General features: G+C 70.8%; 47 protein-coding genes. 31 read left to right on the top strand and 16 right to left on the bottom strand.

Going from position 1 to position 57,238, the window contains the following annotated elements; translation table 11 throughout:
- Positions 1 to 65: 65 nt before the first annotated feature.
- The 5 genes from ACIQAK_RS28610 to ACIQAK_RS28590 all read right to left on the bottom strand — a co-directional run bounded on the left by ACIQAK_RS28610 (position 66) and on the right by ACIQAK_RS28590 (position 6,953).
- Positions 66 to 983, bottom strand: a complete 918-nt coding sequence (locus tag ACIQAK_RS28610; protein WP_366392103.1) for a carbohydrate ABC transporter permease — start codon at positions 981 to 983, stop codon at positions 66 to 68.
- Positions 980 to 2,356: an ABC transporter permease subunit gene (locus ACIQAK_RS28605; RefSeq protein WP_366392104.1), complete on the bottom strand. Its 1,377-nt coding sequence runs from the start codon at positions 2,354 to 2,356 to the stop codon at positions 980 to 982. Before ACIQAK_RS28605 ends, ACIQAK_RS28610 begins: the two co-directional genes overlap by 4 nt.
- Positions 2,357 to 2,365: 9 nt before the next feature.
- Positions 2,366 to 3,688 (bottom strand): ABC transporter substrate-binding protein, encoded by a 1,323-nt coding sequence (locus ACIQAK_RS28600; RefSeq protein WP_366392105.1) that lies wholly within the window; start codon positions 3,686 to 3,688, stop codon positions 2,366 to 2,368.
- Positions 3,689 to 3,789: 101 nt separating this feature from the next.
- Positions 3,790 to 5,460: a glycoside hydrolase family 13 protein gene (locus ACIQAK_RS28595; RefSeq protein WP_401372245.1), complete on the bottom strand. Its 1,671-nt coding sequence runs from the start codon at positions 5,458 to 5,460 to the stop codon at positions 3,790 to 3,792.
- Positions 5,461 to 5,672: 212 nt separating this feature from the next.
- Positions 5,673 to 6,953 (bottom strand): ABC transporter substrate-binding protein, encoded by a 1,281-nt coding sequence (locus ACIQAK_RS28590; RefSeq protein WP_366392107.1) that lies wholly within the window; start codon positions 6,951 to 6,953, stop codon positions 5,673 to 5,675.
- Between the two features lie 175 nt (positions 6,954 to 7,128).
- On the opposite strand from ACIQAK_RS28590, the gene ACIQAK_RS28585 reads away from it, so the two are divergent.
- From ACIQAK_RS28585 to ACIQAK_RS28575, 3 genes are read left to right on the top strand one after another with little or no spacing between them, the layout of a single operon-like run.
- Positions 7,129 to 7,644, top strand: coding sequence for a PadR family transcriptional regulator (locus tag ACIQAK_RS28585; RefSeq protein ID WP_366392108.1), 516 nt, complete (start codon positions 7,129 to 7,131; stop codon positions 7,642 to 7,644).
- On the top strand, positions 7,641 to 8,402 hold the full coding sequence (locus ACIQAK_RS28580; protein ID WP_366392109.1) for an ABC transporter ATP-binding protein: 762 nt from the start codon (positions 7,641 to 7,643) through the stop codon (positions 8,400 to 8,402). The genes ACIQAK_RS28585 and ACIQAK_RS28580 overlap by 4 nt, the downstream gene beginning before the upstream one ends.
- 2 nt (positions 8,403 to 8,404) lie before the next feature.
- Complete coding sequence (locus tag ACIQAK_RS28575) at positions 8,405 to 10,696, top strand: FtsX-like permease family protein (protein ID WP_366392110.1); 2,292 nt, start codon at positions 8,405 to 8,407, stop codon at positions 10,694 to 10,696.
- Positions 10,697 to 10,787: 91 nt separating this feature from the next.
- Here ACIQAK_RS28575 and ACIQAK_RS28570 read toward each other — a convergent pair whose 3' ends face one another.
- Together ACIQAK_RS28570 and ACIQAK_RS28565 are read right to left on the bottom strand one after the other, a co-directional pair.
- Complete coding sequence (locus tag ACIQAK_RS28570) at positions 10,788 to 11,402, bottom strand: hypothetical protein (RefSeq protein ID WP_366392111.1); 615 nt, start codon at positions 11,400 to 11,402, stop codon at positions 10,788 to 10,790.
- A 509-nt stretch (positions 11,403 to 11,911) separates the two neighbouring features.
- Positions 11,912 to 12,406: a hypothetical protein gene (locus ACIQAK_RS28565; protein WP_366392112.1), complete on the bottom strand. Its 495-nt coding sequence runs from the start codon at positions 12,404 to 12,406 to the stop codon at positions 11,912 to 11,914.
- 774 nt (positions 12,407 to 13,180) lie between these two features.
- On the opposite strand from ACIQAK_RS28565, the gene ACIQAK_RS28560 reads away from it, so the two are divergent.
- Positions 13,181 to 14,143, top strand: coding sequence for a spherulation-specific family 4 protein (locus ACIQAK_RS28560; RefSeq protein WP_366392113.1), 963 nt, complete (start codon positions 13,181 to 13,183; stop codon positions 14,141 to 14,143).
- A 79-nt stretch (positions 14,144 to 14,222) separates the two neighbouring features.
- Positions 14,223 to 15,212 (top strand): hypothetical protein, encoded by a 990-nt coding sequence (locus ACIQAK_RS28555; RefSeq protein WP_366392114.1) that lies wholly within the window; start codon positions 14,223 to 14,225, stop codon positions 15,210 to 15,212.
- 304 nt (positions 15,213 to 15,516) lie between these two features.
- Here ACIQAK_RS28555 and ACIQAK_RS28550 read toward each other — a convergent pair whose 3' ends face one another.
- Positions 15,517 to 15,882, bottom strand: coding sequence for a hypothetical protein (locus ACIQAK_RS28550; protein ID WP_366392115.1), 366 nt, complete (start codon positions 15,880 to 15,882; stop codon positions 15,517 to 15,519).
- Positions 15,883 to 16,016: 134 nt separating this feature from the next.
- Here ACIQAK_RS28550 and ACIQAK_RS28545 point away from each other — a divergent pair, with 134 nt between their 5' ends.
- The 3 genes from ACIQAK_RS28545 (at position 16,017) to ACIQAK_RS28535 (ending at position 17,883) form a co-directional block, all read left to right on the top strand.
- Complete coding sequence (locus tag ACIQAK_RS28545; protein ID WP_366392116.1) at positions 16,017 to 16,370, top strand: hypothetical protein; 354 nt, start codon at positions 16,017 to 16,019, stop codon at positions 16,368 to 16,370.
- Positions 16,367 to 17,191: a hypothetical protein gene (locus ACIQAK_RS28540; RefSeq protein WP_366392117.1), complete on the top strand. Its 825-nt coding sequence runs from the start codon at positions 16,367 to 16,369 to the stop codon at positions 17,189 to 17,191. The genes ACIQAK_RS28545 and ACIQAK_RS28540 overlap by 4 nt, the downstream gene beginning before the upstream one ends.
- A gap of 302 nt (positions 17,192 to 17,493) precedes the next feature.
- Positions 17,494 to 17,883, top strand: a complete 390-nt coding sequence (locus tag ACIQAK_RS28535; RefSeq protein WP_366392118.1) for a roadblock/LC7 domain-containing protein — start codon at positions 17,494 to 17,496, stop codon at positions 17,881 to 17,883.
- 26 nt (positions 17,884 to 17,909) lie between these two features.
- Here the strand turns inward: ACIQAK_RS28535 and ACIQAK_RS28530 are convergent, their stop codons facing one another.
- The 3 genes from ACIQAK_RS28530 to ACIQAK_RS28520 are packed head-to-tail and all read right to left on the bottom strand — an operon-like array spanning position 17,910 to position 20,694.
- Complete coding sequence (locus ACIQAK_RS28530; RefSeq protein ID WP_366392119.1) at positions 17,910 to 18,503, bottom strand: hypothetical protein; 594 nt, start codon at positions 18,501 to 18,503, stop codon at positions 17,910 to 17,912.
- The gene (locus ACIQAK_RS28525; protein ID WP_366392132.1) at positions 18,500 to 19,960 is read right to left on the bottom strand and encodes a HAMP domain-containing sensor histidine kinase; all 1,461 of its coding nucleotides are present in this window, start codon (positions 19,958 to 19,960) and stop codon (positions 18,500 to 18,502) included. The genes ACIQAK_RS28530 and ACIQAK_RS28525 overlap by 4 nt, the downstream gene beginning before the upstream one ends.
- 50 nt (positions 19,961 to 20,010) lie before the next feature.
- The gene (locus ACIQAK_RS28520) at positions 20,011 to 20,694 is read right to left on the bottom strand and encodes a response regulator transcription factor (protein WP_366392120.1); all 684 of its coding nucleotides are present in this window, start codon (positions 20,692 to 20,694) and stop codon (positions 20,011 to 20,013) included.
- A 518-nt stretch (positions 20,695 to 21,212) separates the two neighbouring features.
- On the opposite strand from ACIQAK_RS28520, the gene ACIQAK_RS28515 reads away from it, so the two are divergent.
- The 7 genes from ACIQAK_RS28515 (at position 21,213) to ACIQAK_RS28485 (ending at position 32,232) form a co-directional block, all read left to right on the top strand.
- Complete coding sequence (locus tag ACIQAK_RS28515; RefSeq protein WP_401372234.1) at positions 21,213 to 22,130, top strand: carbohydrate ABC transporter permease; 918 nt, start codon at positions 21,213 to 21,215, stop codon at positions 22,128 to 22,130.
- Positions 22,130 to 23,080, top strand: a complete 951-nt coding sequence (locus ACIQAK_RS28510; RefSeq protein WP_366392122.1) for a carbohydrate ABC transporter permease — start codon at positions 22,130 to 22,132, stop codon at positions 23,078 to 23,080. The genes ACIQAK_RS28515 and ACIQAK_RS28510 overlap by 1 nt, the downstream gene beginning before the upstream one ends.
- A gap of 85 nt (positions 23,081 to 23,165) precedes the next feature.
- The gene (locus ACIQAK_RS28505) at positions 23,166 to 24,509 is read left to right on the top strand and encodes a sugar ABC transporter substrate-binding protein (RefSeq protein ID WP_366392123.1); all 1,344 of its coding nucleotides are present in this window, start codon (positions 23,166 to 23,168) and stop codon (positions 24,507 to 24,509) included.
- Between the two features lie 286 nt (positions 24,510 to 24,795).
- Positions 24,796 to 25,746, top strand: a complete 951-nt coding sequence (locus tag ACIQAK_RS28500; protein WP_366392124.1) for a MurR/RpiR family transcriptional regulator — start codon at positions 24,796 to 24,798, stop codon at positions 25,744 to 25,746.
- Between the two features lie 243 nt (positions 25,747 to 25,989).
- Entirely contained in the window at positions 25,990 to 27,738 is a 1,749-nt protein-coding gene (locus ACIQAK_RS28495) for a glycoside hydrolase family 35 protein (RefSeq protein ID WP_366392125.1), read from the top strand.
- Between the two features lie 136 nt (positions 27,739 to 27,874).
- Positions 27,875 to 30,130 carry an FAD-dependent oxidoreductase gene (locus ACIQAK_RS28490; RefSeq protein WP_366392126.1) on the top strand — a complete coding sequence of 752 codons (2,256 nt, stop codon included), beginning with the start codon at positions 27,875 to 27,877 and terminating at the stop codon, positions 30,128 to 30,130.
- Between the two features lie 68 nt (positions 30,131 to 30,198).
- Entirely contained in the window at positions 30,199 to 32,232 is a 2,034-nt protein-coding gene (locus ACIQAK_RS28485) for a beta-galactosidase (protein ID WP_366392127.1), read from the top strand.
- A gap of 223 nt (positions 32,233 to 32,455) precedes the next feature.
- On the opposite strand, the gene ACIQAK_RS28480 is transcribed toward ACIQAK_RS28485, so the two are convergent.
- Positions 32,456 to 33,295 carry a formylglycine-generating enzyme family protein gene (locus tag ACIQAK_RS28480; RefSeq protein ID WP_366392128.1) on the bottom strand — a complete coding sequence of 280 codons (840 nt, stop codon included), beginning with the start codon at positions 33,293 to 33,295 and terminating at the stop codon, positions 32,456 to 32,458.
- 217 nt (positions 33,296 to 33,512) lie between these two features.
- Between ACIQAK_RS28480 and ACIQAK_RS28475 the strand changes: the two genes are divergently transcribed.
- The 9 genes from ACIQAK_RS28475 to ACIQAK_RS28435 all read left to right on the top strand — a co-directional run bounded on the left by ACIQAK_RS28475 (position 33,513) and on the right by ACIQAK_RS28435 (position 45,124).
- Positions 33,513 to 35,720, top strand: coding sequence for a sulfatase-like hydrolase/transferase (locus ACIQAK_RS28475; RefSeq protein ID WP_366392129.1), 2,208 nt, complete (start codon positions 33,513 to 33,515; stop codon positions 35,718 to 35,720).
- 454 nt (positions 35,721 to 36,174) lie between these two features.
- The gene (locus ACIQAK_RS28470) at positions 36,175 to 37,506 is read left to right on the top strand and encodes a Gfo/Idh/MocA family protein (RefSeq protein ID WP_401849289.1); all 1,332 of its coding nucleotides are present in this window, start codon (positions 36,175 to 36,177) and stop codon (positions 37,504 to 37,506) included.
- A gap of 10 nt (positions 37,507 to 37,516) precedes the next feature.
- Positions 37,517 to 37,738, top strand: coding sequence for a hypothetical protein (locus tag ACIQAK_RS28465; RefSeq protein ID WP_366392868.1), 222 nt, complete (start codon positions 37,517 to 37,519; stop codon positions 37,736 to 37,738).
- Positions 37,739 to 38,126: 388 nt separating this feature from the next.
- Positions 38,127 to 39,311 (top strand): ROK family protein, encoded by a 1,185-nt coding sequence (locus tag ACIQAK_RS28460; protein ID WP_366392869.1) that lies wholly within the window; start codon positions 38,127 to 38,129, stop codon positions 39,309 to 39,311.
- Positions 39,312 to 39,395: 84 nt separating this feature from the next.
- Positions 39,396 to 41,135: an alpha-glucosidase gene (locus tag ACIQAK_RS28455; RefSeq protein ID WP_366392870.1), complete on the top strand. Its 1,740-nt coding sequence runs from the start codon at positions 39,396 to 39,398 to the stop codon at positions 41,133 to 41,135.
- A 230-nt stretch (positions 41,136 to 41,365) separates the two neighbouring features.
- Positions 41,366 to 42,799: an RICIN domain-containing protein gene (locus ACIQAK_RS28450; RefSeq protein WP_366392884.1), complete on the top strand. Its 1,434-nt coding sequence runs from the start codon at positions 41,366 to 41,368 to the stop codon at positions 42,797 to 42,799.
- Between the two features lie 427 nt (positions 42,800 to 43,226).
- A complete protein-coding gene (locus ACIQAK_RS28445; RefSeq protein ID WP_366392871.1) occupies positions 43,227 to 43,763 on the top strand; it encodes a hypothetical protein in 537 nt (178 codons plus the stop codon).
- Positions 43,764 to 43,768: 5 nt separating this feature from the next.
- A complete protein-coding gene (locus ACIQAK_RS28440; protein ID WP_366392872.1) occupies positions 43,769 to 44,446 on the top strand; it encodes a hypothetical protein in 678 nt (225 codons plus the stop codon).
- A 45-nt stretch (positions 44,447 to 44,491) separates the two neighbouring features.
- Positions 44,492 to 45,124 carry a hypothetical protein gene (locus ACIQAK_RS28435; RefSeq protein WP_366392873.1) on the top strand — a complete coding sequence of 211 codons (633 nt, stop codon included), beginning with the start codon at positions 44,492 to 44,494 and terminating at the stop codon, positions 45,122 to 45,124.
- 19 nt (positions 45,125 to 45,143) lie between these two features.
- Here ACIQAK_RS28435 and ACIQAK_RS28430 read toward each other — a convergent pair whose 3' ends face one another.
- Complete coding sequence (locus ACIQAK_RS28430; protein ID WP_366392874.1) at positions 45,144 to 46,106, bottom strand: LysR family transcriptional regulator; 963 nt, start codon at positions 46,104 to 46,106, stop codon at positions 45,144 to 45,146.
- Positions 46,107 to 46,781: 675 nt separating this feature from the next.
- Between ACIQAK_RS28430 and ACIQAK_RS28425 the strand changes: the two genes are divergently transcribed.
- Positions 46,782 to 47,219, top strand: a complete 438-nt coding sequence (locus tag ACIQAK_RS28425; protein ID WP_366392875.1) for an ATP-binding protein — start codon at positions 46,782 to 46,784, stop codon at positions 47,217 to 47,219.
- A gap of 518 nt (positions 47,220 to 47,737) precedes the next feature.
- Positions 47,738 to 48,547: a DeoR/GlpR family DNA-binding transcription regulator gene (locus tag ACIQAK_RS28420; RefSeq protein ID WP_366392876.1), complete on the top strand. Its 810-nt coding sequence runs from the start codon at positions 47,738 to 47,740 to the stop codon at positions 48,545 to 48,547.
- A gap of 29 nt (positions 48,548 to 48,576) precedes the next feature.
- On the opposite strand, the gene ACIQAK_RS28415 is transcribed toward ACIQAK_RS28420, so the two are convergent.
- Positions 48,577 to 49,434, bottom strand: a complete 858-nt coding sequence (locus ACIQAK_RS28415) for a sterol desaturase family protein (RefSeq protein ID WP_401372498.1) — start codon at positions 49,432 to 49,434, stop codon at positions 48,577 to 48,579.
- 79 nt (positions 49,435 to 49,513) lie between these two features.
- Here ACIQAK_RS28415 and ACIQAK_RS28410 point away from each other — a divergent pair, with 79 nt between their 5' ends.
- The gene (locus ACIQAK_RS28410) at positions 49,514 to 50,173 is read left to right on the top strand and encodes a helix-turn-helix domain-containing protein (RefSeq protein ID WP_366392877.1); all 660 of its coding nucleotides are present in this window, start codon (positions 49,514 to 49,516) and stop codon (positions 50,171 to 50,173) included.
- Positions 50,174 to 50,193: 20 nt separating this feature from the next.
- Here the strand turns inward: ACIQAK_RS28410 and ACIQAK_RS28405 are convergent, their stop codons facing one another.
- Both ACIQAK_RS28405 and ACIQAK_RS28400 read right to left on the bottom strand, forming a co-directional pair.
- The gene (locus ACIQAK_RS28405; RefSeq protein WP_366392878.1) at positions 50,194 to 50,823 is read right to left on the bottom strand and encodes an HAD family acid phosphatase; all 630 of its coding nucleotides are present in this window, start codon (positions 50,821 to 50,823) and stop codon (positions 50,194 to 50,196) included.
- Positions 50,824 to 51,032: 209 nt separating this feature from the next.
- On the bottom strand, positions 51,033 to 52,001 hold the full coding sequence (locus ACIQAK_RS28400) for an aldo/keto reductase (RefSeq protein ID WP_366392879.1): 969 nt from the start codon (positions 51,999 to 52,001) through the stop codon (positions 51,033 to 51,035).
- Positions 52,002 to 52,272: 271 nt separating this feature from the next.
- Between ACIQAK_RS28400 and ACIQAK_RS28395 the strand changes: the two genes are divergently transcribed.
- The 4 genes from ACIQAK_RS28395 to ACIQAK_RS28380 form a co-directional block, all read left to right on the top strand.
- Positions 52,273 to 53,133 (top strand): LLM class F420-dependent oxidoreductase, encoded by an 861-nt coding sequence (locus ACIQAK_RS28395; protein ID WP_366392880.1) that lies wholly within the window; start codon positions 52,273 to 52,275, stop codon positions 53,131 to 53,133.
- A 319-nt stretch (positions 53,134 to 53,452) separates the two neighbouring features.
- Complete coding sequence (locus tag ACIQAK_RS28390; protein ID WP_366392881.1) at positions 53,453 to 55,390, top strand: N-acetylmuramoyl-L-alanine amidase; 1,938 nt, start codon at positions 53,453 to 53,455, stop codon at positions 55,388 to 55,390.
- Positions 55,391 to 55,506: 116 nt separating this feature from the next.
- Complete coding sequence (locus tag ACIQAK_RS28385; protein WP_366392882.1) at positions 55,507 to 56,502, top strand: LacI family DNA-binding transcriptional regulator; 996 nt, start codon at positions 55,507 to 55,509, stop codon at positions 56,500 to 56,502.
- Positions 56,503 to 56,938: 436 nt separating this feature from the next.
- Positions 56,939 to 57,238 (top strand): Gfo/Idh/MocA family oxidoreductase (locus ACIQAK_RS28380; RefSeq protein ID WP_366392883.1); only part of this gene is annotated, 300 nt, incomplete at its 3' end.

The raw sequence follows: 57,238 nt of genomic DNA, 5'->3' as shown, positions 1-57,238 counted from the left end.
TACCACTCGCCCGCCCCCCGTCCGGCGGTACGGAAAGGGAGCGGGCGAGTGGCGTGGGGGAGGGGTCACTTGACGGATCCGGCCATCACCCCCTGGACGAAGTGCCGCTGGAAGGCGAAGAAGACGACGACGGGGACGACCAGGGAGAGGAAGGCACCGGGTGCCAGGACGTCGATGTTGCTGCCGAACTGCCTGACCTGGGACTGGAGTTCCACGGTGAGGGGTTGCGAGGAGGTGTCCGCGAAGAGCAGGGCCACCAGCATGTCGTTCCACACCCAGAGGAACTGGAAGATCGCCAGGCTGGCGATGGCGGGGCGCCCCACCGGGAGGACGAGCCGGGTGAAGATCCGCCACTCGGTGCCGCCGTCCATCCGGGCGGCCTCCAGCATCTCGCGCGGTATGTCGGCGAAGTAGTTGCGCAGCAGGAAGATCGCGAACGGCAGCCCGTAGGCGACGTGGAAGAGCACCACGCCAGGGATGGTGCCGAACAGTCCCAGCTGGCCGAAGAGCTTGGCGACCGGCAGCAGGCCGATCTGGACCGGGACCACGAGCAGCGCCACGACCAGGAGGAAGATCCAGTCCCGGCCGGGGAACTCCAACCAGGCGAAGGCGTACCCGGCCAGGGCGGCGATCACGACGACCAGGACCGTGGTCGGCACCGAGATGAACACCGTGTTCCAGAAGGCGCGGGTGATCCCGGTGTTGGCGAGGAGGGAGGAGTAGTTGTCGAAGGACAGCCGGCCGGGGCTGGTCAGGGTGGTCCACCAGCCGCTCGACGCGTTGTCCTGTGCGGTGCGGAGCGAGGACAGGAGCAGGCCGGCCAGCGGGGTGATCCAGACGAGACCGACCACGGCGAGGAACGCCTGGACGAGGGTGTTGCCCAGTACGCGGTTGAGCCGGCGTCCCGCGGAGCGCCGGACAGGCGCGGGCGGGGCGGCCGCCGGTTCCACCTCCGCCGGCCGGGCGGGTGCGGTGGCGCTCATGACTGACTCCTGCGGAAGCGGCGGACGTTGAAGACCATGGCGGGGATGACCAGAACCAGCAGCAGGACGCCGAGCGCGCTGCCCAGTCCCTGGTTGTTGCCTCCGCCGAAGGAGACCAGCCACATCTGGGTGGCCAGCACGGTGGCGTCCTCCTGCACCGGCCCGGGCGCGATGATGTAGACGAGGTCGAAGACCTTCATCACATTGATCACCAAGGTCACGAAGACCACGGTCAGGATGGGAGCCAGCAGCGGCACGGTGATCTTGCGGAACACCTGCCACTCGCTCGCGCCGTCCATCCGGGCCGCTTCGAGGGTGTCGCGCGGCAGCGAGGACAGCCCGGCGCCGATCAGCACCATGGCGAATCCGGTCCAGATCCACAGGTACGCACCGATGATGGCCGGGGTGACCAGCGTGGGTCCGAGCCAGGAGACGCCCTCGTAGGGAGCGGCGAAGTTCTCCGCCGGGAGCCGCACGGTGTACGAGCCGGGGCCGAGGTCCCGGAAGTCGAAGGAGCCGTCGGCGGCCGTGGTGGTCCGGCCGACGGTCCTCCCGTCCCGTACCGCCTCGACCGCCATGCCCGGCAGCCCCTTCTCGGCCCGGTCGACCTTGCCCTGTTCACCGCCGCCGCCCGGTGTGAAGTCCAGGTACACCACGCCGCGCAGCTCGGTGTCCGCGCTCCGGTGGGAAGCCGCGGGGAGGGCCGGCTCCGCCTCGGATGGGACGTCCTTGGGGGCCACGCCGACGAGTCCCAGAAACGCTGTGTCGCCGGGCGACGCGGTCCTGGCCGTGGCGTACGACCCGTCGGGGCCCTTGGCCAGGCCCTGACCCTCACGGGCTCGTGCGGTGGGATAGGAGGACGTGTCCTCGAAGGCGTCGTGCACCCCGGTGACGGCGGCGTTGAGCACACCCTTGTCGGGGTCCTCCTCGTAGGCGAGGCGGAAGATGATGCCGGCCGCGAGGAAGGAGACGGCCATCGGCAGGAACAGCAGCAGTTTGAACGCGGTGGCCCAGCGGACCTTCTCCACCAGGACGGCGAGGATCAGACCGAGCCCGGTGAGCAGGGTCGGAGCGACGACGATCCAGATGGTGCTGTTGCGGATGGCCTTGAGGGTCACCGGGTCGCGGAACACCTCGACGTAGTTCCCGGCGCCGACGAACCGGCTGCCGTCGGCGTCGAAGAGGCTGCGGCCGACCGAGAACAGCACCGGGTAGAGTACCAGCGCGCCGAGCAGGAGCAGCGCCGGCAGGGCGAAGAGCAGGGCGATGACGCGTTGGCGCCGTCTGGCGCGCGCCCGGGCGTCGGCGCCCCCGGGCGCGGGTCCCGCGGAGCGGGGGCCCGCTGCCCGGGCGGGGGAGATGGTGGCGGTCATGATGTCACCTCAGCCCTGGTAGGCCTTGGCGGCCGCGGCTTCGAGGCGGCGCGCGGTGGCCTCGGGGTCGGAGGGGTCGCGCAGGAAGTCCTGGAGGAGTTTCCACTCGCCCGCGCCCTTCGTCCCGCCGAATGCGGCGGGTGCCTGGTCGGACATGTCGAAGCGGACCGAGTCCCCGGCCCCGACCAGCGACCGGGCGGTCCTGCGGGTGGTGTCGTCGCCGTACTTCGAGAGGTCGAGCTCCTTGTTCGGGGAGACGAAGCCGCCGGCCCCGGCCCAGACCCCTGCCGCCTCCGGGGTCGCCAGGTACTCGACGAAGGCCATGGCCGCCTTCTGGTTCTTGCCGTCCTTGAGGACCACGGCGGCGTCGCCGCCGCTCACCACGGGAGCCTTCCCCCCGTCGACGGAGGGGAAGGGGAAGAACGCGGCGTCCTCGCCGATCTTCCTGCCGAACTGGTCCTTGGCGACTCCGGCCACGAAGTCACCCTCGTAGACCATGCCGGCCTCGGGTTCGGGGCCGAAGACCTTCTCGACCGAACCGGGGAAGTCGGTGCTGAGGGCACCCTTCTGGCCGCCCGCGATCAGTTCCTTGTCGGCGAAGAGGTCACCGAGCGTGGTCAGCGCCCTGACCACGCTGGGGTCGGTCCACTCGATGAGGTGGGCGGCGAGCTGGTCGTACTTCTCCGGACCGGCCTGCGAGAGATAGATGTTCTCGAACCAGTCGGTGAGCGTCCAGCCGTCCTCTCCCGCGACGGCGAAGGCGGGGAGTCCGGAGTCGGAGACAGCGCGGGCCGAGGCGAGCATCTCCTCGAAGGTCTTCGGCGGCTTGACGCCCGCCTGGTCGAGGGCCTCGGGGCTGTACCAGACGGTCGACTTGTGGGCGGCCTTGAAGTACAGGCCGTACAGCGAACCGTCGACGCTGCCGTACTTCTTCCAGACGTCCGAGTAGTTGGTGTCCACGGCTTGCAGGGCGGTGGCCGACAGAGGCTTGAGCCAGCCCTTCTTCGCGAACTGCTGGAGCACGCCCACCTGGGGCACCAGCACGACATCGGGGGCGTTGCCACCCTCGATCTTGCTTCCGACGACCGTCGAGACGTTGTCACCGGTCGAGACGAACTCGGTCTTGGCGCCGGTCTTCGTGGAGAAGGCGTCCAGTACCTTCTGGAAGTTCTTCTGCTCGGCTCCCGACCAGACGCCGGCGATGGATACCGTCTGGCCTCCGAGGGACTTGTCACCACCGCTCGCGGAGGTGACGGGATCACCGCCGCAGGCGGTGGCGCCGAGCGCCAGGGTCACGGCGGTACAGCTCAGGAGCATGGTGCGTCGTCGCATCGGGGTCTGCTTCCTCGGGGGGACAAGTTCGGGCGGGGCGTTTGTACGGTCGGAGGTCGGAGGTCGGGGGAGGGGTGCGGGGGTCCTTCGGCGCGGGTCGCTCAGGGGGCGGTGCGGTCGCTGATCCACCAGGCCGCGGTGGAGCCCGGCAGCACGCCCGGTGGGCAGGGCCCGCTGGAGAGCAGCGGGGCGCCGGGGACGGGAGCCGGCACGGGGGAGGTGGTGAAGTTGACGGCGCAGACGAGCCCGTCGGACCGGACGAAGGCGAGGACGCCGGGCCGGGACTCCAGCCAGCGCAGGGTGCCTTCACCCAACTGCGGAAGACCGGCGCGCAGTTGCAGTCCGTCGCGGTAGAGATGCCAGAAGGACCGGGTGTCGGCGAGCGCCCGGTCGGTGGCGTGCTCGGCGAACCAGCCGGGCTGCGGCAGCCAGGGCTTGGCCCCTTCGGCGCCGGAGGTGAAGCCGAACGGTGAGGCGTGCCCCGACCAGGGAAGCGGGACCCGGCAGCCGTCGCGAATCCTCGCCCGGCTGCCGGTGCGCCGGAAGATGGGGTCGGTGAGCACGTCGTCGGGAAGGTCGATGACCTCCGGCAGCCCCAGCTCCTCGCCCTGGTAGATGTAGGCGCCGCCGGGCAGCGCCAGCATCAGCAGCGCCGCGGCCCGGGCCCGTGACGCGCCCAGCCCGCTCTTCTCGGCACCCAGCTCGCCGTACCGGGTGACGGTGCGGACCTGGTCGTGGTTGTTGAGGACCCAGGTGACGGTGGAGCCGGTGCCCGCGATGTCCTGCATGGCCTCGGAGATCACCTTGCGGAAGGCGTCGGCGTCCCAGGGCGCGCTGAGCAGGTCGAAGAAGAAGGCCTGGTGCAGTTCGTCCGGGCGCACATACCGGGCGTGCTCACGCGCGGTCGGGACGGACACCTCACCCACCAGCAGCCGCTCCCGGCCGTCGCGGGCGGTGTACTCCTCGCAGACCGACCGCCAGTGCCGCCAGACCTCGTGCACCTCGGGCTGGTTCCAGGCCAGCGGGTTGACCGAGTCGCGGGTGCGGGCGTCGGCCTCGGGGTCGGGGGAGTCGGGCAGGTCGGGGTGTTTGAACAGCCCGGCCGCCACGTCGATCCGGAACCCGTCCACACCGCGGTCGAGCCAGAAGCGCAGGGCACGCTCGAAGTAGGCACCGGTGACCGGGTTGCGCCAGTTCAGATCGGGCTGGTCCGGCGTGAACATGTGCAGGTACCACTGGCCCGGGGAGCCGTCGGCCTCGGTGACCCGGCTCCAGGCGGGGCCGCCGAACATCGCGTGCCAGTTGTTGGGCGGCTCCTCGCCTTCGCGGCCCCGGCCCTCGGCGAAGTGGAAGCGGGCGCGCGCCGCGCTTCCCGGCCCGGCGGCGAGGGCTTCGGTGAACCACGGGTGCTCGCTGGAGCAGTGGTTGGGAACGATGTCGAGGAGCACCTTCACACCGAGCCGGTGTGCGTCGTCCACCAGCAGAGCGAACTCGGCGAGGTCGCCGAAGACGGGGTCGACGTCGCAGTAGTCGGCGACGTCGTAGCCGTGGTCGCGCTGGGGGGAGGGGTAGAAGGGACTCAGCCAGATCCCGTCGACGCCGAGCTTCTTGAGGTACGGCAACCCGGCACGGACCCCGGCCAGGTCGCCGATCCCGTCTCCGGTGCTGTCCAGGAAGCTGCGTACGTAGACCTGGTAGATCACCGCGTCCCGCCACCAGGGGAGCGCCGCGAGGCGTGTGGGGCCGTCGCCGACCCGGGCTGAGAGCTTCACCCGTTGACCTTGTTTCTGTGAAGGGGTGTCCGCAGCTGAACCCCTGCGGTTATGCATGCATGTTAAGTAGGGGTTGCGAGAAGGTGTCAACGGTGAAGACGAAGTGCGAGATTTTTAGGGGGATATGTCTGCACGTTTGCGCGGCCTGGTGCCGAGCTAGGTGCGCGATCGATACCTAACAGGTAACTAAGGCGGGGGAAGCTTCAAAGGTCTCAGCCACGGCGGGTGACGGCCGCCAGCTCATCGGCCAGCCGCCGCACCGCGGCTCCGGACCCCTGGCGCTGGGCCATCGCGTCGTGGATCACGGCCTGCACGACGAGGCTCACCTGCTCGTACCGCGGGCTCTTCGGCCGCGGCGCGGCGGACAGTACGCTCGCGCGCAGCGCGGGCAGGTACGGGAACCGGCGTACGAGTGCGGGGTCTTCGTAGACCGACGCCCTGACCGGCGGCAACGAGCCTTCGGTGAGCACCCTGCGCTGCACCGCTTCGCCGGTGAGATGGGCGATCAGGTCCCTGGCGGAAACGGGATGCCGCGCGTGCGTCCCCACCGCGAGGTTGGAACCGCCCAGCACACTCGTGCCCGGCCCGTCGATGCCCGGCAGCGGTACGACGCCGAACTTCCCGGCGACCTTCGAGTCCTTGCCCCAGGCGCCGGCGAAGGCATAGGGCCAGTTGCGCAGGAAGAGCAGCCGGCCGTCCTGGAAGGCCCGGCGGGACTCCTCCTCCTTGAACGTCAGCGCGGCCTCGGGTATCCAGCCCTCCCGTACCCCCCGGGCCAGGAAGCCGATGCCCGCGCGGGCCGCGGCGGAGTCCACTGTCACCCGCTCGCCCTCGTCACCGAGGATCGACCCGCCCGCCGAGTAGACCATCTCGGCCGCGTTGACGGTGAGGCCCTCGTAGGGGAGGAACTGTCCCGCGTAACCGCCGACGCCGTACTTCGGGGCGATCGCCTTGGCCTGGTGTTCCAACTCGGCCAGGGTGCGCGGGGGCTGCTCGCCCTCCCGGTCCAGCAGGTCCTTGCGGTAGTAGAGCATCCCCGCGTTGGTCACGTAGGGGACCGCGTACAGCTTTCCGGCGTAGGTCGCCGTGCCGACCACCGGTGGGAGGAAGGTCTTCAGCGCGAACCTGTCCGGCTCCAGCGGCGCTATCCATCCGGCCGAGGCGAACTCCGACGTCCAGGCCACATCGATGTTGAGGATGTCGTAGCGCCCCCCGCCGGAGCGCAACTCCGTGATCATCTGGGACCGGGCCTCGTCGGCCGAGTCGGGGAGTTCGACGAGCGTGACCTTCTCGCGCGGGCGCTCGCGGTTCCATTCCGCGAGCAAGGGGCCCAGATAGCCGGTGAGGTCCCTGGCCGTGGCCAGCGTCATCGGACCGCGGCCGCCCGGCGCCCCGCCGGAGCCCCCGGCGAGGGGACCCGTGGTTCCCAGGAACCCGGTGAGAGCCACCGTCGCGGCAAGGAACACCCTGCCGACGGCTCGCTTCCACCGCATGGGGTCCCTCCCTGGCACGACCTCGGGCATCCTCGTCGGAGCCAGGGCATGTATACCCGTTAGACATGGGCGATACTAGGGGCCGATCGGACACCGAGTGCGGCCCGTGCCGCACGCCGAGCTGCGAGGAACCTCTCCACGTGGGGTCGGAGACCGGGCAGAGAAGGGAGCGCCGGTGCGCCTGCCCCTCCTGGCGCTGCTGTCCCGGGGACCGGCCCACGGGTATGAACTGAAACGGGACCTTGAGCAACTCCTGGGCGCCGCGTACCCTCAGCCGAACGTCGGACAGATCTACGTCACCCTGGGGCGGCTGGAGAAGTCAGGGCTGATCGAGGGCGAGGAGATCGCCCAGTCGAGCCGCCCCAACAAGAAGATCTACCGATTGACCGACGCCGGGACCGGGGCGCTGGAGCTCTGGTTCGAGGAGACGGCGGACGAGCCCCGGGTCCGGGACGACTTCTTCATGAAACTCGCCCTCGCCTCCTACACCGGGCTGGCCGACCGGATCCGCCTGATCAACAGGCAGCGACGCGAATACCTCAACACCATGCGCAGTCTGTCGAAACTGTCGAACACCGAGAACCGCGACAACCGCGTCGCCCAACTTCTGATCGAGGGAGCCATGCTGCATCTGCAGGCCGACCTCGACTGGCTGGAGCGCTGCCAGGAAGAGCTGGAGGGCCCGGAGTGAGCCGAGCGGCGAACCCGGCTGCCCCTGAGGCGCTGCGGGCCGAAGCCCTGGTCAAGACGCACCACGGGGAAGGGGTCCCCGCCCCCGCCGTGCGGGGAGTGGACCTGACCGTCAGGCGCGGGGAGTTCGTCGCCGTCAGCGGACCCTCGGGCGCCGGCAAGTCCACGCTCCTGCATCTCCTCGGCGGTCTCCAGCGCCCCGACAGCGGCAGCATCTGGCTCGACGGCGAATGCACCGACTCCTACAGCGAAGCGCGCTGGGCCCTCCAGCGCCGCCGCAGCATCGGCATCGTCTTCCAGTTCTTCAACCTCGTCTCCAACCTGACCGTCGCCGACAACATCGAGCTGCCCGCGCTGCTGGCGGGCTCCTCCTCGAAGCGGGCCCGCGCACGGCGCGGGGAACTGTTCGGCGAACTGGGCCTGGAGGGCAAGGCACGCAGCATGCCGGGCGAACTCTCCGGCGGGGAGCAGCAACGCGTGGCGCTGGCCCGCGCCCTGGTGAACCACCCGCGGATCCTGCTCGCCGACGAGCCCACCGGAAGTCTGGACAGCAAGGGCACCCGGGAGGTGATGCGGCTGCTCTCCGGCTACCACCAGCGCGGTCAGACGATCCTCCTGGTGACCCACGACGCCAGACTGGCCAGCACCGCCGACCGCGCCGTCAGCTTCTTCGACGGCCGGGTGACCGACGACGCCGAACTGGGCGCCGCACCCGCACGGGGCACCGGCCTGTCCGGGATCCTCGAACTGAAGGACTGAGCGTGCGGGCCATTCTTCGCTGGGCGCACATCGATCTGCGCACCCACCGGGGCGAAGCCCTGTTCCTCGTCAGCGCCACCACCGGAGTGGTCGCCGCCCTGCTGCTCGCCGCCGCCCTGTTCGGCTACGCCACCAATCCCTGGCAGCGGATCTTCACCCAGTCCCACGGCGCGCACGTCTGGATTCGCACCGGCCCTGCGGCCGATCCGGGCCGGCTCGCCTCCCTGGACGGCGTCGAAGCCCTGTCCGGCCCCTACCGCACGCTCTTGGCCACCGTCGAATCCCACGGCGTCCGCGCCGGAGTGGAACTGCGCGGCGCCGGCGAGGAACCGCCCGCCACCGGCCGGCCCCTCATCACCGCCGGCCGCTGGCTCACCTCCGACCGCCCCGACGGCGTGGTCCTGGAGAGCGGTCTGGCCCGCGCGCTGTGGGCCGGACCGGGTGACGTCCTCACCGTGCCCGGCAACGGCCGTACGCTGACCGTCCTCGGCGTCGCCGACAGTCCGGAACCGCGCTACCGGCCCGGTGAACGGTCCGGGACCGTATGGGCATGGCCCTCCGCGGCCGACCGGCTGGGCGGTACGTGGTCGGGGCAGCTCACCGGAGTGCTGCTGAGCGACCCCGACGACACCGACTACGCCATCCAGCGCGCCGTCACCGTACTCGGCGCGGGGGCGGTCAGCGACGTGTCCAGCTGGCAGCAGGCCCGCGGCGAGGCGCAGGGTGATTCCCGGCTGTTCGGCCAGATACTCGCCCTGTTCGGACTCGGTGCGCTGATCGGCGCGGCCCTGGCCGTGTACGGGGCCATCAGCACCCGGGTGCGCGGTCATCTGCGGGACATCTCCGTACTGAAGACCATCGGTTTCACTCCCGGCCAGGTCACCCGGATCTTCCTGGTGCAGCACCTCGCCCTCGCCGCGCTGGGCGCGCTGCTGGCGACGGTGCTGACCTGGACGCTCGGCAGCCGCATCCCGGGCAGGCTGGGCGAAGCGGTGGACGTCTGGCTGGGGCTGCCCGGCCCGTCCACGGCCCTGTTCACCGTGCCGGCCGGCGCCGTCCTCTTCATCGGGGCCGCCACCTGCCTCGCCGCCTGGCGGGCCGGCCGGGTCCCCCCGGTGCCCTCGTCCCCGCCGGAAGCCGCCTTCTCCGGCCGGTTCTCCCGAACGGCGGCACGGGTCCTGGGGCTGGGGGCGCCACCGGCCCTGGTGCTCGGCTGGCACCGGATGCTCGCCCGCGGCCACCGCACCCCGGCGACGGTCGCCCGGCTGGCGCTGCCGCTGGTGCTGATCACCGTGGCCCTCAGCGTCTGGACCACCATGGACCGCTTCGCCGGCGACTCCGGGCCGGCGGGGAGGGTCCTCACCGCACGCGTCGAACAAGGGCTGGGCGACCGCGAGGCGCGGGCGGTACTCGAAACCGACGACCGGATCGAGGCCGCCCACCCGGGCGTCGAGGTCGCCGCCCTCGTGCCGGGGCAGACCGGCACCATCGCCCTGCGGGGCGTCGGCACCCGGAAGGACCCCTATCCCTTCCCGGTGGCCGAGGGACGGCCCGCCGAAGGCCCGGACGAGGCCGTCGCCGGGCAGGGGCTGCTCGACCTCCTGGATGTGGAGGTCGGCGACTGGATCAGGGTGACCTCGGGCGAGCACCCGCAGATCCTGCACATCGTCGGCCGCAGCATCGAGACCGAGAACGGCGGCAGGGTGATCTCCACCTCGCTCGACACGCTCCGCCAGAACGATCCCGGCCTCGGCCCCACGCTCTACCAGCTCCGGCTGCGGGCCGGCGCCGAACCCGCCGAGGTCCGTACCGCTCTGGCGGAAGCCTCCCGGGGGCGGCTGGACATGCGGGAGGCCACGAGTCCCGCAGACCGGTTCTCCCCTCTGCTGGGTGCCGGGGTGGCACTCGTCGCCGTGCTCGCGCTGATCGGTCTCATCGAGTTGTCCACGGCGATCAGCGGCAGCGTACGGGCGGGCGAGCGCGATCTGCTCGCCTTCAGGGCGATCGGTCTCTCCCCCGGGCAGATCACCGCGGTCACGGTGACGGCGGTGGGGTCGACGGCCCTGCTCGCCGCGGTGGCCGGTGTGGCGATCGGCGTCCCCGTGGCCCACTGGCTGATCGACGCCGAAGCACACGCCAGCGGGATCGGGGCCGGGATCGCCCGAGCGCCTTCGGTCCTCCGTCTTCTCCTGTTCGCCGCGGCCGCCGTGCTCGGTGCGGTCTGCCTCGCCCTGCTTCCCGCGGCACGCGCGGCCCGTCGTCGGCTCGCGGACGCCCAGAACGCCTTCGGCTGACGCGGCGTCCGGGCGGGAGGGGCCCGGACCGGCGTCATCGGGCGGCGGCATCCGGCTGTGCCCTGCGGCCGGCCGTTGCCCGGGTCATCCGTCACGGAGCGGCGGCGTCGGTCTCCTCGGGCGGGAGCGAGGCCGCCGGGACGGGGCTGTAGAAGACGGAGCGCCCCTGCTTCGAGCGTTCCAGCCGCGCCTGCGCGACACCCTGCTCCAGGGCGTTGCGCACCACGGCCACCCGCACCTTGCGATGCGGGTGGGCCTCGGCCAGGGCCGCGGTGATCTCGGTGGCCGATCTGGGCCCGTCCACCCCGGTGAAGTGCTCGGTGATCAGCTCGCGCCACGTCGGTCCACCGGTGTTCCTGGCCGGTGTGCTCGGTCCGGCCGCCGGGCTGCTCCCCGGCGTCGCGGCGGACTTCGCGCCGCGTGAGGACTTCGCCGTCCGCGTGTTCGTACGGTTCGAGGGGCGGCGGGCCTGGGGAACGCTCACCACGTCCTCGGCGGTCGGTGCCGCTGACGCCTCCCCGGCGCCGAGGACCTGCTGCATCTTCAGCAGGACGTGCTCGCACTCCTCCAACTGGGAGAGCTCGGCCCGCAACCGCGTCAGTTCATCGCACACCCGCTCCTGCTCGCTTCGGTTGGCGGAGAGGTCGTCGGCGATTCTCCGTGCGTAATCGGCGGTCAGGCTTGACGGCGGTGTGCTGACGGACATGGGGCCTCGGCATTCGGGTGCGTCGAACGGCTGGACCGGCTGATGCTACTACCCGGTTCGCAGGCCGGCCGGGTGCTGCCGGAAAGTCCTGTCGCTCATCATGTGACACCCCGCAGGAGGCCGGGACGCTGGAGGACCAGCTCGGTCCCGTTCCCGAGAGCCTGCGCCACTACCACTGCGGTCCGGTCCATCCCGAGCTGTGCGACCTCGTTCCGGCGTTCCGGGAGAACGGCGGAGCCGGGCCCGACCGGGCCGACGGTGTTCCGCACCGGGAGGGAGCCTGGACGTTCACCGCCTCCGGGACGAGCGACCGGCAGCCCTTCCCGGGGCTGTCGGCCGAGGAGCGCGAGCGGCACAAGGGGGCGAGAGCGTGCAGCGCGGTATGGCCTCCAGGCCCTTCCGGTCCGGCTGCTACGCCCCGATGGAGGATGCCGCACTGGACATCCGCCAGTACATCCGTACCCGGCTGGGCGAGCCATGAGGGGCACCCGCCGTGCGGCCCGGCCGTCTCAGCGGGCCCCGACGGCGCCCCGTACCAGCTGCATGAACTGCGTGATCCTGGCCGGGTCGGCAGCGCGCCCCCGCCCGCGGTGCTGGAACAGTCCGGGGTCGAGCTCCTCGGCGACCAGGGCGTCCTGCACCCGTTCCACCAGCCGGTCGACCATGGCGACGATCATGTCGAGGTCGATGTCGTCGCGGACCTCGCCCCGTTCGATGCCGAACCGGACGAACGCCAGGGTGCCGTAGGGGTCCTCCTCGGCGAGGAAGCGGTTGATCTCCCGCTTCACCGGCAGCTCGACGGCGTGCGAACCGAGGAGAACCACCCGGTAGGGCACCCAGTCGTGCTGGACGTACTCCTCGGTCCGGTTCAGCCAGTACTCCAGCGTGGCGAAGAAGCCCCGCGCGAGTACGTCCTCGGGGGCGTCGAGATAGGCGTGGAACGCCTGGACCGCCTGCCGGAAGGCGGAGAAGTGGCCGGCCGGACGATTTCCCTGGCCGCCCAAGAGGTGAGTCCCCTCGCCTCGTGTTCACGTCTCCGGGGCTGCGCCCTGCGGCCCACCGCTCATCCGCGGTGCGCGGTTGGAGGCGGTCATACGGGGTGCCGGAAGGCCGAACCCACTGGTCAGCAGGTCGCCCACGCAGCTCCCGTCGCCTTCCCGCAGACCGGTGACGAAGGCATCGCCGCAGGTCAGTGCCGCCCGGGGAAAGGCTGACCGAAGGACGGGGGCCCGTTCCGGCGGCGCCCCCCACGCTCTCCTGGGCCTCACGCGAACTGCTCTTCGGCACAAACGAGTTGCGCACGGATGTTGCACCGGGCGGTAGCCGGGGCGATAGCTTGACGCATCGTTACAGCTTCTCGACTGCAAGGGCCCAGACAGACCGTGCCGCTCCGACCGCACGCGCTTGGACGCGGCAGCGATGACGTGGGGCTCATTCCGGACCGCGGCACGGCCGCACCGCGTGCGCCGAAGCGTCCGGCCCACCTGCCCCATGCCGTCGAGCCGCTCGACGGCCGTTCGCGGAAGGCTCCGACGAACGAGGACGACGGTTCACCGGCGGGGGACTGCGGACCCCGGCCCTCTGTTCCGTCGGACGCCGCTTTCCCACACCCGAAGGCCCCCCACCATGAAGGCCGGCCCACCCCGAAGAGGCGACGGCCACCCGCGCTTTCGCCCCTGGCACCGGGCGATGGCCCCACCCATGACCGCCGCTGTGCACCACCGGATGTGCGTCCACGGCACGCGGGCGCACATGACCCCCACCACCTGAGGATCACCATGAAGAAGCGATCCAAGCGCATCCTGACGGGATCGGCGCTGGCGGGCGCCGGAGCCCTCGCCCTGTTCGCCCTCCCGGCCGGCGCCACCACGTCGCCCGCTGACAGCACCCCCGCCGCGCCCCGCGAGGCGGGCGCCCGGGCGCTCTCCCAGAAGGTCTCCGTACCCACCTACTTCTACCCCGGTGCCACCTGGGAGCAGCTGACCGGATCCGGCCCCGGTGTGGGAGTGGCCGTCGCCAACCCGAACAGCGGTCCGGGCACCCGCAAGGACAACCGGTACACCGAGACCATCAAGAAGGCCGACGCCGCCGGGGCGAGCGTCATCGGCTACGTCTCCACCGGCTACTTCGGCACCTCCGGCATGAAGACCCGGTCGGGTTCCGCGAGCCCCGACGCGTGGATGAAGCAGGCCAAGGCCGACGTCGACACCTGGTACCGCCTGTACGGTGACACCGGCCTCGGCGGCATCTTCTTCGACGAGGGCACGAGCCGGTGCGGCTCGGGCAACGCCGACGTCAAGCGGTACATCGCGCTGCGGAAGTACGTCGAGCAGAAGCACGGCGAAAAGGCCGTCGTCGTGAACAACCCCGGGACCGGCACGGAGGAGTGCTACACCCGGGCCGCGGACATCCTGGTCACCTTCGAGGGCTCGGACAGCTCCTACCGCGCTCACAAGCCCCAGGCATGGGAGAAGAAGGTCTCCGGGGACAAGATCTGGCACCTCGTCTACGGCGTCCCCGACGAGAACCGGATGCGCGCCGCGATGGCGCTGTCCAAGAAGCGCAACGCCGGCCACATCTACGTCACTCCGGACAACCTGTCGGAGAACAACCCCTGGGACTCCCTGCCTCCCAAGGCCTACTGGAAGTCCCAGCTCTCCCTCGCCGGCGGCACGGGAAGCACGTCCGGCGAACGCGGCAGCGCGGACAGCGGGTCCGCCGGGTCACGCGCCAGGAGCTGACCCCGCACCCGAACGCCCCTCTCGCCCACGCCCCCTGTCACCCGCCGTCCGTCGCGGACGGCCGCTTCGAGGAGCCCCCATGAAAACCCGTCGCCGCAAGAAGCACATCGGGGCGATCACGGCAGTCGCCGCGTCGGCCGCCGCTGGCGCCGCCCTGCTGATCCCCTTCCAGAGCTCGGCCACCGAGGAACAGAAATCCCCGACGGCGGCCAAGGCGAAGTCGATCGTCTACGACTCCGGTGTCAAGCTGCGCTGCTACAGCGTCTCCGACGAGGTCGGCGGGCGTGAGTACGGCGGGGACTCGCGTGACTGCGGAGCCATCGACAACGCGAACCGCGTCAACCAGAGGTGCAACTCGTTCGGCTACACCTCCAAGCACGGTGTCGAGTGCCCGGCCTGGCGCTTCATCACCTACAACTGGGACGAGAGCAAGCTGCGCAAGTACCCCGGTTACGACCACCAGGTGCAGGGCCGCTCCGGCACCCCTCTCAAGCTGGTGCTGCAGAACAACTCCAAGAACCTGCGGGACCGCTCCGGCAAGCAGAACTGCGAGCTCAAGGAGATGGCGTTCTCCCACGAGTACATCGGCAGCTCGCTCAAGCGGCACGCCGACCGCAGCGTCTACCAGTTCTCGGACGGCCGGGTGAAGGCGTCCTACGACGCCCTCGTCGAGCAGACCGGCGGGTTCAGCTGCCAGGAGAAGCGGGCCATCCTCACCACGGACTTCATCTACAAGACCACGCGCGGTACCAACGTGATCTCCGTGGTCCACTTCGACCCGGGCGCCTTCATGCGGCCGAAGGACGGCGTGCTGTGGACCAACAAGTGCCGGACAGGTGAGGGCAAGCCGGACGGCTGCCGCGTCACCGTCTACGGCCAGCGCGTCCAGCCGGGCAAGAAGACCCGGATCGACATCGACTTCACCGAGGTGGCGAAGAAGTACGCGAAGTACCTGAACAACGATCCCATCCCGGCCAAGTCGCAGATCGAGGCGCTCCAGGTCGTGAACAGCGCGAAGGGCGCCGACCTCAAGACCGAGGTGTCCAACGTGGATCTCACCGTGAAGTAGGCGGCCCCCCGGGTCCCCCGGTACGACAGGCCGAGCACACGGACGGGCCGCCCATCGATCACGATGGGCGGCCCGTCCGTGTGATAGCGGCCGGGAGCCGTGGGGCCACAGGAGAGAGGCCGGGTGCACCACGCGGAGACATGGCCCGGACCGGCCAGCGGCCTTTACCGAAACCAAATGCGCAGCGAATATGAGCGAATGGCTGTGGCCTCGCTCCGTACTACTCCCGGGTAGCCATTTCCTGTTCCCGGGAATCCGTCCGTAATTTCCGTGGCGGCGGCCCATCGGGCCGGCCGGGCACCGGTCAGACCTTCAAGCTGTTCGCTATGTGCTTGAGCGAGTGGCGGGCGAGAGCCAGATTGCCGCGGGACCGGTCGAGCGCGAGGTAGAGGAAGAGGCTCCCGTGGCTGCTGCTCGTCGGGCGGATCAGGTGGTACTGCCCGCTGAGGGTGATCAGGATGTCCTCGACCGAGTCGTCCAGGCCGAGAGCCGTCAGGGTGCGCGCCTTGGCGCGGACGACCTCCGTGTTGCCGGCCGCGGCGACCTCCAGGTCCAGTTCCTGGCCGCCGCCGAGGGTCCCCAGTGACATCCCGCTCTCGTAATCGACCAGCGCCGCGCCGATGGCGCCGTCGATGGCCATGGCTTCTTTGAGTGCGGTTTCGATGTTCATGTTCTGCCTCTCGCCTGTTCCCGGCTTCTGATGAGATGTCAGAAAAAGCCCGTCAAATGATCTGTTCTGAAGCTTCTTGATTAAACTACTGTGATTTCTGTTTCGTTGTGAAGCGTCGGTGAAAGGAAGAACCGGTGTCGTCAGTCGAGGATCTGTTGCGCACTCTTCTCGACATGCCTGGGGTCACCGGCATCGCGCTCGTCGACGCGGTCACCGGGCTGACTTACGGCGAGGTGGGCGAGGAGACGCCGGATGCCGAGGAATGCAGCCGGCTCGCCGTCTCCGTCGCCGATCGGCTGCATGCCGCCGGCGCCCGGGGAGGGCTGGAGAGCATCGTCATCACCGGCGCCCGCCACCAGCTCGTGCTGCGCGCCTGCCCCCGGCGGGGGGACCCCTTGCTGCTGACGGCCGCGCTGGAGCGTGAGCAGGCCAATCTGGCCCTTGTCCTGCACCGGCTCGGCCGCCATGCGGAGAAGGCGGCGGGATGAGTACCCGCCCCGCCGCCGCTCGCAACCTTCCCGCCCTGCTCGTCGCGCTGTACGAACAGGAGCACACGGGCACCGTCGTCGTCTCCGGTGCGCCTGGCGGGCGTATCCATCTGCGCGAAGGCCGGATCGCCGGGGTGGAGACCCCCGGGGCCCCCGGTGTGGAGACGATACTGCTCAACTCCGGCCGTATCGAAGACGAGGCGTGGACGGCCGCCTGCGCGTCGGGGGGCGCGGTGGAGGGCGCCCTCGCCGCCGAGCTGGAGACCCGCGGCCTGCTCCCGCGGCAGGAGTTCGAGATCGTCTGCACGGCAGCCGTGTTCGACGGCGCGTTCGCCCTGGCGTTCAGCACGCCCGACGGCTGGGAGGTCGCCGAGGCGGTCCCGGCGCCCTCGACCGGTCCGTCCGTCACCCCGCGGCGGCTGGCGGCCCAGACCACCCGGCGACTGTCGGTGCTCGCGGACCTGTGGGGAGCGCCCCCCGTGGAGCTCGCCCGCACCCGGATCCGGCCGGCGGCGGATGTACCCGTACGGATTCCGGACCGCTACGCCACGCTGCTGCGGACCGCGAACGGCCGCCGTACCCCCCGGGACATCGCCTTCGCCCTGGGGCGGGGCGTCTACGCGGTCATGCTCGACCTGGCCAGGATGAACGAGTCCGGCCTCCTGCACCGCGACCGCCCCGCCCCGGACCGCGGACGGCCGAGTGCCGCACCCCGCCGCCACGAGAGGCGCTCACCGGACGGCGTACCGGCCGCCGGCACCGCCCCGCTTCCCCGGCGTACCCCGGGGACGCATCACCCTCACCGAACGGCCACCCCATGAAGTCGAGAAGACGCCGCACGGCGAAACGCCGCAGATTCCCTCCGCCCGGGTCGCCCGATGCCGCGCGTCCGCCCGACCCCGTTCCGCACGTCCCACCGCCGCTGCCGCTGCCCCGCCGCGGCGCCGGCGCCGTCGCCCGGCCCGAGACCCCGTCGGACCCGTCGGACCTGTCGGACCACCAGCCCGACCTGGGCACGCTGCACCGCGTCCTCGCGGGCCTCAGGGGCCTGTCCTGAACGAGCGCGGAGCAGCCACGGGACTTCAGCCGCACCCATGCCACCCACCCGTACTGAGGAGCAGCGATGCCCAGCGGTCACACGCCCGCCCCCCTCGTCGAAGCCCTGGCCGCCCTGCGGGAACAGGTGACGGGGGTGAGCGAGAGTGCCCTGTCCACCGTGGACGGCCTCCTTCTCGCCGCCGACGCCGACGCCTTCCACCCCGAGTCCGTCGCCGCGCTCTCCGCCACCACGCTCAGCATCGGCCGGCGCATGGCCATCGAGGCCGGCGGCGGCGCGCTGCGTGACGTGGTCATCCGCAGCGCCGGGCGCCACATCGTCGTCCGGTCCGTCGGTGAACGCGCTCTGCTCACCGTCGTCGGCGACGAGGGGCTCGACCTGGCCGGACTCCGGCGGGAAATCCCTCACACCGTCGAGCGGCTGGCCGCGATCCTCGCGGACGACGCCCCTGCCTGACCCGCCATCGGTATCCCCGTCCCCGCCTACCCGGTCGCCGGGGGCGGCACCGTCCCCCTCCCCGGGGCGGGCCGCGTCGGCACGACGCCGGTGGGGAGGCCGAGACCGCAGGTGCCGGAGGCCGACGCGTCGTCCTGACCCGTCATCCGCACCTCGGCCCCGCTGACGGTGGCGTAGGCGATCGTGCAGATCAGCTGGTGCCGCGCGGTGGCGTCCAGCTCGCCCAGTGGCAGGGGCAGACGGGCCCTGACGCCGCCCTGTGCCGAGAACGTGACCCGTACCACCCCGCCGGGGGCGGCCGGGGGCAGCGCGGTGCCGAGCCCGAGGGCCTCGCCCTCCTCCCCCGGGCCGGCCAGCAGAGCGCGGACCGCGTCCTCGGCCGACGCGCGAGGACCGCCGCCCTCCCCGTACGGGGTGATGCTCCGGGGCACCGGGTTCAGCCGGCCGTCCGGAAGGCGGAAGAAGAGCAGTGCCTGGCTGTTCCGGTGCCGGAGGACCTGGATGGTGGCGGGGCCGCCGGCGGCGATGACATCGGTCTGCTGGATCCCGCAGCCGCCGAGCAGCAGGGCGGCGGCCAGTGCGGCCGCGGCACGGTGACGTCCCCTGCGCAAGCGGCTCATCCGCCCGCCTCCTGCGCCCACAGGGGCATCTCGACGGTGAAGAGAGCCCCGCCGCCGGGCAGGTTCTCCGCACGGACCGTCCCGCCGTGCAACCGTACGTTCTCCCGCGTGATGGCCAGGCCGAGACCGCTGCCCGCGGAACGGGTCCTGGCCGCGTCGGCCTTGTAGAAGCGGTCGAAGATGTGCGGAAGCACCTCGGGGCCGATGCCCGGGCCGCTGTCCTGGACCTCGACGACCAGCAGGGGCCCGGCGCCGGGGCGTGTCCGGGTGGACAGCGTCACGGTGACGGGTGCTCCGCCGTGGCGCAGCGCGTTGCCGACGAGATTGGCGACCACGACGTCGAAGCGGCGCGGGTCGAGCCGGGCGCGGATGCCGCCGGGCAGTCGGGTGAGGATCGAGCCGTCGGTCCGGTGCCGGCTGCGCAGACTCTGGCGGATGGCCTCGGCCGGGTCGATCTCATCGGTGTTCAGCTGCGCCGCCCGGGCGTCGAAGCGGGAGATCTCCATCAGGTCCTCGACGAGGACGGCCAGCTTTCCGGTTTCGGAGCTGATGAGCCGCACCGCCCGGGCGGTGTCGCGGTCCAGGTGTGCCGCGTCCTCGTCGAGGACGTCGGTGACGGCGAGCATGCCCGCGAGCGGGGTACGCAGTTCGTGCGAGACGTCGGAGGCGAAACGGCGTGCGCGTGCCTCGGCCTGCCGCAGTTCGTGCACGGAGCGCTCCAGCTCACCGGCGGACTCGTTGAACGTACGGGCCAGTTCGGCGAGTTCGCCGCTGCCCCGGGCCTCGATCCGGGTGTCGAGCCGGCCGCTGCCGATGTTCTGGGCGGCCTCGCGCAGGTTGCGCACCGGGCGCAGCACGCTGCGCGCGGCGAGCAGGGCCGGCAGCAGGGCGATGGCGAGACCGGGCAGGGCTCCGTCGCGTGCCGCGGTCACGAGCGCGTCGATGTTGGTCTTCTCGTCGGTCATCCGCATGACGGCGTAGAGGAGGAGCCCACTGGGCAGTTCCTCACCGGTATCGGCCTCGAAGACGGTGGGCACGGCGATGGTCAGGTAGGGGACACCGTCCCGGACGACCCGCTCGAAGCCGCCCTCGTCACGGGTGCGCGCGCTCTCGCGCAGGTGCGGGGTGATCACCTCGGAGACCGGGCTGGTGCCGGAGGAGACCTGGAGCGATCCGTACTCGGCGAAGACCACCCAGGGACGGGGCTTGCCCTTGCCCGCCATGCGGCGCAGCGCGTCCTCCAGTTCGACGGGCCGCGGCGGCAGGGAGAAGGCGGTCTGCCGGACCTGGTCGCGGAACGAGGAGATCGCGGTGTCCTGGGCCGTCCGCAGCAGGGCGCTGCGGGCCTCACGGTAGGTCAGCGCGGCGGTGGTGGTGGCGCTGACGGACGCGACCAGCAGGAAGGCGAGCATCAGCCGCGTCCGCAGCCCGAACACGGCCGTCCACGCCCGGCGCATCGGTTGCCGGCCCGCCCGCTGTCCACCGGCCGGGCCCCCGTGGCGTGCGCTCACAGCGGCCCGAAGCGGTAGCCGAAGCCCCGCAGGGTCTGGATGTAGCGGGGAGAGCCGGCGTCGTCCTCGATCTTGCTGCGGAGGCGGCGGACGCAGGCGTCGACCAGCCGTACGTCGGCGTGGTAGCCGTGCTCCCAGACGTACTCGAGCAGTTGCTGCCTGCTGAAGACCTGCCCGGGGGCGCCGGAGAGGTACATCAGCAGTCTCAGCTCGGACGGTGCGAGCGTGAGGAGCTGTCCGGACTTGGTCACGGTCAGTCCTGCCCGGTCGATCGTGAGCTCCCCGTGGGACTCCGGGGCGGCCCGGGGCGGCCCGGAGTCCTCGACGCGGCGCAGCACGGCCCGGATCCGGGCGTCGATCACCTCGGTGCGGGCGGGCTTGACGATGTAGTCGTCGGCGCCCGCCTCCAGGCCCACGACCACGTCGAAGTCGTCGCCGCGTGCGGTGAGGACGATGATGGGCAACTGGCTCTTCCCGCGGATCAGACGGCAGACCTGGACACCGTTGATCCCCGGCAGCATCAGGTCCAGCAGCAGCAGGTCGGGGCAGAAGTCGCCGAGCGCGGCGAGTCCGTCCTCACCGGTGGCGGCGGAGCGGACCTCGTATCCGCGCCGGCGCAGACCGAGCTCGACCCCTTCGCGTACGGAGGGATCGTCCTCGATGAGGAGCACACGGGGCATCGGGTCTCCCTGGGGATGGTTCAGCGCCGGATCACTCGTCGGCGTACCCCGATCGACAGCGTAACGAGTTCCGCGGGGGAGACGAGGAACGCTCGGCAGGCGTGAGCAGTGACGGACTCCAGGCGTACGGCCCGGCCCCGTCCCCCCGGACCGCCTTGTGCGGGAGATCCGGGGCGTGTTAGCAAGGGTGCCGCCCGGGAACGCCGTGTTCGCGAAGAACATCGACGATGTTCGCTTTGTCGCCACCGGTCGGCCCCGGGCCCGTCGCCGCCCGCGTGGGCAGGGCCGCCGCACCGCGCCGGGCCCGGCTCCGTGGCTGGTTCGGGGCGGCGGCGGCCGGCGCGCGGTATGCCGGGGTGGCTGGGCGCCCGGCTGACGGCGGGGCTGGTGAAAAAAATTATCACTCAGTCTATCCAGATGACCCATGTGTGAAATAAATTTGAAGAAGTGGCCGGCTCGTCGCCGCTTCTCCCGGACGACCCATGGCGCCAGCACATCCCAGCAGCTCTGGAGTACCCATGAAGAAAAGGCCGGCTTCGTCGCCGCTCAGGGCACCGGTCGTCCGGCGGCCCCTGAGGCAGCGATTGACCGGGTGGGCGTTCGTTCTGCCCTTCGCGATCCCGTTCCTCCTGGCCGTCGTGGCGCCGACCCTCTACACGGCGGGCCTCAGCCTCTTCCAGGAGCGCCTCATCGGCGGGGTGACCTTCGTCGGTCTCGACAACTACAAGGAGCAGCTGAGCGATCCGCGATTCTGGGACGGAATCATGCGGGTCGCGATCTTCCTCCTCATCCAGGTCCCGCTCATGATGGGGCTCGCACTCGGGGCGGCGCTGGCTCTCGACAGCGCGCGGCTGTACGCCCCCGCGATCTTCAGGCTCGGCATCTTCCTCCCCTACGCCGTGCCGGGTGTCGTGGCGTCCCTGCTGTGGGGCTACATCTACGGGACGCAGTTCGGCCTGGTCGGCGATCTCCAGCAGTTCTTCGACATCGCCCTGCCCGACCCGCTGTCGAGCGCGCTCGTCCTGCCGGCGATCAGCAACATCGGCCTGTGGCTCTACGTCGGCTACAACATGCTCGTCCTCTACGCGGCGCTGAAGGCCATCCCCTCGGATCTGTTCGAGGCGGCGCGGCTGGACGGAGCCGGCACCTGGCACATCATCATCGGCATCAAGCTGCCGGCCATCCGCGGGACCCTGGTCATCACCACGATCTTCTCGGTGATCGGCGGGTTCCAGCTCTTCAACGAGCCCAACATCCTGCGAGCCATGGTGCCCAACGTGATCAGTACCGACTTCACGCCGAACATGTACGCCTACACCCTGTCCTTCGCCGGACAGCAGTACAACAGCGCGGCGACCGTCGCCATGATCATGGGCCTGGTCACCGCCGTGGTCGCCTTCGCGGTGCAGCGCCGCGGAATGAAGGGGGCGGCTTGATGCCCACCCAGGAGAAAACGGTCGACACCGGCCGCAGGGCCGCCCGCCGACAGCCCCCTTCGGCCGAGCGCCGCGCCGCCCGACGGCTCCAGTCGCGCAACCGGCCCCGGCGGCAGCGCTCGATCGCCCTGACCGTGCTGATGACGCTGCCCCTCCTCTACAGCCTGTTCCCCCTGGTCTGGCTCGTCATCAACTCCACCAAGTCGCTGGACCAGTTGTTCTCCAGCTTCGGGCTGTGGTTCGGGGACGACTTCGCCCTCTGGGACAACGTCGTCGGGGTCCTGACCTACGACGACGGGATCTACGGCCGCTGGTTCGCGAACACCCTGCTGTACGTGGCGGTCGGCGCGGCCGGTTCGACCCTGCTGGCGGCGCTCGCCGGGTACGGTCTGGCCAAGTTCGACTTCCCCGGCCGCCGTGCGGTCCTCGCCGTCGTCCTGGGCGCCGTCGCGGTGCCCGGAACCGCCCTCGCCGTACCCACCTTCCTCCTCTTCAGCAAGATGGGTCTGACGAACACCCCCTGGGGCGTCGTGATTCCCCTGCTCGTCACGCCCTTCGGCCTCTTCCTCCTGTACAGCTACACCAGCGAGGCCGTGCCGGACGAGGTGCTGGACGCCGCCCGGGTGGACGGCGCGGGTGAGTTCCGCATCTTCTTCACCATCGTGCTGCGGCTGCTGTCACCCGCTCTCGTCTCCGTCCTCCTGCTGGAGATGGTGGGCGCCTGGAACAACTACTTCCTGCCGCTCATCATGCTCAGCGATCCGTCCCTGTTCCCCCTGACCGTCGGCCTCAACCGGTGGAACGCCCAGGGCGCCAGCGCGGAGGGCGAACTCGTCGCCAACCTCGTCCTCACCGGTTCGCTCATGACGATCATTCCGCTGATCATCGTCTTCCTCTGTCTTCAGCGCTTCTGGCGGGCCGGCCTTGCGGCCGGCAGCACGAAGGGCTGACCCCCCACCCACCACGGCACCTCAGCATCATGAGGCGTCCGCACACCTCACGGAACAACAGACCGACCAAGAAAAAGGCAACGACATGAACCGATGGCCGCTTCACCGCAGAACGACCTCCCTCCTGGTCGGCACCGTGCTCACCGCGATGACCCTGTCCGCCTGCGGCGGGGAGGCCAAGGACGATTCCGGGGCCCCGTCCGTCGGTGAGAAGGAGATCCGGGCCGCACTCGACAAGCCGACGGAGCTGACCGTCTGGTCCTGGTCGGGGAGCCTCCCGGACGTCGCCAAGGCGTTCGAGAAGAAGTACCCGAAGATCAAGGTCAACGTCCAGAACGTCGGCACCGCCACCGAGCAGTACACGAAACTGCAGAACGCGATCAAGGCGGGCAAGGGTGCGCCCGACCTCGCCACCATCGAGTACAACGCCATTCCGCAGTACGCGCTGTCCGGCGCGCTCGTCGACCTGAAGAAGTTCGGCTTCGACTCCCTGAAGGAGGAGTTCACGTCGGCGACCTGGGAGGCCGTCAACGTCAAGGACGGCCTCTACGAGCTTCCGCTGAACGCCGGTCCGATGGCGATGTTCTACAACAAGAAGACGTTCGACAAGTTCGACATCAAGGTGCCGACCACCTGGGACGAGTACCTGGAGGCGGGCAAGAAGCTCCGGAAGGCCGATCCCGAGTACTTCATCAATGCCGACCGAGGCAACGCGGGGATGACCGAGAGTCTCATCTGGTCCGCCGGCGGCCGCCCCTTCCAGGTGGACGGCGACAAGATCGACATCAACCTCCAGGACGTCGGCACCAAGAGGTACGCCGAGACCTACCAGAAGCTGATAGACGCGAAGGTCCTGTCGCCCGTCGCCGACTGGAGCACCGAATGGTTCCAGGGCCTGGCCTCCGGCAAGATCGCCACCCTGACCTCCGGGGCCTGGATGTCCGGCATCCTCAAGAACAGCGTCGCCAAGGCGTCCGGTGACTGGCGGGTAGCTCCGCTGCCCTCCTACGGCGGCACGGAGGCCAACACGTCCATCACCGGCGGCGGCAGCCTGGCGCTGATGGAGCAGAGCGACAAGAAGCTCGCCGCGGCCGCGTTCCTGCGCTACGTCAGCGTGGAGGAGGGCGCGGACATCACCCAGGCGTCCGGGTCCTTCCCCGCCCGTGCCAAGGTGCTCGAGTCGCTGGAGTTCCTCGCTACCAAGGACAAGTATTTCGGGGGCCAGGAGGTCAACCGCATCTTTGCGAACTCCCTGAACGAGGTGGGCGGAGGCTGGCAGTACCTGCCCTACGACGTCTACGCCGTCACCATCTTCAACGACCAGGTCGGCAAGGCGTACACAGGCGAGAAGACGCTCGAAGCAGCTCTGAAGGACTGGGAGAAGCAGCTGGTCAAGTACGGGAAGGATCAGGGATTCACCGTCAACTGACCCGGCCGGAAGGGGGGCCGCCCGTCCTTACGCGGCGGCCCTGCCCACCCACGGCGACCACCCGTCGCCGGGCGGGAACACGACCTCTGGAGAGTAGAATGCCCTACGGTGCGACACCGGCCGAGGTGAGCCCTCCGGCGGTTCGGCTCCCGCAGCCGGTCCGGCCGGTGAGCGTCCGGGCCGCAGTGAACGACACACAGTGGGGGAGCAGCGAGTGAGCCGCGACGGTGAGCCGATCCGGCCTTCCCCCCGATCCCGTCGCACCGCTGCCGCACCGGTGCCCGCGGTGAACGGGAACGGCGCGCGCGGTCCTGCCCAGGAAGCCGGGGACCGGCGGCTCGGCTCCGTCGGCGAGGCCAGCCCGCTGGAACTGCTGAGGTCGGCGCTCCCCGGCCTCACCGGTGCCAAGCTGCGGGTGGCGGAGGTCATCCTCCGTACGCCCGACGAGGTGGGCCGCAGCTCCATCACCTGGCTGGCCGGGGAGGCCCGTACCTCAGCAGCGACCATCACCCGGCTGTCCACCGCCCTGGGCTTCGACGGCTTCCCCGAACTGCGCGCGGCGCTCGCCCGGGAACACGGCCGGGACGTCCAGGCCGGCTGGGAGAAGGACATCGGTTCGGCCATCTCGCCGGACGACCCGGCCGACAAGGTCCTGAGCACCCTGGCGGCCAACCAGTTCAGCGCCGCCCGCAACGCCATGGCCTCGGTCGACCTGGAGGCCTTGGCCGAGGTGGCGGACCGCATCGTGTCCGCCCGGCGCGTGCAGCTGTTCGGTGAGTGGGGGGACGCGCCACCCGCCCAGGAGCTGTACCTGCGGCTGTTCCGTATCGGCATCCCCGTCTGGTTCGACGACGGGGCCTACTTCGCACAGGTCGGAGCGAGCCTGCTCGCCCCGGGCGACGTGGCTCTCGTCGTCTCCCGGTCGGGTGACAGTGCCATCGCCATGAAGTTCCTGGAGATCGCCCGGGCGCACGGTGCGCTCACCGCGGTCATCACCGGCGACCCGCAGTCCGCGCTCGCCACCGAGGTCGACGTACCGCTGAACACCGGCACCGGCGTGGGCGGCTCCTGGACGGACTACTTCGCCGGGCGGTCCAGCGACACCCTCGTCGGAGCGCTGCTGTGGGCACTGGTCGTCCAGCGGGTGCCCGACCGCGTCTACGACCGGATGAACCAGGGCGATACCCCGGGACGTGGCTCCCGGAGCGGCGCCATCTTCGACAACCCCATGAACTGACCACCCCCGCACCCGGTCGCCCGCACGCACCGGCCACCGCGTCGGCGCGTTGTGTCACAGGCCCTCGCACCGGCACCCGCCCCGGACGGCGGCGACGAGCCCGTACCCCGCAGAACCTGCTTCCGCGGCGGGTCCCGGCAGCGCAGTACTCCCTGGACCTCGCCGTCCCGCCCGCGGTCGGCGGGCCGGGCCGGTGCGCCGCCACCTCTCCGCCCCGCGCACGACAGAGATCGAGACACACCCATGCCCGAACTGAGCATCACCGACGACGGCTTCCGTCTTGACGGCGAGCCCTTCCGGATCATCTCCGGCAGCCTGCACTACTTCCGCGTCCATCCCGAGCAGTGGGCCGACCGGCTGCGCAAGGCCCGTCTGATGGGTCTCAACACCGTCGACATCTACGTGCCCTGGAACCTCCACCAGCCCGACCGCGACGGACCGCTCGTCCTGGACGGGGGCCTGGACCTGCCCCGGTTCCTCGATCTCGCCGCGGCCGAGGGGTTGCACGTACTGCTGCGCCCCGGCCCCTACATCTGCGCCGAGTGGGAGGCCGGGGGGCTGCCGGCCTGGCTGCTGGCCGATCCGGACGTGGCGCTGCGGACGTCGGACCCGCGCTACCAGGAGCCCGTCGAGCGGTATTTCGAGCTGCTCCTGGCGCGGGTGCGCCCCCACCTCGCGACCGCGGGCGGGCCCGTCATCGCCGTCCAGGTGGAGAACGAGTACGGAGCCTCGGGCAAGGGGGACCGCGCTCACCTCGACCACCTCGTCACCCTGCTCAGGAAGGGCGGTGTCGACGTCCCGCTGTTCACCTCCGACCAGGCGGACGACCTGGCCGCCGGCGGCCTCCCCGATGTCCTGCGGACCGTCAACTTCAGCTGGGGTGCGGCGACCCGCCTGCGGACCCTGCGCGAACATCAGCCCCGGGGCCCGCTGATGTGCGGCGAGTTCTGGTCGGGCTGGTTCGACCGATGGGGCGGCGGACACAACCGGCGGCGCGACACGGAGGTGCGCGACACCCTGGAGGAGATCCTCGCTGCGGGAGCCTCGGTCAACATCTACATGTTCCACGGCGGCACGAACTTCGGTTTCACCAACGGAGCCAACGACAAGGGCCACTACCGGCCCACGGTGACCTCCTACGACTACGACGCCCCGCTCGACGAGGCCGGCGACCCCACCGCGAAGTACCACCTGTTCCGCGAGACGATCGCCGCGCATGCCGCCGTGCCGTCCGAGCCGGCACCGGCTCGCGCGCCCAAGCTCCGCCTGCGGGACATCCGCCTGCCGCACCGCGCCTCCCTGCTCGCGCAGGCCGGCCGGCTCGGTACCTCCCGGTCCTCGGAGCGTCCTGTCACCATGGAGGCGCTGGGGCAGGCGTTCGGCTACGTCCTGTACGAGACGGCCCTGCCCGCTGCCGGTGACGGAGTGCTGCACATCGCGCAGGTGCACGACCGCGCCCAGATCTTCGTGGACGGGCAGCCCGTGGGCACTCTGGAGCGGGAGAACCGTGAGCAGGCCCTCAGCCTGCGATCGCCGGCCGCCGGCGCGCGGCTGACCGTCCTGGTCGAGAACCAGGGGCGGGTGAACTACGGCGCGGGCCTGCACGACTGGAAGGGCATCGCGGGGCCGGTCTCCTTCGACGGGACGGCATTGTCCGGCTGGACCTGTACGCCGCTGCCCCTGGAGAAGCCGGACGCGCTGTCGTTCTCGTCGGAGGGGGTGGAGGCCGGACCGGCGTTCTTCCGGGGGAGTGTCCAGGTGGACACTCCTCTGGACACATTCCTCCACCTTCCGGGCTGGACCAAGGGCAACGTCTGGGTCAACGGCTTCGCGCTGGGCCGCTACTGGTCCCGGGGACCGCAGCAGTCGCTGTACGTGCCCGGTCCGGTACTGCGGCAGGGGGACAACGAGATCGTGGTGCTCGAACTGCACGGGTGTGCCGACGGGGTCGTGCACTTCGAGGACGCCCCGGATCTCGGCCCGGCCGAATAGCGGCCCGCTCTCCCGGGCGGGTCCGCCCGGGAGAGCTGCAAATCTTTTTCTTAAAAATCAGTTCTTATCACGAAAAATGATAAAGTCTTTCGGGATGGGCAGGCCCAGGGACATGAGCACGAGAAGGTGAACTGGCATGCAACGGCTAGCGGTCGAGACCGATGTCATCGTCGTCGGGGGAGGTCTCGCGGGTGTCGCGGCCGCGATAGGCGCCGCCCGTACGGGCGCCCGCGTCGCCCTGATCAACAACCGGCCCGTGCTCGGGGGCAACGCGAGCAGTGAGATCCGCGTGTGGGTCTGCGGCGCGACCGCGCACGGCGCGCAGAAGTACGCCCGGGAGACCGGGGTCATGGGGGAGTTGTTCCGGGAGAACCAGTACCGCAACCCGGAGGGCAACCCGTTCCTCTGGGACCAGGTCGTGCTCGACGCGGTACGCGCCGAGCCTGGCATCCGGCTCTACCTGAACACCGACGTGCGGGAGGTGGAGGCGGACGGCGCCGACGACCACCGGACCATCCGGTCCGTCACGGGGTGGCAGATGGGGTCGGAGCGGATCATCCGCTTCACCGGCCCGGTGTTCATCGACGCCACCGGCGACGGACTGGTCGGGGATCTGGCCGGAGCCTGGTACCGCTCCGGGCGGGAGGCCGCCCACGAGTTCGGTGAGGCCTGGGCGCCCGAGCAGGCGGACTCCGACATGCTGGGCAGCACGATGTTCTTCTACACGAAGGACACGGGGGCACCCGTGCGCTTCGTACCGCCCTCGATCGCGAAGGACGTCTCGGCGACCTCGATCGTGCGGAACCGGCCCATCAGCACCACGGCCAACGGCTGCGACTACTGGTGGATCGAATACGGCGGGGAACGCGACGCCGTCGCCGACTCCGAGGAGATCCGCGACGAACTGTGGGCCGTGATCTACGGCATCTGGGACCACATCAAGAACTCGGGGAAGTTCGACGCGGACACCCTCACCCTGGAGTGGGTGGGCTCGGTACCGGGCAAGAGGGAGTACCGCCGCTTCGTGGGGGACTACGTCCTCACGCAGCAGGACATCATCGAGCAGACCCGGTTCCCCGACGCGGTGGGCTTCGGCGGCTGGTCCATCGACCTGCACCCGGCCGGCGGCATGTACGCCGAGGGGGACGGGTCCAAGCACCTCTTCTCGGCCGGTCTCTACCACATCCCGTTCCGCAGCCTGTACTCCCGCAACGTGGACAACCTCCTGCTGGCCGGCCGTGACATCTCCGCCAGCCATGTGGCGTTCGGCACCACCCGGGTCATGGCGACGTGCGCCGTCACCGGAGAGGCCTCGGGTGTCGCGGCCGCGCTCTGCGCCCGCGACAACCTGACCCCCCGTCAGTTGGCGGAGGGCCATCTCGGCCGGCTCCAGCAACTGCTCCTGCGGCAGGACGCGTCGCTGCTCGGCGTCGAGTGGCACGACCCGGCGGACCTCGCCGCGTCCGCCCGGGTCAGCGCCTCCAGCGAGCTGCGAGAGCTGCGTGTCGAGCCCCGTCCCGGTGAGCCGACGAGCCGGCAGCCCCTGGACGGCCACGACGTCGGTCTCCTCCTCCCGGTGGAACCCGCGATCGAGTCGGTGGACCTCCTCCTCGACGTGGACCGCGCGACCTCGGTGGAGCTGGAGCTGTGGTCGACCGGCGGCGGTGAGAACCACATACCGGTGAAGATGCTCGACAGCACGTCGGTCGAGCTCGCCGCCGGTGAGCAGTGGGTGCGGGCTCCCTTCGCCCACGAGGCACCCGGCGGGCAGAACGTGGTCCTGCTGCTGCGGCGCACCCCTGGCGTGGCACTCGTCGTCGTCGACCGGCCGGGCCCCTACGGGGTTCTGGGACTGGTGAGCCGTACCCCCCGCACACGCAGCGAACGGCCGCAGTCCAACGCGTGGTCCGCCGAGGAGCTGCGCCGCCGCTGCCCGGCGGTGGTGGTGCGCGGGGAGAGCGGCGCCTACAGCGCCGCCCAGGTGACCGGCGCGCTCCAGCGCCCCTACGACGGTCCGCGGATGTGGTCGTCCCAGCCCGTCGCCGCCGATCCCGAGCCCTGGATCAGGCTCGACTGGGAGCAGCCCCGGACCGTCGGATGCGTCGACGTCATCTTCAACGACGACGTCGACCTGGACCTGATCAACCTCCACCACCACCGCACACCCTTCCCGGTCGTGCCGGAACTCGTCCGGGACTACGCCGTCGAGGCGCTGGTGGACGGTGACTGGCAGACGGTCGTCCCGGTGCGGGACAACCGGGAACGGCGCAGGTCGCACCGGCTGGAGGAGCCCGTCGCCACCACGGCCCTGCGGTTGAGGGTGGGCGGAACCCACGGTTCTGCGTGGGCGACGGTGGTGGCCCTGCGCGTGTTCGAGGACGGACGGACCTGACCCCGGCCGACCTCACCCGGCCCCGGCCACCGTCCGCCGGGGCCGCCCGACCACCTACGGAGGCTCCGATGCCGAAGAACACCCGCCCCGTCCTGCCGACGCTCGCCTTCGGAGGCGACTACAACCCCGAGCAATGGCCCGAGGCCGTGTGGCGTGAGGACGTGCGGCTGATGCGGGAGGCCGGGGTCAACCTGGTCAGCGTGGGGATCTTCTCGTGGGCACTGCTGGAGACGGAGGAGGGCGTCCACGATTTCGGGTGGCTCGACCGGGTCCTCGACCTGCTGCACGAGCACGGCATCCGCGTCGATCTGGCGACCCCCACGGTGACCCCGCCGGCCTGGTTCTACCGTGCCCACCCCGACGCCCTGCCCGTCACACGCGAGGGCGTCCGGTACGCCTTCGGCTCACGGGGCGCCATCTGCCACAGCAACGCCGCCTACCGCGAGGCCGCCGCCAGGATCACCACGGCGGTGGCCCTGCACTACGCGGACCATCCCGCACTCGCGATGTGGCACGTCCACAACGAGTACGGCGCCCCGCTGAGCGCCTGCTACTGCGACGGCTGCGCGGCGCACTTCCGCCGCTGGCTGGCCACCCGCCACGGCACGCTGGACGCACTCAACGACGCGTGGGGCACCGCGTTCTGGGGGCAGCGGTACACCTCCTACGAGCAGATCGACCCACCGCGGCTCACCCCGGGCGTGTGCAACCCGGCCCAGCAACTGGACTACAAGCGGTTCGCGGACGCCACCATGCGCGAGAACTTCCGCGCCGAGCGCGACATCCTGCACCGCATCACCCCCGGTGTGCCGGTCACCACCAACTTCATGACCGCGCTGAGCCAGTGCGCATCCGTCGACTACTGGGCCTGGGGCCGTGAGGTCGATCTGGTCAGCAACGACCACTACCTGATCACCGACGGCCGCCGCACCCATGTGAACCTCGCGATGACCGCCGACCTCACCCGCTCGGTGGCGGGCGGCGCCCCCTGGCTGCTCCTGGAACACTCCACCTCGGGGGTCAACTGGCAGCCCCGCAACCTCGCCAAGGCACCGGGACAGATGGCCCGCGACTCCCTCGCCAACGTGGCACGGGGGTCGGAGGGCGCCATGTTCTTCCAGTGGCGCCAGTCGCGGCGCGGCGCCGAGAAGTTCCACTCCGCGATGCTGCCGCACGGCGGCACCGGAACCCGGGTGTGGCAAGAAGTGGTGCGACTGGGGGCCGATGTGGGCGCACTGGCCTGTCTGAAGGGCACCCGGACCGTGGCGGACGTCGCCATGGTGTGGGACTGGCATTCCTGGTGGGCGCAGGGCGCGGAGGGGCAGCCCAGCGTCGATCACGATCCCCGCGAGCGCGCGGACAGCTTCTACGAGGTGCTCTACGACCGGCATCTGACGGTCGACTTCGCCCACCCGGAAGCCGACCTGTCGGCGTATCCGCTGGTGGTGGTGCCGGCGCTGTATCTGGCCACCGAGAGCGCCGGGAGCAATCTGCGGCGGTACGTCGAGGGGGGCGGCACCCTGGTCGTCTCGTACTTCTCGGGCATCGTGGACGAGAACGACGCCGTGCACCCCGGCCCCTGCCCCGGGGCGCTGCGCGAGGTGCTCGGGCTCACCGTCGAGGAGTGGTCACCGCTGCTGCCCGGTGACACGGTGCGCGTCGAGGGCCCGAAGGGGGCTTCGGCCGACGCGGACGTGTGGTCGGAGTTCGTGGTGCCGCAGGGGGCGCAGAGCGTGTGGAGCTACACCGACGGGCCGGCGGCCGGGAGCCCGGCCGTCACCCGCCACCGCTCGGGAGCCGGCACCGCCTGGTACCTCTCCACGCGCCTGGGGCCCCGGGAACTGGACACGGTGCTGCGTGGGGCCTTCGCCGACGCGGGCCTGCCGCCGCGCGACGAACTGCCGCACGACGTGGAGGTGGTGCGCCGCTCCGGCGAGAGCGGGGAGTACCTGTTCGTCGTCAACCACTCCTCGGCGCCGGCCCAGGTCCCCCTGCCCGCCCCCGGTACCGAGCTGCTGGGCGGTGACCGGGCCGAGGGCCGGCTCACCGTTCTTCCCGGCGCCGTGGGGGTCGTCCGCCTGGACGGGCCCCCGGCTGCCTGATCCGGCCTGATCCGAACGACGGGCCCCCGGTGCGCGGAGCGGTGGGCGTACCGGCGAGTAGGGGGCGTCGTCCATTCCGGAACCGGGTCCCTTCGGTCCCTGGCCGGAGCGGGCGACCGGTGTCACCTGGGGCCTTTCCCAGGGACCGAGGGTGCTGTGCGAGTTGGCCGCACCGGTGCGCCGGGTGGTTCCCGGCCCCCGGCGCGGCGGGCGGGCGCCTTGCTCAGGCGTCCGCCGCGCAGCGGAAGCCGCAGTTGCCGCTGCTGGAGTCCGGGCTGTTGGAGGTGCGGGCCGCCACCCGGTAGCGGTTGCAGTAGGAGTCGTGACACAGATAGGAGCCGCCGCGCATCACCCGTGCTTCGCCCTCCTCGGGGCCGCGCGGGCCGGTGCCGGGGGCCGCCGGACGGGACACGGTGAAGCGGTCCGCCACCCACTCCCACACGTTGCCCACCACGTTGTGCAGACCGTAGGCGTTGGGCCGGTAGGCGTCGACGGGGGCGGTGCCCAGGTGTCCGTCGTCGGCCGTGTTGACGGTGGGGAAGTCTCCCTGCCAGATGTTGCAGCGCCAGCGGCCGCGCGGGGTCAGTTCGTCGCCCCACGGGTAGCGGGCCCGGTCGAGGCCGCCGCGTGCCGCGTACTCCCATTCGGCCTCGGTCGGCAGTCGCTTGCCCGCCCACCGCGCGTACGCCCGCGCGTCGTCCCAGCTGATGTGGACGACCGGGTGCCGGGCCCGGTCGCCGACGCCGGAGCCGGGCCCTTCGGGCGTGCGCCATGACGCGCCCTCGATGCCCCGCCACCACGGGGTGCCGGCCGGAGCCCTGCTCGCGCGCACCCGCTCGGGAGTGAGGAAGCCCGCGAAGACGTACGACCAGCCGAACTGCTCAGCAGTCGTGACGTATCCGGTGGCCTTCGCGAACGCGGCGAACTGGGCGTTGGTGACGGCACAGGCGTCGATGCGGAACGCCGGCACGGTGACCTCACGCACCGGCCCCTCCCCGTCACCGGGGTTGGCGTACGCGTCCTCGTTGCCCATGTGGAAGGTGCCGCCGGGCAGCACCACCATGCCCCTGCCGGCTGCCCGCTCCTGCCGTGGCACGACGTCCGGCGCCGCCGGACGCGGCCCGCGCCCACCGGCGGGGGCACAGCAGGCGGAAGGGGCGTCCGCCCTCGCGAGAAACTCGTGCGCGGCCAATGGACTCCTCCTACTTACCCATGGATTATCAGAGCCGAACAGATCAACTCACCAAATCCCATCTCATCGAAACACTCAGGGGGACATCATGCCCAGCCGCCGCCAATTCCTCGCAGGTTCCGCCGCGGCCCTAGCTCTGGCGGCCCTTCCCGGCACCCCGGCCTCTGCCGCGCCCCGCGCGGCGGGCCGCGCTCCCAACATCGTGCTGGTACTCGCCGACGACCTCGGCTACGGCGAGCTGGGAGTCTACGGCCAGGAGAAGATCAGGACACCGAGAATCGACGCCCTGGCCGCCGAGGGGCTGCGCTTCACCCAGGCGTACGCGGCGGGCCCGGTGTGCGCGCCCTCGCGCTGCGCGCTCCTGACGGGCCTGCACAGCGGACACGCGACGGTGTGGCGGAACCCGGCCGTCGGGGTGCCGCTCCTGGGCGGTGGCGACACCACGTTCGCCGAGGTGCTGCACTCACGCGGCTACCGCACGGGGTGCTTCGGCAAGTGGGGCTTCGGACCGGAGGCGACCAACAGCCACAGCCACCCCAACCACCGGGGCTTCGAGGAGTTCTACGGTTACATCGACCACGGCCACGCCCACCAGTACTACCCCTCCTATCTCTGGCACAACGGGGAGAAGAAGGAGATACCGGAGAACGCGAATGGCGCCAGGAAGACCTACGCGACCGATCTGATCGAGCAGCGCGCGCTGGACTTCATCGGCACCCACGCCGAAGAACCGTTCCTGCTGTTCCTCACCCCCACCCTCCCGCACGCCCCCTCCGAGATCCCGGACGCGAGCCAGTACGCCGGCGAGAGCTGGAGCGCCGCGGTCAAGGGGCACGCCGCGCAGGTCAGCCGCCTGGACACCCTCGTCGGCAAGGTCGTCGACAAGCTCAAGGCCCTCGGCATCGAGCAGGACACCCTGGTCCTCGTCACCAGCGACAACGGTCCGCACGAGGAGAACGGCCTCGACCCGAGGGTCCTCAAGGCGAGCGGACCGTTGCGCGGCTACAAGCGCAACCTGTACGAGGGCGGGGTGCGGGTCCCGCTCATCGCGTGGCAGCCCGGAACGGTGCGGCCCGGCACCAGCACGCGGCCGACGCCGCTGACCGACCTGCTGCCCACCTTCGCGGAACTGGGCGCCGCACCCGCGCCCGACGACATCGACGGTATCTCGGTGGCACCCCTGCTGGGCGGCGGGACGGCCCCGGCCCACTCACACCTGTACTGGACACGCCTCGACGACTACGCGAACGCGCTGGCCAACGCCGCGGACGGCGGCCGCGGTCTGAAGCTGGCGGAGGCCGTCCGCAGGGACGACCTCAAAGCGGTCCGCTTCGCCCCGTCGGACCAGCGGTCGGCGGCGGACAGCCAGTGGCGGGTGGAGTTGTACGACCTCGCGGCGGATCCGGGCGAGAAGACCGACATCGCCGCCGCGAACCCGGACAAGGTCGCCGCACTGACGGCACTCATGCGTTCCTCGTGGACGGACACCTACACGCGTGACCCCTACGGCGTGAGACTGGAGGTCCCCGGAGCCGTGGTCCGCGGCGAGAAGATCACCGTCAAGGCCGTCCTCACCAACGTCGCGGCCTCGGCCTGGAGCGTTCCCCAGGTGAAGCTGATCATGCCGGACGGCTGGCAGGCGCGTGCGACCACGCCGGAGACGGCGGCCCAGCTCGCCGCGGGAGGCTCCTTCACCGTGACCTGGGAGGTGACACCCGCCGCCGCCGCGGCCGCGGGCACCCCGTTCACGCTGCGTGCCGACGCCTCGGCCACGTACCAGGGAACCGCCGTACGGTACAGCGGCCGCGGCATCGTCGAGATCTTCGCGTCGCTGCCTCGGACACCCACGGCGGACGCCTACCTCAGCGACCTCGACTGGCTGTCGGCGGCCAACGCCTGGGGCCCGGTCGAGCGGGACGCCTCCAACGGCAAGCAGGCCGCGGGCGACGGCACCCCGATCAGCATCAAGGGCGAACCGCACACCAAGGGGCTGGGCGTGCACGCGCCGTCGGACATCGCCTACCACCTGGGGGGCCGGGTGAAGCGGGTGACCGCGAAGGTCGGTATCGACGACTTCTCGCGCAAGCAGTCGCCCACGGCCGGCGGGACCCGGGCCCGCGTCCTCGGCGACGGCCTGGTGCTCTACGACAGCGGTGCTCTCACGGCCGAGAACGCGTCGAAGCCCGTCGACGTGGACGTGACCGGCGTGCGGCTGCTGCGGCTCGTCGTGGTGGACAACAACGCCAACGGCACGCTGGATCACACGTCATGGGGTTCGGCCATGGTCCGCGTCTGAGAGACGGCACGGCGGGGGCGGCGCACCGGCAGGGGGCGCCGCTCCTGCCGTGCTCCGCTCCTGCCGTGCTCCGCTCCTGCCGTGCTCCGCTCCTGCCGTGCTCCGCTCCTGCCGTGCTCCGCTCCTGCCGTGCTCCGCCCCCGCCGTGCTCCGCCGCCCCGGACCGGCGCTCGCCCGTGACGCTCCGCGCCCCCGGCGAACCGCGCGTGCCACGTGAACGTTGTGACCGCCTCGACGCGTGACGGGGCCACCCGCCGCGGCGCCGGTCCAGCGGCCGGTTGCGCCGCCGCACCAAGATCGGCTTGCATGGAAAGCCCCTGCCCGCGACGGCGGGGACACGCGATGGCCACGCGCCGCCACCGGAGCACCCGACGACGCGACTCCGGCCCCCCCACACCTCCGTGTCCCGACAGGAGCCCCATGCCACAGCCCTCCCATGCCGAAGGACACGCGCGTGACGCGGCGCGTCCGGTGCTGCCCAGGCCGCACACCGTTCCCGCGCGACGCGCCTGTCATCAACTGGGGGGTGATCGCGCCGGGCGGGATCGCGGCCTCCTTCGTCGAGGCGCTGCGCGCGCACACCGCGCAGCGTGTGGTGGCGGTCGGCTCGCGAGACCTGCGGCGTGCCCGTGCGTTCGCGGACCGGTTCGGCATCCCGGCGTCCTACGGGAGCTACGCCGAACTGCTCGAAGACCCCGAGGTGGACATCGTGTATGTGGCGTCGCCGCATTCGGGTCATTTCGAGCAGGCTCTGCAGGCGATCGAGGCGGGTCGGCATGTGCTGGTGGAGAAGGCGTTCACGCGTAACGCGGGTGAGGCGGAGCGGTTGATCGCGGCGGCCCGGGAGCGGGGTGTGTTCCTCATGGAGGCGATGTGGACGCGCTTCCTGCCGCATATCGACGTGGTCCGTCAGGTGCTGGAGGCGGGGCTGCTCGGCGAGGTGCACACCGTCATCGCCGACCACGGCCTGCCGGCGAAACCCGACCCGCCGCACCGCCTCTTCGCTCCCGAGCTGGCGGGCGGAGCACTCCTGGACCTCGGCATCTACCCGGTCTCCTTCGCCTCCATGGTGCTGGGGCCCTTCACCTCGGTCGCCGCCACGGGAACCAAGGCCTTCACCTCGGTCGCCGCCACGGGAACCAAGGCCTTCACCGGCGTCGACGGCCAGGCGTCGGTCGTCATCACCAACGCGGCCGGGGCGCACGCGGTCCTCAACACCACACTTTTCGCCCGTACCCCGACCACGGCGTCGATCGCGGGAACCCGTGCCCGCCTGGAGATCGAGGGCGACTTCTACGCGCCCGCGACGATCCGCCTGGTCAGCCGTGAGGCAGAGGTGCTCGATTCCCACGTCCCCGCGCAACGTGGGGGCGGGCTGTGTTACGAGGCGGCCGAGGCGGCCCGGTGCATCGCCGCCGGACGCCTGGAGTCCGACCTGATGCCGCTGGAGGAGACACTGCGCATCATGCGCGCCCTCGACGAGATACGCGGTGACCTGGGTATCACCTACCCCGGCGAGCACCAGGCACCCCCGACGCCCTGCGGTGCCGAACCGCGCCCCCTGTCATCGGCAGCCCGATCCTTGCGAGGAGCACGAACCCTTCATGTCCTCCAGTCGTCTTCGGGGCCGCAAGGTCCTCTTCATCGGTGGCACCGGACGCATCAGCTCCGCCTGCTCGCGGCGGGCCGTGGAACTCGGCGCCGACCTCCATCTGCTGAACCGGAACCTTTCCTCGGTCAGGCCGGCTCCGGAAGGCGCCACCGTCATCACGGCGGACGTCCGTGACACCGACGGGGTGCGGGCCGCGCTGATCGGGGACAAGGCGCATGCGATGGTGTTCGGCAACAGCAAGGTCCGCCGGGTGGTGCCGGAGTCCACCGTGTCCATACCCTTCGCGCGGGGCGCGCGGGAGATCGTCGCCTGGCACGACGAGGACCCCTCCCGGCGCGTCGTCCACGAGCGGCTCGACGCCCTGATGGACCGCCTGATCGACACCCACCGCCCACGCCCCGCGTAGCCGGCCCACCAGGCCTTCCGCTCACCGCAGTTGAGCAGTCCGACCGTCCGCCCTGGTCACTCGTGAGCGGTGCGGACACCGATCGGAGCCGGGAATTGCTTCCACCTGCGAACAAAAGGGACGTGATTCGGCGGCTGGGGCTCCTGGCAGGGCTCGCCGGCAGGTCAGGAACCGGTGGGCGAGGCCGGACGGGCAGGCCGAGCCGTGCCTACCATGCTCCCGTGACCCGCTGTTTCCTTCCCCCGCGCACGTAATAGGCGCTGGTGCGGCCGGTCACATCCTGCCGGCCCGCCATCGCCGGGCCGGCAGGAAACGGCGGACCGGACGGGCGTTGTCGAAGTCCGGTGCCGCGCTTGCACCCTCGACCGACCAGCGCTGTGGAGTCCACGTGACGAGCCTGTCCAGAACCCGTTTCTCGGACCTTGTCAGTGAACGCACCCGTGCGGAGATCTTCGCGACCGTCCTCACCGAGGGGCCCCTCTCGCGCAGCCAGCTCGCCCGGCGCCTGGGCCTGGCGCCCTCCGGCGTGACCAGGATGCTGCCCCCGCTCCTGGAGCACGACTACCTGCGGGAGACCGTCGCCCGTGCGGGGGACCGGGGCCGGCCGCGGAAGATGCTCCGCCTCAATCCGGGCAAGCACGTCGTCGTCGGTGTGAAGATCGGCCCCGCGCAGGTCTCCGCGGTGGTCACCGACATGGCCGCCGACGTCCTGGCCCGCGCCGAGAGGCCGATCGGCGACCCCACCCCCCGAACCGCCCTGTCCGCCGCGGCGAACCTGACCCGCAGGCTCCTCTCCGAGGTGCCCGAGGCGGCGGACAGGGCACTGGGGGTCGGCGTCGGAGTCAGCGGCCACGTCGACCCCGGCACCGGCCTCTGCCGCTACTCCTCCCTGCTGGACTGGGACCAGGTGGATGTGGCCGGCCCGCTGCACGAAGCGACCGGCCTGCCGGTCGTCGTGAACAACGACGTGAACACGCTGGTGGTCGCGGAACGCTGGTTCGGCCGGGGCCGCGGCGTCGACACGTTCGCCGTCGTCACGGTCGGCCCCGGTATCGGCTGCGGCCTCTTCCTCGACGGCGCCCTGTTCTCCGGTGCCACCGGACTGGCCGGCGAATTCGGGCACCTGCCGCTCGACCCGGCCGGGCCTCTGTGCAGGTGCGGCCGCCGGGGCTGCGTGGAGGCCCTCGCCGGTGACCGGGCGGTCCTGCGCCATCTGCGGGACGCCGGTGTCACCTGCACCACCATCGAGGAGGCGGCCCGCCTGGCCCGTTCGCCGCGTGGATCGGCGCGGACAGTGGCCCGTGCGGCGTTCGCCGAGGCCGGGGCCGCCCTGGGGCGCGGTCTGGCGGGTCTGTGCAATCTGCTGAACCCACGGATGATCGTCGTCGCCGGTGAGGGCGCGGCCGCCCACGACCTCTTCGGACCCGCCATGTCCCAGGCACTCCAGGCTCATGCCTTCTCCGACGCCGCCCGCGACTGCTCCCTCCATGTCGACCCCGTCCCCCACGACCTGTGGGCCCGGGGGGCGGCGTGCCTCGTCATCCGCGACGCGGTGGACGGGACCCTGTCCTGAGCCGTGAGAGGCGGTACCACGACCGGGACCACCCGCCCCGACCGGCCGGCCGACCTGACCGACCGCACCCGATGAGGATGTGACGTGCCCGCATACGCGGCCGACCCCGCCGGCTCCTGGTGGAGCGACGCGGTGGTCTACCAGATATACCCGCGCAGTTTCGCGGACTCCGACGCCGACGGCATCGGCGATCTGCGCGGCATCATCGAGCGCCTGGACCATCTGACCATGCTCGGTGTCGATGTGCTGTGGCTCTCGCCGGTCCACCCCTCCCCACAGGACGACAACGGCTACGACATCAGCGACTACCAGGCCATCGACCCCCTCTTCGGCACGCTCGCCGACTTCGACCTGCTCCTGGAGCGGGTGCACGAGCGCGGCATCAGGCTGGTCATGGACCTGGTGGTGAACCACACCAGCGACGAACACCCCTGGTTCACCGCCTCCCGGGACGGCGGTCCTGAGGGGCCGTGGCGCGACTGGTACATCTGGCGCCCACCGCGGGAGGACATGCGGCCCGGGGAGCCGGGTGCGGAGCCGAACAACTGGAAGTCGTGGTTCTCCGGTCCTGCCTGGACGCTCGACGAGGCCAGTGGCGAGTACTACCTGCACACCTTCTCCCGCAAGCAGCCCGACCTGAACTGGGACAACCCCGCCGTCCGCCAGGCCGTCCACCGCATGATGCACTGGTGGCTGGACCGGGGCGTCGACGGTTTCCGCATGGATGTCATCAACCTGATCTCCAAGGACCCGGCGCTGCCCGACGGGGTCGTGCCCGAAGGCTCCCGGTACGGGGACGGCACCCCGTACCTCGTCTCCGGGCCCCGCATCCACGAGTACCTCGCCGAGATGCACCGCGAAGTCTTCGCCGGCCGCCCGCGCAGTCTGCTCACGGTGGGGGAGACTCCCGGTGTCACCGTGGAGGAGGCCGTACTCTTCACCGCTCCCGCCCGCCGCGAGCTCGACATGGTCTTCCAGTTCGACCACATGGGCCTCGACCAGGGCCCGGCCGGGAAGTTCGACGTCCGGCTCCTGAAGCTGACCGATCTGAAGGCCGTCCTCGGACGCTGGCAGACCGGGCTGGGGGCGAAGGGCTGGAACAGCCTGTACTGGAACAACCACGACCAGCCGCGTGCGGTCTCCCGGTTCGGCGACGACAGCCCCGCCCATCGTGACCGCTCGGCCAAGCTGCTGGCCACCGTCCTGCACCTGCACCGCGGCACCCCGTTCATCTACCAGGGTGAGGAACTCGGCATGGCCAACGCACCGTTGCGCACCATCGCCGACTTCCGCGACATCGAGTCCCTCGACCACTACCGGGACCGGGCAGCCCAGGGCGTTCCCGCGGAGTGCATTCTGCACGGTCTGCGCCACCGGGGCCGGGACAACGCCCGCACCCCCATGCAGTGGGACGCCACCGAACACGCCGGATTCACCACCGGCACCCCCTGGCTCCCGGTGAACCCCGACCACACCACCGTCAACGCCGAGGAACAGCTCGCCGATCCGGACTCCGTCTTCCACTTCTACCGGCGCCTGATCGCCCTGCGGCACACCGAACCGGCCCTCGTCCACGGCGACTTCCGCATGTTCCTTCCGGAGCATGAGCGGCTCTACGCCTTCACCCGGTACGACAAGGCCACCGGCTCCGAACTGCTCGTCCTGGCCAACTTCAGCGGAATCCCGCTCACCGTCGGCCTGCCCGGCGGCTGGGAGCACAGCGAGACACTCATCGCCAACGTCCCCGCCACATCGCCTCTCACGACGCCGCACACCCTGCAACCGTGGGAAGCCCGCGTCCACCGCCGCACCCTCACCTTCTGACCGCGTCCCCTCCGCCGTCGCACAGAGGGGCATCGACCACCCCGGATCCGGCTTCCCCCCCCCGCTGCCGGATCCGGGGTTTCACCGGCCCGCCGAGGCCCGGCGGTCCGATGTGTCCAGACCGTTGACGGAAGCCGGTCTCCGCCTTACGGTCTGCCCAAGCTCAAACATGAACGAACAAAAAGCAAAGTACGTCGACGGCAGAGGAGCCCTTCGTGCTCAGACGCAGCATGGCCCGCGCACTGGTCGCCGGGGCGAGTGTGATCGCCCTGCTCTCCCCCGTGACGGCCGCCCAGGCGGCCCCGGTGTCCGTGACCAGCAAGACGCAGTTCACGGACGCCACGGGCGCAGTGATCCACGCCCACGGCGGCGGAGTGATCAAAGTGGGGTCCGCCTACTACTGGTTCGGCGAGAACCGCAACGCCGACAACACCTTCAAGGCCGTCTCCATGTACCGCTCGACGGACCTGAAGACCTGGGAGTTCCGGCGGGACGTGCTGACCTCGGCCAGTCACCCCGATCTGGCCGTCGCGAAGATCGAACGTCCGAAGGTCATCTACAACAGCACCACCGGCAAGTACGTCATGTGGATGCACAAGGAGCAGGGGCTGCCAGCCAACAACTACACGGACGCACATGCCGCCGTCGCCGTCTCCGACACGGTCGACGGGGACTACACCTGGCAGGGCAGCTTCCGCGCGCCGGACGACGCCACCTCCAGGGACCAGACACTGTTCAAGGACGACGACGGCACCGCGTACCAGATCACCTCGTCCGACCAGAACGCCGACCTGCGCATCTACAAGCTGAACGCCACCTACACCGGCTACGACGGCCTGGTCGCCAATCCCTGGGACGGCAAGTACCGTGAGGCTCCGGCGCTGTTCAAGCGCGACGGCGTCTACTTCATGCTGACGTCGGGCAACAGCGGCTGGGACCCCAATCAGCAGCGGTATTCCACCGCCACCAGCCTCGCAGGACCCTGGACCCCCATGGCCGACGTGGGCGACAGCAAGGGCTACGAGTCCCAGACGGCCTTCGTGCTTCCGGTCCAGGGCACGTCGGGCACGTCGTACCTCTACATGGGCGACCGCTGGGGCAACTCCTTCGGCGGCAAGGTCAACGACTCGCAGTACGTCTGGCTTCCGCTGCAGTTCCCCACCCGTACCACCATGGCCATGCCGTACTACCCGCAGACCACCATCGACACCGCGGCGGGCACGGTGTCGGGCACCGGAGGCGGACCGTACTACGGTCTGGTCGCCCGCCACAGTGACAAGTGCGTGGACATCAGCGACAACTCCGCGGCCAACAAGGCGGCCGTGCTCCAGTACACCTGCAACGGTGGACTGAACCAGCAGTGGCGCCTGGTGGACAAGGGGAACGGCTACGTCAGTCTCAAGGCCCAGCACAGCGGCAAGTGCCTCGACGTGTCCGGCGCCTCTCTTGAGGACCGGGGTGTGGTCCAGCAGTACGACTGCACGGGCAGCACCAACCAGGAGTGGAAGTTCCAGGACCAGGGTGATGGCTACTACCGCCTGACGGCCCGCCACAGCGGCAAGTGCCTCGACGTGTCCGGCAACTCCACCGCCAACGGGGCCCGTCTCTTCCAGTACACCTGCGGCAGCGGCACCAACCAGCAGTTCAAGCGTCCCGCGCTGTGAGCGCCTGCCGGGGCCGGCCGTCGCCGGCCCCGGTGTCCCCACGGGAAGCCGTGGCCGGATCATGTCTGCTTCCCACCGTGCTCACAGACGATCGGCCCGTAATGAAGGGGGATGAACACGGCATAGTGTGACGTCGGCCCGCGCATTCACAACAACCCTTGCGCGTATTCCGGTTGCTGTTGTCATGTGTCTGACGGTGAACGCACAATAGCGAGCATCGAACCGGCGAGCGAGGCAGCGGACGACCCCCTCGGCGGCCCGGATGCGGACGGTGCGAAACCGGGTTCCCGCAGGACCTGCGGTCCACCCGGACCTGCGCGTCGCCCTGCCGCCTCGTCGTCCCTCCGTGCCTGAAGGCCGGACAGTCCCCGTCGCGCATCCGGAACGAGCCGGGCGGCGGCCAGTACATGTGAAGGAGTTGCGGCGCATGGGGAACAGAAGAAGGCGTACCAAACGAGCGGTGATCGCCGGCGCCGGCATCCTGGGAGTCGTCTGCACGGTGTCCATCGCCGTGAGCTCGGCGGGCGCCGCACCCGACCGGAACGGGAACCACTGCACCGTCAACGTGGGCAACAGGGAAGAGCAGTGCTTCGGCACGGTGGAAGAAGCCCAGGCGTATGCGAACGTGCAGATCAAGGGCAACCCCGGCGGAGCCCAGACCGGTGTCGAGAAGCCTACCGACGTGGTGATCGGCACCATCTTCGAGCACTGGCGGTTCGCCGGGGACTCGATCACCCTGTGGGGCAGCCGTCCCTGCGGCCGCGAGCGGGAGACGGCCTTCTACTTCAACCTCCCCGAGGAATGGAAGGGGAGGGTCTCCGCCGTGCAGGGCTGGGCCGAGTGCAACGTGGTCCTGCACGAGGCGCCCTATCTGGGAGGCGAGGCCTCACCCACCTACGAGGGACTGACGCCGGTCATCGACGGGCCGTGGAACGACCGCGCCGCATCCATCGAGTTCAGGTGACGGGGGTGACCGTGTCCGAGGAAGCGCGTCGGACGTCCACCGCACGCCCCGACAGCCCGCAGGGGACCTCGCGCAACCGCGCCCGCTGGGCGGGCGCCCTGGCCGTGCTGATCGCCGCGGGAAGCCTGGTGGCCGTCCCCCCGGCGCAGGCCGACGGCGCACGCCCTTCCGACGCCGAGTTGCTGGCCAAGTGCGACAACGGCACCAAGAAGTGCGTCTTCCACCCCAGCGGCCCCATGACCGAGTTCCGCGGACCCCGGCACCAGGTGGGGTCGGACTACCCGAACTGCACGAGCGTGCCCCAGCGTTCGAGCCGCTCCTGGTCGGAGACCACGGAGAGTTCCAACAGCGTGGGTCTGTCCATGACGGTCACCGCCGGGTACGAGGGACTCTTCAACTCCTTCAGCGCCAGTGTCACCACCTCCTTCGAGCACACATGGCGGACGGCCCACACCGAGAGCAGCTCCACGTTCGTCGAGGTGCGCCCGGGAGAGGTCGGATGGCTGACGAGGGCTGCGGACATGCAGAAGGTCTCGGGGACCTATGAGCTGATCTTCAAGGACCGGTTCCACGGCAAGCGTTACTGGTACGTCCCCTTCGAGGCCGAAGGCCCGGTGGGCACCAGCAGCATGGCGCAGCGGACCCGGGCCATGACCGAGGAGGAGAAGGCGGCATGGTGCTGAGGCGGGATGCCGGTGGGCCGGGCGGGAGGAAGAAGAGGGTGAACCATGGCATCTACGCGTAATCGCACTCGCTGGGCGGGTGTCCTGACGGTGCTGGTCACCGCGGGGAGTCTGGTGGCCGTCCCCTCGGCACAGGCCGACGACAGCCGGCCCACCGACATCGAGTTGCTGGAGAAGTGCGACAACGGCACCAAGAAGTGTGTCTTCCACCCCGCCGGCGACGTCACCATCGTGCCGGGCAGGAAGGAGAGCGTGGGCGACCGCGCCTGGAACTGCACGCAGGACCAGCAGACCTCCTCACGTACCTGGGAGCACACCACGGGGGAGTCCAACTCCCTCGGGGTGTCCCTGCGCACGGAGGTGGGTACCAAGGCGTTCGGGGCAACCTTCAAGGTCGCCTTCGAGACCTCCTACCGACGCACCTGGTCGTCGTCGCACACCGAGGGCGAGACCACGTTCCTCGACGTTCCGCCGGGCGAGGTCGGCTGGGTGACCGTGGCTCCGAAGACGCAGAAGGTCTCGGGGACCTACGAGCTGATCTTCAAGGACCGGTTCCACGGCAAGCGCTACTGGTACGTCCCCTTCGAGGCCGAAGGCCCGGCCGAGGGCGAACCCGCCGTCAGGAGCCAGCAGAGCAGGCCCATGACGGAGCAGGAGCGTATCGAGGAGTGCCAGTAGGCAGGGTCCGCGGGCGCCGTCACGTACGTGGCGGCGCCTGTCCGGGCACTCCTCCCCCCGGCCCGGCGGAAGCCGCCGGGTGCCGGGCCGCCTCGGCGAGGGCCGAGAGCAGTTGATGCAGGTAGGGAGGTGTGGTCAGCGTGCTCCAGACGGCTGAGAAGCGACCGCTCGGCGCGTCCTCCAGCGCAAGTGTGACCAGGCCCTGCGGAAGGTGCCTCGCGTAGGACGCGGGCTGGAACATCACCGCGTCGGCCGTGGTGAGCCGGGCATGGGCGAGGCTGAGCCAGGTCTCCGTCACGACCGGGGCCGGGGCAGCCGCGGAGGCGAGCCGCTGGATCGCCCGCCAGTGTCCGGGGTGGCTGGAGCGCGGCCAGCTGAGCCACTCCCGGCCGGCCAGCTCCGCCGTGCTCACGCGGTCGCGAGCGGCCAGCGGATGCTGGGACCCGACCACGGCGCACCACGGTTCATGCCCGAGCGTCTGGCCGGCGATCCGGTTGCCGCCGAAGGTGAGTTCCAGCCCGACACCCAGGTGGACACGCCCTTCGGTGACGGCGGCCCGGAGACCGAGCTCGGTGTGCTGCTCGGTCCGCACCTGGAGCTCCGGCGAGAGACGGTCCAGCACACCCGCGGCACGGGGGAGCAGCTGGTGCCCGGCCGACGCGGTATGGCCGATGACGAGGATCTCCCCGCCGAGGCTGTCCGCCTCCCGCGCGTCGATGATCGCTTCGTCCATGGCCTGCAGGACCGGCTGCATACGCTCCTGGAGCAGCGCGCCGGCGCGGGTCAGGGTGACGTTTCGCGTGGTCCGCCGGAACAGTTGCACCCCCAGGCTCGCCTCCAGCGCCCGGACATGGGACGACACCGCCTGTTGGGTCAGGAAGAGCCGCGCGCCCGTCCGGGTGAAACTCAGGTCCTGTGCGACGGCCATGAAGGTCCTGAGCAGTCGAAGGTCGATGAGGTCGGCGGGGTGTGCGCCGGCCATGCGTTCTCCTCTCGTCGGCTCCCGCGGGAGCTGGCGTGGGCGACCACGGGCACGGCATGGGTGCCGGTGACCGCTCACTCCTCGGCGGGTAACCCGAGGACCGGCCGCGAAGCCTCGCCACCTGGTGCCGAGGCCGGCACGGCAGAGCCGCCCAGCGGGTTGCGCGAGGTGGCCGGAGCCGGCTGCCGCAACTCCGCCCGGCCATGGGAACCGCAGGTCAGAGGCTACCTGGCGGGAGTGGGAAGTACGGGGCGCGGACCCTGGCGAAACGGGCCGGGCCGGGGCATCGCGCGTGCCGGTCCGGCACGAAGTACTCATGACCGATGCGTGGTTCCCCGGCCCGGCCGTCCGCGTCGGGCCTCCGGCGCCGCGCCCGGCCGCCCTGCCGGGCACGGCCGGTCGCCGATCCCGTCGCCGCGCAGGACGCGGTGTTCCTCGGCGAACCGCTTCCGGGCCGGGACGCCTCGCCGGGCCGCCTCGGGGGCGCGTCGTCGTACGGGCCGGTAGGCATCGACACGGAGGCGGTCGCGGCATACCGCGCCGGTACTAGGGAGTGACCCTTGCCGTGCGCGCGGCCTGCTCTGTGAAGGTGAAGGGGGTGACCCCGTGGCTCACCGGGCGGCGCCACCCGGCGGGCCCCCGCGCCGGCCCCCTGTCGATGAGGATGGAGAAGGCATGAGCATGCTGACTGCCTGCGATGCACGGCCGGCGTTCTCCGCGACAGTGGATCTCACGCGCCGGTCCGACACCGTCCGCTACGCCCGGAACGCCGTGCGGGCTTTCGTCGAGGAGCACGGACTGCCGGAGCACCGTGACTGCCCGGGCGCGCACGACGCGGCGCACAGCGCGCTGCTGGTCGTCTCCGAACTGGTGACGAACGCGTGCGTGCATGCCGGCGGCCCGTTGGAAATGTGCTTGGGCCTGTACGGCGGGAAGCTGTTCATCGAGGTGTGCGACGACAGCCGGGCCGTGCCGGGGGTCGTCGACGCGGGCGAGCGCGGCACCGAAGGCGGGTTCGGTCTGGGTGTCGTCCTCGCCGTGGCCGACCACTGGTCCGTCGTCCGCACCAGCTGGGGCAAGAGGATCACGGTTCTTCTCCCGCTCTCATGCTGACGCGCTGCGCCGCGTACCGGTGCGCGGCGCCCCGGTGTGAAGGGCGGGCCGCCGACGTGGCGGATCAGGAATGCTCATATTCGGTGATCACTTCGCCCCCTGAGGTATACCGCAGCGATGGAACTGTCTTGTGGTTGTATTATTATCGTCGCCTCCGACGGCCCGTCAGGGGAAATGTGAAAGGGAATCCTACCGGTCGGTAAGTGAGAACGGTCCCCTGCCTTCGCACGGCGGACGTGCTCGATCGGTAGGTCACTCGAACGGTAGGTCACGAGCCATCACGCCACCCCCGGCGGGCACTTCGGGTGGCCGGACGGGGCGGCAGGCCGAAGAGTGCCCCAGGAAACCATTGCCGCTCGGCGGAATCCCGCCGGTGCAGCCACACGGAAACCCATGAAATCTGGTAACCAAAATTCGAGCCTCGGCCGTTCGGGAAATTCAAACGGCAACAGGTGTGCCACCGGAATTTCGGGTGGAACCGTCCGGATTTCTTACTCGCCCTTTCTGTGGAGCGATCGATGAGTGACAGGAAGCGCGACGAGCGTATTGCGATCATGCTGGCGTTGCTGTCACAGCGAGGAGAGCTCCAGGTCCGCTTCCTGCCGAAGAGTCTCGGAGTCTCCGGAGCAACGGTGCGACGGGACCTGGCGGTGATGGAGGAGACCGGGCTCGTCCGTCGCACCTACGGAAAGATCACGGCGACCCGGCGCGGTGCCGAACTGCCGGTGAGTCTGCGGCACTCGCAGAACACCGAGGCCAAACGCCGTATAGGCGCCCTGGTCTCATCGCTGATCCCCTCGCGCCCGCTCGTCGTGGCCCTGAGCGGCGGCAGCACCGTCGGCTTCGTCGCCAAGAGCCTGGCCGCCCGGCCCGGTCTGACGGTCGTGACGAACGGCCTGGACACAGCGGCGAGCCTCATGGTGCGCCAGCTCGTCCAGGTCGTCGTCACCGGGGGGACGGCGCGCTCCCTCTCCAACGACCTGGTGGGGAAGGAGACGGAGAAGTGGTTGCGCTCCTACCACTTCGACTACGCGGTCGTCGGTGCGGACGGCGTCAGCCCGGAGGCCGGATTCACCCGCCACAGCAAACGCGGAGCGGAGATCGACCGCATCATGCTGGAACAGGCGGACCACAAGATGATCGTCGCCGACAGTTCGAAACTGGGCAGGGTGCGCCAGGCGAAAATCGCCGACATCGGAGCCGTGCACACCCTGGTGACCGACTCGCAGGCGAATGCCGCCATGATCGCCGCTCTGCGAAAGGTCGGTGTGATGACGACGACGGTGGTCGTTCCCGCTTCCGGGAGCGACCGAGGCCGGGGACGCTGAACCCCCTCACTCCTTCCGGCCGCAGGACGTCAGGTCTCCCCCGGGCGGGAGCCCGTTCCCGGGGCGGGCCGCCAACCGGGCCGGGCCAGGAGGAATCCGGCCCGGTCCCGCCAGGTCGCGGCCCCGGCCAGGTCCCGGCCGATGGCCGCGTACTCATGGGAGACGACGCGCAGCGGGTTGAAGGTGTCGATGTCCTTGGTGAGGCCGTACCGGGGCTGTTCGGTCTCCTCGGCCCATGTCCCGAACACCCGGTCCCAGATCATGAGGATTCCGCCGAAGTTCCGGTCCAGGTAGCCGCCTTGGGAGGCGTGGTGCACCCGGTGGCTGGACGGGGTGTTGACCGTCTTCTCGATGACGCGCGGGAGCCGGCCGATCCGGTCGGTGTGCAGCCAGAACTGGGAGAGCATGTTGATGCCGCCGCACACCAGGACCGCCCACGGCGGCACACCCGCCAGCACCAGCGGGATGAAGAAGAGCTGTGAGGTGAGACCTGTCCAGGGCTGCCGTACGGCGGTGGAGAAGTTGTACCTGACGCTGGAGTGGTGCACCACATGACTGGCCCACAGCACGCGCACCAGGTGGTGCTCGCGGTGCATCCAGTAGTAGCAGAAGTCCTGGGCGAGCAGGATCAGGGGGAAGGTCAGCCAGGTGACCTCGACGCGCAGGGGGGTCAGTTCGTAGAGGCCGATGAACACGGCGAGGGCGAGCGCCTTGTACAGGACGTCGACCAGAGCGGCTCCCAGACCGACGGAGAGGCTGGTGGCGGTGTCCCGGACGCTGTAGCCGCTGGCGTTCTCGTCGGGGTGGAGCTTGTAGTAGACCATCTCCAGGGCGATCAGGAGAACGAACACCGGCGCCGACCAGACCAGCAGGGATGTCTCTTCCACGGGGGCCTCCTATCGGAGCGTTGTGCTCCGAACGGGAGTATCGGAGCACAACGCTCCGATAGGCAATAGCCTGTACGTCATGAGTACGCCATCAGCCGCGGGGGCCCGGACCGGAGGGCGGTTCGGCCGGCAGGCCGAGGCCGAACGCAACGACATGCTCGTGCTCATGGCGGCCCGTGCCGTCTTCGCCGAGCGGGGGGCCGAAGCCCCGGTCTCGGCCATCGCCGAACGGGCCGGGGTGGGCATCGGCACGCTCTACCGCCGCTACGGCAGCAAGGACCAGCTGCTCCAGCGGCTGTGCGCGGTCGGCATCGCCCAGACCACCGAGGCGCTGCGGCAGGAGCTCGGGGGGACCGGCAGCGGCTGGGAGGCCCTCGCCCGGTACATGGCCCGCGCGGTCGAGGTGCGGGCGGGCGCCTTCGCCTCCCTCGCGGGCACCTTCCCGGTCCCTGAGGAGGTGTCCGCGGCCAATGAGCGGGCCAAGGAGCTGATGGAGCAACTGCTGGAACGCGGCCTCATGGACCGGACCGTACGCGAGGACGTCACGGCGCTGGACATCACCCATGTCATCGAGATGTTCAGCCGCTACCCCCGGCGCACCACGGAGGACGACCACGCCCGCCGCCGGATGCTGGCGCTCACGCTCGACGGGCTCCGCGGCGGCCGCACCGGCCTGCCCGGCCACCGCCCCGACTGGCGCGACTACCACCGGACCTGGGACGGTACCGAAGCCCCGTAGGCCCGATGGACGCGCGTGCCTCAGAAGAGCCGGCCGTTGTAGTCCGGCAGCTTGAACGTCCGTTCGGCGTGGCCGCCGACGATGTCGGAGTCGTTGTTCCCGATATTGGCGATGATCTTGTAGCCCTTCGCCTCGATCTCGGCCCGCTTCTCCGTCTTGTAGGCGCTGACCTCGGCGAAGATGTCGGGCAGCGCGCGCACGTACAGCCCGTCGACGGGATAGTCGGCCTGCTCCAGGTTCCACCGGGTGAGGGAGCGGACGATGTCCGGCCGGGCCGTGACGAAGAAGACCGCCACGCCACGGGAGTCCGCGTAGCGCGCCAGCTCCCGCACGTCCGCGACGGCGGGTGTGGGCGTCTTCCAGAACGGGTGGAAGTGCGTCTCCAGCGCGGTGTTGTCGATGTCGAGGACGATCGCCTGCTTCTCCCCGCCCGCGTTCCCGGTGCGGGTCTCCAGCCACGGCCGGGCCTCGGCGGCGACGGCGGCGACGTCCTGCCGCCAGCGGCCGTAGTCGACGCCCGTGGTGGCCACCGCGGTGGCGGTGCGGGCCGGCGCGTCCTGGGCCGTGGCCGAGGTGACGGGGACCACGACGAGGGTGATGGCCGCGGACAGTGCCGCGGCGGTGCGCACGGTGGTGTCGCCTGCATGCATGAAGGTCTCCTGGGTGTGGAACTGACGGTGGCTCGCACGTCATGGGGGAACGAACGAACTGTCATGCTCACGCACAATCCTGGTGGCTGGACGACCGTCGTTCTACTGGTCGGTAGTCTCCTTCTCCGTCAGGTTTTGCCGTCCGGCACCCCGGGCATGCTCGGGGCGGACCTGTGCCCGGGCGCCCCCGGGCCGGGCCGATCGCGCGGTTACGGCAGCGCGGCGCCGCGCGCGGTGACCCAGAGTCCGTACCACTCCTCATGGGTGAGCTCGGGCTCCCGCCGCACGGCGTCGGCGCAGGCGCGGATGCGTTCGGGCCGGGAGCTGCCGACGACCGGGGCGATGCGCGCCGGGTGCCTCTGCAACCACCACAGCAGAATCGTTTCCGGTGTGGTGCCCTTCGTCTCGGCGAGCGCGGCGACGTGCCGTGCCGTGGCCTGTTCCGCGGGGGTCTCCTGCCGACCGGTGAAACGGCCCCGGGCGAGAGCACCCCAGGCCTGAAGGCTGATCCCGACTGCCTGGCAGTGCTCCACCGTCCCCGCCGGGAACCCGACGGACGCCGATTCCGGCGTGTTCACCAGCACGCCCGTCTCCAGCCAGTCCCTGCGGTCAAGGCTCATCTCCAACTGGTTCGCGACCAGGGGGAACTCCAGGTGGGCCTGGAGGAGCGCGATCTGAGCGGCGCTCATGTTGGACACTCCGAACCTGCGCACCAGCTTCTGCCGGTGCAGCGAAGTCAGGGCGTCGGCCACGTCCTGGGGGTCGGCCAGTGGATCGGGGCGGTGCAGGAGCAGCACGTCGATCACGTCCGTGCGCAGGCGCTCCAGGCTCTCCTCGACCCGGCGGCGGATGGTCGTGCCCCTCAGGTCGTACATCCCCGGCAGGTCACCGGCGGCCTGCCGGATACCGCACTTGGTCTGCAGCACGATGCGCTCGCGCAACCCGTCCGCCCGGGCGAGCACTTCACCGAAAACCGCCTCGGACTTCCCGTGCCGGTAGATGTCGGCGTGGTCGAACACCGTGATCCCGCTGTCGAGCGCCGCCTCGACCGCGGCCTCCGCCCCGGCGATGTCCGAGGCTCGGTAGGGGGTGGTGTCCCAGTCGCCGCCGAGGCCCATGCATCCGTACAACAGGCGTTCTCGGCCCAGGTCCCGGAAGGTGTCCGCGTTCGTCGTCATGGCGGTCAGCCTTCCACGGGCCGGGGCGCTGCCCAAACGCCCTCGCGGCCCCGGGGGACGTGGCCTGCGAACGCTCGGCGGACCTGAGCGTTTCCAGGGGCGAGAAGTGCGGCCCGCACGCGAGCCGAGCTCCGCCGTGCGGCCCGTCACGCGGGGCGGGGCGGGGACCGCGCTGTTACGGTCGGTTCCTCGCGCCGGTCCTCCTCGGCCCATCACGTCCACGCGGTGTGCCGGGGCGGAGCGGCTCCGTCTCAGGAGGTGACTCGTGCGGGTGGGCCTGCATGCCCTGGGCATCGGAAACGGTGCCCGGCCGGAGATCGTCCGGGCGGTGGCGCAAGCCGCCGAAGCACACGGATTCGCCACGCTCTGGGCGGGGGAGCACGTCGTGCTGGTCGACGCCCCGGTGTCGCGGTACCCGTACTCCGACGACGGCCACATCGCCGTACCGGCGGACGCGGACTGGCTCGATCCGCTGCTCGTGCTGAGTTTCGCGGCCGCCGCGACAGAGCGGATCGCACTCGCCACCGGCGTCCTGCTCCTTCCCGAGCACAACCCCCTCGTCGTCGCCAAGCAGGCCGCGACCCTGGACGTCCTGTCGGCGGGGCGGGTCACGATCGGGGTCGGCATCGGCTGGTCCGCCGACGAGTTCACCGCGCTCGGTGTCCCCTTCGCCGGCCGCGGACGGCGCACCGAGGAGTACCTCGCCGCGATGCGCACGCTGTGGCGGGAGGACGTGGCCGGCTTCGAGGGGGAATTCACCCGCTTCAGCGCGGTCCGGGTCAATCCCAAACCGGTACGCGACCGGCGCATCCCGGTCGTGATGGGGGGCAACGGCCGGGCGGCGCTGCGCCGGGCGGCCGAGGTCGCCGACGGCTGGTACGGCTTCAGCCTCTCGGCCGCCGAGGCGGTGGACCGCGTCCGCGCTCTGCGCGAGCACTGCGCGGAGCTGGACCGCCCCTGGGACGAACTGACCGTGGCGGTGGCGCTGACCGACGCCACCCCGCAGACGCTGCCCGACCTGGCACGCGCCGGGGTGGGCGAAGTGGTCGTCGTCGGCGAGCCCCCGGCGAGGCCGGACGAAGCGGAGCGCTGGGTCGCCCGCCTCGCCGGCCACTGGATGGCGTCCGCCTGACGGGCCGGCCCGGGAGCCCGGCCTTCGCCGGCCTTCGCCGGGCCTCGCCGGACCGAGGCGAGCGACCCGGTCGCGGCACAAACCGTGCCGGAACTCGCGGGGGCGGATACCGGCCTCATCGACGCGGTGAGCTCCTCCCCGGCCTGAACCGACCTGGCCCGACCCGACCCGGACGAAGGGGCGGGACCGCCGGGCGACGCGCCCGGACACCCGGTAGCAGGGCGAAACGGGCACGGGGGAGCACGATTGACGGGCCATCAGGGCGGTGGTGCCATCGACGGCCGCCCGCGTCCGTCCCTCCCTCGCACAGGAGTCCGCCTTGCGAAGATCCTCATCCGTCAGCGCCCCCGTCGGCGCCGTGGCGGTGACAGCGCTGCTGCTGCCGCTGCTCGGTACGTCCCCGTCCGCCGCGACACCCTCGTCGGACCGGCTCCAGCGGGCGTTCGCCGCCGCCGCGGCCGAGTACCACGTGCCGCAGAGCGTGCTGCTCGGCGTCTCCTACCTCCAGTCCCGCTGGGACGCGCACGGTGGCGCGCCGAGCGTGGTCGGCGGGTACGGGCCGATGCACCTCACCGACGCCCGCACCCACCTGGCCCGGGCCTCGGAGCGCCCCGAGGTCGCCGAGGACCTGCGCGGCGACGACTTGCGGCCCGGGCGTCCGGACATCCGGCTGCCGAGGAGCGAGGACCCGCCGGCCCGCCTGATGACACTGCCGAGGGCCGCGGAGCTGACCGGGCTGACCGGCCGGCGACTGCGCACCGACCCGGCCGCCAACGTGGCCGGCGGCGCCGCGCTGCTGGCCGCCGCCCAGCGCGGCCTCGGCAGACCGGCGAGCGGGGACCCGGCCGACTGGTACCAGGCGGTGGCCCGTTTCTCCGGCACGGACGACCCCGCGGCATCGTCCGCGTACGCCGACGACGTGTACGCGGTGATCCGCGACGGCAAGGCACGCACCACGGACGCCGGCCAGCGAGTCACCCTGACCGCCCGGCCCGATGTGACCCCCGGCACCGCGGGGCTCACCCGCACGGGCCGGAAGGGCACACCGTCCGAGGGCCCTGCGGAGTGCCCGCGAACGGTGTCCTGCGAGTGGGTGCCGGCCCCGTACGAGCAGTTGGGGGACGGCCGGTTCGGCAACCACGACCTGAGCGCGCGGCCCGCCTCCCAGCCCATCCGCTACATCGTGGTCCACGACATCGAGGGCACCTGGGAGGCCGCTCTGGGCTGGGTGCGGAACCCCGCGTCCGGCGCTTCGTGGAACTACACGGTCCGCTCCACCGACGGCCGGATCGCCCAGCACGTGAAGGCGAAGGACGTGGCCTGGCACGCGGGCAACTGGTACGTCAACACGGGCTCGATCGGCCTGGAGCACGAGGGCTTCCTGACGGAGCCGGACGCCTGGTTCACGGAGGCGATGTACCGGTCCTCCGCGCGGCTGGTCAGGTACCTGGCGAAGAAGTACGACATCCCGCTCGACCGGCAGCACATCCTCGGCCACGACAACGTGCCCGGCACGACCCCCGTCACGATTCCCGGAATGCACACCGACCCGGGGCCCTACTGGGACTGGGCACACTACTTCCGGCTGCTGGGACGCCCCTTCGAGGCCACCGCCGGACGCGACGCCGGCCTGGTGACGATCCGCCCCGACTACGCCGCCAACCGTCCGCTGTTCACGAGCTGCCAGGCGCCGGGCGTGCCGTGCGCGCCCCACGGGTCCGGTGCGGTGCGGCTGTACTCCGACCATGACGTGAACGCGCCGCTGATCAGCGATCCGGGCCTCGGCACGGCACCGACCACCGGCGTGAACGACCTCTCCTCACGTGTGTCCACCGGCCAGCAGTACGCGGTCGCCGGCCGGTGGCGTGACTGGACGGCGATCTGGTACCTGGGCCAGAAGGCGTGGTTCCGCAATCCGGCGGAGCGGCCGACGGCGGTCGGGGCCTCGGGGCGGACGGTCACGCCCCGGCCCGGCCTGAGGAGCGTACCGGTGTACGGGCGCGCGTACCCGGAGGCGTCGGCCTACCCGGCGGACGTGCCCGTCCAGCCGTTGGCCCCGCTGCCCTACACCCTGACGGAGGGTCAGCGGTACGTGGCCGGTGACCGGGTGCGCAGTGCGTACTTCTACGCGGTCACCTTCGACCCCGCCGGGCAGAGGACGGTGGTCGGCCGGGATCAGTACTACGAGATCCAGTACGGCCACCGGGTCGCGTTCGTCCGGGCCGCCGATGTACGCGTGGTGCGTTCGGGGCGGTAGCTCCTTCTCGCCGTCGACGTGGGTGCAATCGATTGCGCCCACGTCGTAGCCTGTGACGGCTGCCGGCACTGTCCGGCAGGGCCGGCGGCGCCCGGCCGCAGAAGGAGAGGTCCGGGATGGAACAGCAGCCGGTGACGATGAACGATGTGGCCCGTGCCGCGGGGGTCTCGGTGACCACCGTGTCCTATGTGCTGAGCGGCAAGCGCCGGGTGGCTCCCGGCACGGCGGACGCGGTGCAGGCGGCCATCGCGAAGCTGGGGTTCCGGCTGAACACCGTGGCCCAGAGCCTGCGCACGGGGCAGTCCCGCACCGTGGCGCTGATCATCCCGGACATCGCCAACCCCTTCTACGCCCAGCTGGCCCGAGGGCTGCAGGACGCGTTGCGCCCGGCGCGGTACCACGTCGTCGTCTGCAACACGAACGCGGACCGTGCGGAGGAACTGTTCTACCTCGACGACACGGTCAGGCGCCGACTCGACGGAGTGGTGATCACCCCGATGTGGCTGGTACCGAACGACTTCGACGCCGTCCGGGCAGCGAACATCCCGGTCGTGGTCAGTGCCGACGCCGCGCTGGGCGACCTGGATCTGGTGCGCGCCGACTCCCACGAGGCCGTCGACCGGGCGGTCGGCCACCTCGCGCGGCAGGGGCACGAGCGGCTGGGCATGCTGGTCGGGCCGGCCGGTACACCGGCAGGAGACCCCCGCCTGGACCTGTTCCGAGCCGCCGCCGGCCGGCACGGGCTCGATCTGCCGGCCGGGCTGATCGTCCGCGGGAAGCACACCCGGGAGGCCGGCGCCGCGGGACTGCGCCGGCTGATGAGCCGCAGGAACCCGCCGACCGCGATCGCCTGCGTCAACGACCGCACCGCCGTCGGCGCTCTTGAGGCGGCGGAGCGCATGGGCCTCGCCGTCCCGTCCGACGTGGCACTGATCGGCCATGACGACATCGAGATCGCCTCCCTGGTGCGCCCGAGGCTCTCCACGATCCGCTACCCCGCCCATGAGGTGGGCTCGACCTGCGGGCGCCTGTTCCTGGAGCGCAGGGAAGGCCGTGCGAGCCCCGCGCAGGTCGCCCTGCGCACCCGGCTCGTCCTGCGCGAAACCACCTAGGGCCTGTCCGGTCCTGATCCGCCGGACACGCCCTGGCGCCTGTCGTCTCGATCAGGCCGGGCTCGCGGGGTCCGGCATGATCGAGACGACAGGCCCTGGACCTCCTCCTTCCGGCCCCCCGGGTCGCGCTCCGGGTCGGTCCGAGGCGCCGGGAAGCCGCGACCACGGAGGGCTTGACAACCTCGGGCGTTGTCGCCGTACCGTAGCGCAATCGATTGCGTGAGAGGAGGGGGCGATGATCGGCCGCCTCCCCGGACCGCCGTCCGCGCGAAGAGGCGGGTACGGCTCCGCTTCTCCGCACCCCCGCTCGTCCCCGTACGGCCTGTACGCCGGAACTCCGGCGTACAGGTCACCGTGCGGGACGCACCGCGAACCCGAGGCACCGCCACGGTCTTCCGCGAACACCGCGTTTCCCCCTGAACCGATAGGAACCCCCATGGCACACGAGAAGTCAGCCGGCGCAGTCGAGGCGACACGCATCGCGCTGCCCGCACCGCGGACGCCTTCTCCCCGCGACGCACCGGCTCTGAACTGGGGGGTGATAGCCCCGGGCTGGATCGCGGCCTCGTTCGTCGAGGCGCTCCAGACGTACACCGAGCAGAAGGTCGTGGCCGTCGGCTCGCGCGACGCCGAGCGTGCCGGTGCGTTCGCGGACCGGTTCGGCATCCCGGCGTCCTACGGGAGCTACGCCGAACTGCTCGAAGACCCCGAGGTGGACATCGTGTATGTGGCGTCG

Source organism: Streptomyces sp. NPDC088706 (genome assembly GCF_044752765.1).
Taxonomy (GTDB): domain Bacteria; phylum Actinomycetota; class Actinomycetes; order Streptomycetales; family Streptomycetaceae; genus Streptomyces.
This window is presented reverse-complemented; position numbering and strand designations above follow the sequence as displayed.

What these genes read in the sequence shown, in the direction of transcription:
- ACIQAK_RS28610 (WP_366392103.1), bottom strand. Translation starts at nt 983, where the DNA reads ATGAGCGCCACCGCACCCGCCCGGCCGGCGGAGGTGGAACCGGCGGCC.
- ACIQAK_RS28605 (WP_366392104.1), bottom strand. Translation starts at nt 2,356, where the DNA reads ATGACCGCCACCATCTCCCCCGCCCGGGCAGCGGGCCCCCGCTCCGCG.
- ACIQAK_RS28600 (WP_366392105.1), bottom strand. Translation starts at nt 3,688, where the DNA reads ATGCGACGACGCACCATGCTCCTGAGCTGTACCGCCGTGACCCTGGCG.
- ACIQAK_RS28590 (WP_366392107.1), bottom strand. Translation starts at nt 6,953, where the DNA reads ATGCGGTGGAAGCGAGCCGTCGGCAGGGTGTTCCTTGCCGCGACGGTG.
- ACIQAK_RS28570 (WP_366392111.1), bottom strand. Translation starts at nt 11,402, where the DNA reads ATGTCCGTCAGCACACCGCCGTCAAGCCTGACCGCCGATTACGCACGG.
- ACIQAK_RS28560 (WP_366392113.1), top strand. Translation starts at nt 13,181, where the DNA reads ATGAAGAAGCGATCCAAGCGCATCCTGACGGGATCGGCGCTGGCGGGC.
- ACIQAK_RS28555 (WP_366392114.1), top strand. Translation starts at nt 14,223, where the DNA reads ATGAAAACCCGTCGCCGCAAGAAGCACATCGGGGCGATCACGGCAGTC.
- ACIQAK_RS28550 (WP_366392115.1), bottom strand. Translation starts at nt 15,882, where the DNA reads ATGAACATCGAAACCGCACTCAAAGAAGCCATGGCCATCGACGGCGCC.
- ACIQAK_RS28540 (WP_366392117.1), top strand. Translation starts at nt 16,367, where the DNA reads ATGAGTACCCGCCCCGCCGCCGCTCGCAACCTTCCCGCCCTGCTCGTC.
- ACIQAK_RS28535 (WP_366392118.1), top strand. Translation starts at nt 17,494, where the DNA reads ATGCCCAGCGGTCACACGCCCGCCCCCCTCGTCGAAGCCCTGGCCGCC.
- ACIQAK_RS28530 (WP_366392119.1), bottom strand. Translation starts at nt 18,503, where the DNA reads ATGAGCCGCTTGCGCAGGGGACGTCACCGTGCCGCGGCCGCACTGGCC.
- ACIQAK_RS28525 (WP_366392132.1), bottom strand. Translation starts at nt 19,960, where the DNA reads ATGCGCCGGGCGTGGACGGCCGTGTTCGGGCTGCGGACGCGGCTGATG.
- ACIQAK_RS28520 (WP_366392120.1), bottom strand. Translation starts at nt 20,694, where the DNA reads ATGCCCCGTGTGCTCCTCATCGAGGACGATCCCTCCGTACGCGAAGGG.
- ACIQAK_RS28515 (WP_401372234.1), top strand. Translation starts at nt 21,213, where the DNA reads ATGAAGAAAAGGCCGGCTTCGTCGCCGCTCAGGGCACCGGTCGTCCGG.
- ACIQAK_RS28510 (WP_366392122.1), top strand. Translation starts at nt 22,130, where the DNA reads ATGCCCACCCAGGAGAAAACGGTCGACACCGGCCGCAGGGCCGCCCGC.
- ACIQAK_RS28505 (WP_366392123.1), top strand. Translation starts at nt 23,166, where the DNA reads ATGAACCGATGGCCGCTTCACCGCAGAACGACCTCCCTCCTGGTCGGC.
- ACIQAK_RS28495 (WP_366392125.1), top strand. Translation starts at nt 25,990, where the DNA reads ATGCCCGAACTGAGCATCACCGACGACGGCTTCCGTCTTGACGGCGAG.
- ACIQAK_RS28490 (WP_366392126.1), top strand. Translation starts at nt 27,875, where the DNA reads ATGCAACGGCTAGCGGTCGAGACCGATGTCATCGTCGTCGGGGGAGGT.
- ACIQAK_RS28485 (WP_366392127.1), top strand. Translation starts at nt 30,199, where the DNA reads ATGCCGAAGAACACCCGCCCCGTCCTGCCGACGCTCGCCTTCGGAGGC.
- ACIQAK_RS28480 (WP_366392128.1), bottom strand. Translation starts at nt 33,295, where the DNA reads ATGGTGGTGCTGCCCGGCGGCACCTTCCACATGGGCAACGAGGACGCG.
- ACIQAK_RS28475 (WP_366392129.1), top strand. Translation starts at nt 33,513, where the DNA reads ATGCCCAGCCGCCGCCAATTCCTCGCAGGTTCCGCCGCGGCCCTAGCT.
- ACIQAK_RS28450 (WP_366392884.1), top strand. Translation starts at nt 41,366, where the DNA reads ATGGCCCGCGCACTGGTCGCCGGGGCGAGTGTGATCGCCCTGCTCTCC.
- ACIQAK_RS28445 (WP_366392871.1), top strand. Translation starts at nt 43,227, where the DNA reads ATGGGGAACAGAAGAAGGCGTACCAAACGAGCGGTGATCGCCGGCGCC.
- ACIQAK_RS28435 (WP_366392873.1), top strand. Translation starts at nt 44,492, where the DNA reads ATGGCATCTACGCGTAATCGCACTCGCTGGGCGGGTGTCCTGACGGTG.
- ACIQAK_RS28430 (WP_366392874.1), bottom strand. Translation starts at nt 46,106, where the DNA reads ATGGCCGGCGCACACCCCGCCGACCTCATCGACCTTCGACTGCTCAGG.
- ACIQAK_RS28425 (WP_366392875.1), top strand. Translation starts at nt 46,782, where the DNA reads ATGAGCATGCTGACTGCCTGCGATGCACGGCCGGCGTTCTCCGCGACA.
- ACIQAK_RS28420 (WP_366392876.1), top strand. Translation starts at nt 47,738, where the DNA reads ATGAGTGACAGGAAGCGCGACGAGCGTATTGCGATCATGCTGGCGTTG.
- ACIQAK_RS28410 (WP_366392877.1), top strand. Translation starts at nt 49,514, where the DNA reads ATGAGTACGCCATCAGCCGCGGGGGCCCGGACCGGAGGGCGGTTCGGC.
- ACIQAK_RS28405 (WP_366392878.1), bottom strand. Translation starts at nt 50,823, where the DNA reads ATGCATGCAGGCGACACCACCGTGCGCACCGCCGCGGCACTGTCCGCG.
- ACIQAK_RS28400 (WP_366392879.1), bottom strand. Translation starts at nt 52,001, where the DNA reads ATGACGACGAACGCGGACACCTTCCGGGACCTGGGCCGAGAACGCCTG.
- ACIQAK_RS28385 (WP_366392882.1), top strand. Translation starts at nt 55,507, where the DNA reads ATGGAACAGCAGCCGGTGACGATGAACGATGTGGCCCGTGCCGCGGGG.